At 68.1% G+C, this 57,671-nt stretch carries 46 protein-coding genes and 1 tRNA gene (1 of these 47 only partly in view); 27 read left to right on the forward strand and 20 right to left on the reverse strand.

Features of this window, described 5'->3' with window-relative positions; genetic code table 11:
- Positions 1-4 precede the first annotated feature (4 nt).
- Together ubiE and F464_RS0108160 are read right to left on the reverse strand one after the other, a co-directional pair.
- Entirely contained in the window at positions 5-742 is a 738-nt protein-coding gene (ubiE, locus tag F464_RS0108155; protein WP_018989303.1) for a bifunctional demethylmenaquinone methyltransferase/2-methoxy-6-polyprenyl-1,4-benzoquinol methylase UbiE, read from the reverse strand.
- Between the two features lie 2 nt (positions 743-744).
- A complete protein-coding gene (locus F464_RS0108160; RefSeq protein WP_018989304.1) occupies positions 745-1,167 on the reverse strand; it encodes a gamma-butyrobetaine hydroxylase-like domain-containing protein in 423 nt (140 codons plus the stop codon).
- 159 nt (positions 1,168-1,326) lie between these two features.
- Between F464_RS0108160 and phoB the strand changes: the two genes are divergently transcribed.
- Both phoB and phoR read left to right on the forward strand, forming a co-directional pair.
- On the forward strand, positions 1,327-2,031 hold the full coding sequence (gene phoB / locus F464_RS0108165; protein WP_020614787.1) for a phosphate regulon transcriptional regulator PhoB: 705 nt from the start codon (positions 1,327-1,329) through the stop codon (positions 2,029-2,031).
- A gap of 56 nt (positions 2,032-2,087) precedes the next feature.
- Positions 2,088-3,407, forward strand: coding sequence for a phosphate regulon sensor histidine kinase PhoR (gene phoR / locus F464_RS0108170; protein WP_018989305.1), 1,320 nt, complete (start codon positions 2,088-2,090; stop codon positions 3,405-3,407).
- Here phoR and F464_RS0108175 read toward each other — a convergent pair.
- The 7 genes from F464_RS0108175 to gatC form a co-directional block, all read right to left on the reverse strand.
- On the reverse strand, positions 3,349-4,989 hold the full coding sequence (locus F464_RS0108175) for a hypothetical protein (RefSeq protein ID WP_018989306.1): 1,641 nt from the start codon (positions 4,987-4,989) through the stop codon (positions 3,349-3,351). The two genes, phoR and F464_RS0108175, sit on opposite strands and share 59 nt — an antisense overlap.
- Before the next feature lie 47 nt (positions 4,990-5,036).
- Positions 5,037-5,459, reverse strand: a complete 423-nt coding sequence (locus F464_RS0108180; RefSeq protein WP_018989307.1) for an HIT family protein — start codon at positions 5,457-5,459, stop codon at positions 5,037-5,039.
- Positions 5,460-5,528: 69 nt separating this feature from the next.
- Complete coding sequence (locus F464_RS0108185) at positions 5,529-6,350, reverse strand: class II glutamine amidotransferase (RefSeq protein WP_018989308.1); 822 nt, start codon at positions 6,348-6,350, stop codon at positions 5,529-5,531.
- Positions 6,351-6,388: 38 nt separating this feature from the next.
- Entirely contained in the window at positions 6,389-7,858 is a 1,470-nt protein-coding gene (gene gatB, locus F464_RS0108190; RefSeq protein ID WP_018989309.1) for an Asp-tRNA(Asn)/Glu-tRNA(Gln) amidotransferase subunit GatB, read from the reverse strand.
- A gap of 27 nt (positions 7,859-7,885) precedes the next feature.
- The gene (locus F464_RS0108195) at positions 7,886-8,422 is read right to left on the reverse strand and encodes a hypothetical protein (RefSeq protein ID WP_018989310.1); all 537 of its coding nucleotides are present in this window, start codon (positions 8,420-8,422) and stop codon (positions 7,886-7,888) included.
- A 7-nt stretch (positions 8,423-8,429) separates the two neighbouring features.
- On the reverse strand, positions 8,430-9,893 hold the full coding sequence (gatA, locus tag F464_RS0108200) for an Asp-tRNA(Asn)/Glu-tRNA(Gln) amidotransferase subunit GatA (protein ID WP_018989311.1): 1,464 nt from the start codon (positions 9,891-9,893) through the stop codon (positions 8,430-8,432).
- Between the two features lie 3 nt (positions 9,894-9,896).
- Complete coding sequence (gene gatC, locus F464_RS0108205) at positions 9,897-10,184, reverse strand: Asp-tRNA(Asn)/Glu-tRNA(Gln) amidotransferase subunit GatC (protein ID WP_018989312.1); 288 nt, start codon at positions 10,182-10,184, stop codon at positions 9,897-9,899.
- Positions 10,185-10,303: 119 nt separating this feature from the next.
- Between gatC and F464_RS0108210 the strand changes: the two genes are divergently transcribed.
- The 11 genes from F464_RS0108210 to lipA all read left to right on the forward strand — a co-directional run bounded on the left by F464_RS0108210 (position 10,304) and on the right by lipA (position 21,027).
- Entirely contained in the window at positions 10,304-11,347 is a 1,044-nt protein-coding gene (locus tag F464_RS0108210; protein WP_018989313.1) for a rod shape-determining protein, read from the forward strand.
- 57 nt (positions 11,348-11,404) lie between these two features.
- Complete coding sequence (gene mreC / locus F464_RS0108215; RefSeq protein WP_026295845.1) at positions 11,405-12,301, forward strand: rod shape-determining protein MreC; 897 nt, start codon at positions 11,405-11,407, stop codon at positions 12,299-12,301.
- Positions 12,302-12,312: 11 nt separating this feature from the next.
- Positions 12,313-12,834, forward strand: a complete 522-nt coding sequence (gene mreD, locus F464_RS0108220; RefSeq protein ID WP_018989315.1) for a rod shape-determining protein MreD — start codon at positions 12,313-12,315, stop codon at positions 12,832-12,834.
- Between the two features lie 4 nt (positions 12,835-12,838).
- The gene (mrdA, locus tag F464_RS0108225; protein WP_026295846.1) at positions 12,839-14,827 is read left to right on the forward strand and encodes a penicillin-binding protein 2; all 1,989 of its coding nucleotides are present in this window, start codon (positions 12,839-12,841) and stop codon (positions 14,825-14,827) included.
- Positions 14,824-15,966: a rod shape-determining protein RodA gene (gene rodA / locus F464_RS0108230; RefSeq protein WP_018989317.1), complete on the forward strand. Its 1,143-nt coding sequence runs from the start codon at positions 14,824-14,826 to the stop codon at positions 15,964-15,966. The genes mrdA and rodA overlap by 4 nt, the downstream gene beginning before the upstream one ends.
- 16 nt (positions 15,967-15,982) lie before the next feature.
- A complete protein-coding gene (locus F464_RS0108235; RefSeq protein ID WP_018989318.1) occupies positions 15,983-16,981 on the forward strand; it encodes a septal ring lytic transglycosylase RlpA family protein in 999 nt (332 codons plus the stop codon).
- Positions 16,982-17,115: 134 nt separating this feature from the next.
- Positions 17,116-18,243 (forward strand): D-alanyl-D-alanine carboxypeptidase family protein, encoded by a 1,128-nt coding sequence (locus F464_RS0108240; RefSeq protein WP_018989319.1) that lies wholly within the window; start codon positions 17,116-17,118, stop codon positions 18,241-18,243.
- Between the two features lie 16 nt (positions 18,244-18,259).
- A complete protein-coding gene (locus F464_RS0108245; protein ID WP_018989320.1) occupies positions 18,260-19,117 on the forward strand; it encodes an aminotransferase class IV in 858 nt (285 codons plus the stop codon).
- 52 nt (positions 19,118-19,169) lie between these two features.
- The gene (locus tag F464_RS0108250) at positions 19,170-19,382 is read left to right on the forward strand and encodes a YbeD family protein (RefSeq protein ID WP_408605228.1); all 213 of its coding nucleotides are present in this window, start codon (positions 19,170-19,172) and stop codon (positions 19,380-19,382) included.
- A complete protein-coding gene (gene lipB / locus F464_RS0108255) occupies positions 19,382-20,029 on the forward strand; it encodes a lipoyl(octanoyl) transferase LipB (RefSeq protein WP_018989322.1) in 648 nt (215 codons plus the stop codon). Before F464_RS0108250 ends, lipB begins: the two co-directional genes overlap by 1 nt.
- 50 nt (positions 20,030-20,079) lie before the next feature.
- Entirely contained in the window at positions 20,080-21,027 is a 948-nt protein-coding gene (lipA, locus tag F464_RS0108260) for a lipoyl synthase (RefSeq protein WP_018989323.1), read from the forward strand.
- Positions 21,028-21,197: 170 nt separating this feature from the next.
- On the opposite strand, the gene dksA is transcribed toward lipA, so the two are convergent.
- The gene (dksA, locus tag F464_RS0108265; RefSeq protein WP_018989324.1) at positions 21,198-21,629 is read right to left on the reverse strand and encodes an RNA polymerase-binding protein DksA; all 432 of its coding nucleotides are present in this window, start codon (positions 21,627-21,629) and stop codon (positions 21,198-21,200) included.
- Between the two features lie 147 nt (positions 21,630-21,776).
- Here dksA and F464_RS0108270 point away from each other — a divergent pair, with 147 nt between their 5' ends.
- From F464_RS0108270 to F464_RS0108290, 5 genes are all read left to right on the forward strand, one after another.
- A complete protein-coding gene (locus F464_RS0108270; RefSeq protein WP_018989325.1) occupies positions 21,777-22,460 on the forward strand; it encodes a DUF4197 domain-containing protein in 684 nt (227 codons plus the stop codon).
- Between the two features lie 219 nt (positions 22,461-22,679).
- Positions 22,680-24,662 carry a UvrD-helicase domain-containing protein gene (locus F464_RS0108275; protein WP_018989326.1) on the forward strand — a complete coding sequence of 661 codons (1,983 nt, stop codon included), beginning with the start codon at positions 22,680-22,682 and terminating at the stop codon, positions 24,660-24,662.
- A 271-nt stretch (positions 24,663-24,933) separates the two neighbouring features.
- Positions 24,934-25,674: a sulfate reduction electron transfer complex DsrMKJOP subunit DsrO gene (gene dsrO / locus F464_RS0108280; RefSeq protein WP_018989327.1), complete on the forward strand. Its 741-nt coding sequence runs from the start codon at positions 24,934-24,936 to the stop codon at positions 25,672-25,674.
- A 19-nt stretch (positions 25,675-25,693) separates the two neighbouring features.
- Positions 25,694-26,791 (forward strand): NrfD/PsrC family molybdoenzyme membrane anchor subunit, encoded by a 1,098-nt coding sequence (gene nrfD, locus F464_RS0108285; RefSeq protein ID WP_018989328.1) that lies wholly within the window; start codon positions 25,694-25,696, stop codon positions 26,789-26,791.
- A 22-nt stretch (positions 26,792-26,813) separates the two neighbouring features.
- Positions 26,814-29,897: a molybdopterin dinucleotide binding domain-containing protein gene (locus tag F464_RS0108290; RefSeq protein ID WP_018989329.1), complete on the forward strand. Its 3,084-nt coding sequence runs from the start codon at positions 26,814-26,816 to the stop codon at positions 29,895-29,897.
- Between the two features lie 14 nt (positions 29,898-29,911).
- Here F464_RS0108290 and F464_RS0108295 read toward each other — a convergent pair whose 3' ends face one another.
- Both F464_RS0108295 and F464_RS0108300 read right to left on the reverse strand, forming a co-directional pair.
- Positions 29,912-30,544, reverse strand: coding sequence for a response regulator transcription factor (locus F464_RS0108295; RefSeq protein WP_018989330.1), 633 nt, complete (start codon positions 30,542-30,544; stop codon positions 29,912-29,914).
- On the reverse strand, positions 30,528-32,381 hold the full coding sequence (locus F464_RS0108300) for a sensor histidine kinase (protein ID WP_018989331.1): 1,854 nt from the start codon (positions 32,379-32,381) through the stop codon (positions 30,528-30,530). The genes F464_RS0108295 and F464_RS0108300 overlap by 17 nt, the downstream gene beginning before the upstream one ends.
- Before the next feature lie 277 nt (positions 32,382-32,658).
- Between F464_RS0108300 and F464_RS0108310 the strand changes: the two genes are divergently transcribed.
- Complete coding sequence (locus F464_RS0108310; protein WP_232428850.1) at positions 32,659-33,192, forward strand: hypothetical protein; 534 nt, start codon at positions 32,659-32,661, stop codon at positions 33,190-33,192.
- A gap of 57 nt (positions 33,193-33,249) precedes the next feature.
- Here F464_RS0108310 and F464_RS0108315 read toward each other — a convergent pair whose 3' ends face one another.
- The gene (locus F464_RS0108315; RefSeq protein WP_018989334.1) at positions 33,250-33,717 is read right to left on the reverse strand and encodes a c-type cytochrome; all 468 of its coding nucleotides are present in this window, start codon (positions 33,715-33,717) and stop codon (positions 33,250-33,252) included.
- A gap of 136 nt (positions 33,718-33,853) precedes the next feature.
- Positions 33,854-34,345: an OmpA family protein gene (locus tag F464_RS0108320; RefSeq protein ID WP_018989335.1), complete on the reverse strand. Its 492-nt coding sequence runs from the start codon at positions 34,343-34,345 to the stop codon at positions 33,854-33,856.
- A gap of 260 nt (positions 34,346-34,605) precedes the next feature.
- Here F464_RS0108320 and F464_RS0108325 point away from each other — a divergent pair, with 260 nt between their 5' ends.
- The 3 genes from F464_RS0108325 (at position 34,606) to F464_RS0108335 (ending at position 40,374) form a co-directional block, all read left to right on the forward strand.
- The gene (locus F464_RS0108325; protein ID WP_018989336.1) at positions 34,606-35,703 is read left to right on the forward strand and encodes a response regulator; all 1,098 of its coding nucleotides are present in this window, start codon (positions 34,606-34,608) and stop codon (positions 35,701-35,703) included.
- Positions 35,704-35,737: 34 nt separating this feature from the next.
- On the forward strand, positions 35,738-40,183 hold the full coding sequence (locus F464_RS0108330) for a response regulator (RefSeq protein WP_018989337.1): 4,446 nt from the start codon (positions 35,738-35,740) through the stop codon (positions 40,181-40,183).
- A 114-nt stretch (positions 40,184-40,297) separates the two neighbouring features.
- Positions 40,298-40,374, forward strand: a tRNA-Arg gene (locus tag F464_RS0108335).
- A 449-nt stretch (positions 40,375-40,823) separates the two neighbouring features.
- Here F464_RS0108335 and F464_RS0108350 read toward each other — a convergent pair.
- From F464_RS0108350 to F464_RS0108360, 3 genes are read right to left on the reverse strand one after another with little or no spacing between them, the layout of a single operon-like run.
- Complete coding sequence (locus tag F464_RS0108350) at positions 40,824-41,159, reverse strand: type II toxin-antitoxin system HicB family antitoxin (RefSeq protein WP_018989340.1); 336 nt, start codon at positions 41,157-41,159, stop codon at positions 40,824-40,826.
- Complete coding sequence (locus tag F464_RS0108355; RefSeq protein ID WP_018989341.1) at positions 41,156-41,410, reverse strand: type II toxin-antitoxin system HicA family toxin; 255 nt, start codon at positions 41,408-41,410, stop codon at positions 41,156-41,158. Before F464_RS0108355 ends, F464_RS0108350 begins: the two co-directional genes overlap by 4 nt.
- Before the next feature lie 46 nt (positions 41,411-41,456).
- Complete coding sequence (locus F464_RS0108360) at positions 41,457-44,612, reverse strand: DUF3427 domain-containing protein (RefSeq protein WP_018989342.1); 3,156 nt, start codon at positions 44,610-44,612, stop codon at positions 41,457-41,459.
- Between the two features lie 261 nt (positions 44,613-44,873).
- Here F464_RS0108360 and F464_RS0108365 point away from each other — a divergent pair, with 261 nt between their 5' ends.
- Both F464_RS0108365 and F464_RS0108370 read left to right on the forward strand, forming a co-directional pair.
- Entirely contained in the window at positions 44,874-45,833 is a 960-nt protein-coding gene (locus F464_RS0108365; protein ID WP_018989343.1) for an endonuclease/exonuclease/phosphatase family protein, read from the forward strand.
- Between the two features lie 232 nt (positions 45,834-46,065).
- Complete coding sequence (locus F464_RS0108370; protein WP_018989344.1) at positions 46,066-51,222, forward strand: RecQ family ATP-dependent DNA helicase; 5,157 nt, start codon at positions 46,066-46,068, stop codon at positions 51,220-51,222.
- Between the two features lie 367 nt (positions 51,223-51,589).
- Here F464_RS0108370 and F464_RS0108380 read toward each other — a convergent pair whose 3' ends face one another.
- The 3 genes from F464_RS0108380 to F464_RS0108390 all read right to left on the reverse strand — a co-directional run bounded on the left by F464_RS0108380 (position 51,590) and on the right by F464_RS0108390 (position 54,491).
- Entirely contained in the window at positions 51,590-52,492 is a 903-nt protein-coding gene (locus F464_RS0108380; protein ID WP_018989346.1) for a fructosamine kinase family protein, read from the reverse strand.
- Between the two features lie 31 nt (positions 52,493-52,523).
- Positions 52,524-52,937 carry a bacteriohemerythrin gene (locus tag F464_RS0108385; RefSeq protein WP_018989347.1) on the reverse strand — a complete coding sequence of 138 codons (414 nt, stop codon included), beginning with the start codon at positions 52,935-52,937 and terminating at the stop codon, positions 52,524-52,526.
- A gap of 135 nt (positions 52,938-53,072) precedes the next feature.
- Positions 53,073-54,491 (reverse strand): MFS transporter, encoded by a 1,419-nt coding sequence (locus F464_RS0108390; protein WP_018989348.1) that lies wholly within the window; start codon positions 54,489-54,491, stop codon positions 53,073-53,075.
- 271 nt (positions 54,492-54,762) lie between these two features.
- Here F464_RS0108390 and F464_RS0108395 point away from each other — a divergent pair, with 271 nt between their 5' ends.
- The 3 genes from F464_RS0108395 to F464_RS0108405 form a co-directional block, all read left to right on the forward strand.
- On the forward strand, positions 54,763-55,176 hold the full coding sequence (locus F464_RS0108395; RefSeq protein ID WP_018989349.1) for a hypothetical protein: 414 nt from the start codon (positions 54,763-54,765) through the stop codon (positions 55,174-55,176).
- A gap of 12 nt (positions 55,177-55,188) precedes the next feature.
- Entirely contained in the window at positions 55,189-55,707 is a 519-nt protein-coding gene (locus F464_RS0108400) for a glycine zipper family protein (protein WP_018989350.1), read from the forward strand.
- 280 nt (positions 55,708-55,987) lie between these two features.
- Positions 55,988-57,671, forward strand: partial view of an AAA family ATPase gene (locus tag F464_RS0108405; RefSeq protein ID WP_018989351.1) — the 5' portion only. Its footprint extends 440 nt past the window's final position; only the first 1,684 of its 2,124 coding nucleotides appear in the window; it begins with the start codon at positions 55,988-55,990; its stop codon lies beyond the right edge, outside the window.

The following is a 57,671-nucleotide window of genomic DNA, read 5'->3' on the forward strand; positions in this document are numbered from 1 at the left end:
GGGTTCAGACCTTGTAGCCGCGGTGCAGCGCGACGATGCCGGCGCTGAGGTTGAAGTAGTCGACCCGCTTGAAACCGACTTGTTCCATCAACGCCTTGAGTTCTTCCTGGGGCGGATGCATGCGGATCGACTCGGCGAGATAGCGGTAGCTGTCGGCGTCGCCGGCGACCTTCTGGCCCATCCACGGCAGGATCTTGAAGGAGTAGAGGTCGTAGGCGGGGGAAAGCGGTCCCCATACCTTCGAGAATTCGAGCACCAGCAGGCGGCCGCCCGGGCGCAGCACGCGGCGCATCTCGGCCAGCGCGGCGTCCTTGTGCGTCATGTTGCGCAGGCCGAAGGCGACGGTCACGCAGTCGAACCAGTTGTCGGGGAAGGGCAGCTTTTCCGCATTGCACTGCGCGACCGGCAGAGCGTAGCCGCGGTCGAGCACGCGGTCGCGGCCGACCGAGAGCATGGCGTGGTTGATGTCGGTGAGCCAGACTTGGCCCTCGCGTCCGACGCGTTTGGCGAAGGCGAGCGAGAGGTCGGCGGTGCCGCCGGCGACATCGAGCACGCGGTCGCCGCGGCCCACGCCGGAAATCTGGATCGTGAACGCCTTCCACAGCCGGTGCAGGCCGAAAGACATCAGGTCGTTCATGATGTCGTACTTGGTGGCGACCGAGGAGAAGACCTCGGCGACGCGGTGCTGCTTCTCGCCTTCGGCGACGGTCTGGAAGCCGAAGTGGGTGGTCTTGTCGTTCATGTTCAGTGCTTGTGGCCGCAGCCGTGCTTGGGCGCGGGCGGTGGGTTGTCGGCGGGGTCGCGGCTTGCCCCGGCCGCGGCAAGGCGGTCGAGGTACTCTTGCCACAGCGAGTCGTGCTGCGTGGCGAGCATGTGGAGGTAGTCCCAGGAATACAGGCCGCTGTCGTGGCCGTCGGAGAACACCAGCTTCACGGCGTAGTGGCCGACCGGCTCGACGTCGAGGAGTTCGACGTCGCGCTTGCCGACCTGCAGGGTTTCCTGCCCGGCGCCGTGGCCGCGGACTTCGGCGGACGGCGAATACACGCGCAGGTATTCGAAGGGCAGCGAGTACTGCTGCTCGTCGCCGAAGGCGATTTCAAGCACGCGCGACTTGCGGTGCAGCGTGAGTGCGGTGGGGATGGGGGTGTCGTCGTCGAGGCCGGCCATGCTTGCCCCTGCTTGCGGATGGAGGGGGTGTCAATCATACCCGAATCGGCGTCGCCCGTGCCCTGCGGTGCCGGGAAGGCGCTTGTTGCGGGATCGTGACCTGTCACAAAATCGTCAATTTCCTGCAATACACTGCGTGCCATGACATGGAGTGTGCATATGGCCGCGAACATCCTGCTTGTGGAAGACGAACCGGCGATCCAGGAACTGATTGCCGCCAACCTCGGACGTGCCGGGCATCATGTGGTGCGCGCCGGCGACGCGGAGACGGCGCAGCGCATCGTGCGCGACGCACTGCCGGACCTGGTGCTGCTCGACTGGATGCTGCCGGGGATGTCGGGCATCGAGCTGGCGCGCCGCTTGCGGGCGGACGAGCGCACGCGCGCGATCCCTATCATCATGCTGACGGCGCGCGGCGAGGAGCAGGACAAGGTCGCGGGCCTGGAGATGGGCGCGGACGATTACATCACCAAGCCCTTCAGCCCGCGCGAACTGGTCGCGCGCATCAAGGCGGTGCTCCGGCGGCGCGCACCGCAGGCGACGGAAGATGCCGTGGAGCTGGGCGGGTTGAGCCTCGATCCGGCGACGCACCGGGTCTTCGCCGGGGAGCAGCCGGTGACGCTGGGGCCGACGGAGTTCCGCCTGCTGCATTTTCTGATGACCCATCCCGAGCGCGTGCATTCGCGCGCGCAGCTGCTCGACCAGGTGTGGGGTGACCATGTCTTCGTCGAGGAGCGGACGGTGGATGTGCATGTGCGGCGCCTGCGCGCCGCGCTGGAGCCGGTCGGTCATGACGGGCTGATCCAGACCGTGCGCGGCAGCGGTTATCGGCTGTCCGCGCAGCCGGCCGTGGCCGGCGTGTAAGATTCCGGCCTGGCAGCCTCGAGCGGGAGTTCCTCATCAGACGGGAAGCACGATACGTGTGGGTGCAGGCCTTGCGCATGCTGGGCCTGGTGGCGCTGCTGGCGCTGATCGTAGGCGCGATCGGCGGCATGGTCGCGGCGTGGGCGATGGTGTTCGCGGGCCTGCTGGCGATGCTCGCCTGGCAGCTGCTGAACTTGCAGCGCCTGGTGGAATGGACGCATGCGCCGGTCGGGGCCCCGCTTCCACCCGGCGTCGGTATCTGGGCGCACATCTTCTACGACCTGGACCGGCGTTCGCGCGCATCGCTCGATCTGCGCGAGCGCCTGACGGACGCGCTGGACCGCTTCCACGAGGCGAGCCAGGCGATGCCCGACGGGGTGTTGTACCTGTCGGCGAACGGCCGCATCGAGTGGCTGAACCGCAAGTCGGAGCAGCACTTCGGCATCGACGGGCGGCGCGACCACGGGGTGCTCGTGACGACGCTGGTGCGCGAGCCGGAGTTCGTGCGTTTCCTGCAGGCGGGCGACTACGCCGAACCGCTGGTGCTGCATTCGACGCGCCGGGCCGGTCTCACGCTGCTGCTGCAGGTGGTGCCCTTCGGCGACGAGCAGAAGATGGTCGTGTCGCGTGACGTCAGCCAACTGGAGAAGTTGGAGACGATGCGGCGCGACTTCATCGCCAACGTGTCGCACGAGTTGCGCACGCCGCTGACGGTCGTGACGGGCTTCCTCGAGACGCTGATCGACGGTCGCGACGATTTCGCGCCCGAGGACGTGACGAACTTCCTGCAGCTCGCGCTGGACCAGTCGCTGCGCATGCAGACGCTGATCGAGGATCTGCTGACCCTTTCGGCGCTGGAGACGGGCGCGCCGGCGGCGGTCGAGCAGCGCGTGGATGTCGCCGCGCTGGTGCATAGCATCGCCGAGGACACGCGCCTGCTGTCCAACGGCCGGCACGAGATCGAGGCCGACATCGATGCGCGTGCGGGCTGTGCGACGCTGCTGGGCAGCGAGAAGGAGCTGCGCTCGGCGTTCGCGAACCTCGCCAGCAACGCGGTGCGCTACACGCCGTCCGGCGGGCGCATCCGCTTGAGCTGGACCTGCAGCGATGGCCGCGGGGAGTTCGCGGTCGAGGACAACGGTATCGGCATCGCCGCCGAGGACATCCCGCGCCTGACCGAGCGCTTCTATCGCGTCGACCGCGGACGCTCGCGCGAGACGGGCGGCACCGGCCTGGGGCTGGCGATCGTCAAGCACATCCTGTCGCGCCATCAGGCCGAGCTGCGCATCGTCAGCGAGCCCGGCGCGGGGAGCCGCTTCAGCGCGCGGTTCCCGGCTTCGCGCCTGAAGCCTGCGATTCCAGCGTCTCGTAGCTGACCTGCACGAAATCGGGGCCGCGCAGGATCGGTTTCGTGAGCCGCAGCTGGTAGCGCTCGGCGCCGTCGGCGACCTCGATGACCCGCTGCGGCTGGAACCATTTCGCGGGCAGGACAATCGACGCTCCCGCTTTCAGCGCCGGCGTGGGGGGCAGCAGGAAGGCTTCGAGGAAGGCTTCGTGCAGATTGCTCGAGAGGCCGAACGGGCGCACGGCGACGACCCGCGGCAGGCCGGAGAGTACCTGCACGCCCGCTTCCATGACGCCGTCGGCGCGATACATCAGCCAGCTGAGCTGAGCCAGCAGGAAGTGCTCGCCGTCGGGCGGGCGGATGCCGACGAGCTGATGGTGTTCGAGGCGATGCGTGTGGGGATCCTGGTACAGGCGGAAGCCGCTGACCGAATGATCCGCGACCTGCCAGTGTTCACAGCGGAAGCCGAGCCGTGTTGCCGCACGCAGACGCTCGTTCTCGTTCCAGCGCGGGTTGTGGGCGCGGGTGACGCGTTCGCCGAAGGTGAGCAGCGAGATGTCGCTGCGCAGGCTGCGCTGCGTCGCGTAGATCGGGGGCTGTTCGAAAGGCTTGCCGCTGACGTGGAAGGCGATCGACGGCCAGCCGACCGTGAGTTCGGCGCGCCCCTGCGTGCCGCGCCGTGGGAAACGTCGTCCCGCGGAAGCGAGACCCCAGGGGCGGTACAGCGACAGCAGCAGCCGTGCGCAGGCGTCGACGGGGCAATCGGCACCGAGCCCGAGTGAGGAGGGGGTGACGCCCTGCTTGAACTGCTTGAGTACGGCCTTGATCTGGCCAGCGAGCTTGCTGCCGTCGAAGCGGCGCAGCGCAGCGGATGGCCTGAGCACGCCGAGCGGGCGAAGGCCGTGGTCGGCGCCGAGGTCGAGTCCGTAGGCGGCCGGTTGCGGGCTTTCGCCGTCGGGCGCGCCGAGCAGCTCGCAGTAGGGGGCGAAGCGCTGTGCCCAGCGGCACACCCAGCCGAGGTCGCGCTCGCTGCGGCCGTAGGGGTTGGCGAGGTCGACGAGCAGCACGGCGACAAAGGCCTCGGCCGCACTTTGCGCCTTCCAGATGTCGTTGAGTGCGTCCGGGACGCGGCTGGTGGCGACGCCGAGCGCCTCGGCCGCGCAGAAGCTGTCATGCAGCGCGGTCCAGGTGCCGCGGGGGATCGAGCGGTGGGCCCGGAAGTATTCGAGCGGGACCATGCCCGCGTAGTGGATGCGCCGTTGCGCCAGCAGCGCGCCCTGGTCGGCGGGCAGGATCTCGGCACCGCTCGCGCGTGCGACGTGCTCGTAGGACCGGGCCATGGCCTGCCACAGCGCGACGACGCTGCGTAGCGTCTCGTTCTCGACGCTGTCGGGCGGCAGCGGATGGGCGGCGTAGCGGCTGGCCATCGCCGACTGGGCGAGAGCGATGTGCGGACGCGCCGCCTCGAGGATCGCGAGGTGCTGCTCGGGCGCCGGCGGCTTGCGCAGCAGCGCCGGCACCATCTCCGACAGGAGTCGGTGGGTCTCGTCGATGTTCAGCGGATGCAGCCTGTTCAGCAGCTCCAGGCACTCGACGGGATCGTGATAACCCATGGGTTCTCCGTTGTGCGTTCGGTCCGTGCGTGGCGGGCACGCAGGATTCATCCGGCGGTCTGTTCGGTGAGCATCGCGATCAGCGTCGCGGCGAGAGTTTCCACCGGCGGGGCCGCGCGCTGCGCGCCGGTGCGCTGCGGCGCGCTCCACACCGACTGCGGGAAATGGGCATCGTCGGCGAAGCGCGGGATCACGTGCCAATGGACGTGCGGGACCATGTTGCCGAGGCTCGCGAGGTTGATCTTGTCCGGGCGCATCAGCTGGCGCAGCGCGGCCTCGGTCGCAAGCACGACGTTGAGGAGGTGGCGCTGTTCGCCGGCGTTGAGGTCGGTCATTTCGGCGACGTGGTGGTTCCACACGACGCGGCAGAAGCCGGGATAGCCGGGTTCATCGACGAGGATGACGCGGCAGCTGCCGTCGCGCCAGACCAGGGTTTCGTTGGCAGCCTGACACAGCGGGCAATCGGTCACGGGTTTCCCCTTCGGAGCTATGGTGAAAATCGGACTTTAGCCTTTCGGCATGAAGCTGCGAAGTGAAATCTACACGCTGCCTGCGCCGGCGGCGGGATTGCCGGCGATGGTCGTCGCTTCGCCCAGCGATTCGATCGCGCCGTGGCGGAACGCGAGCAGGGTGCCGGGCGGGATCGGGTGCCACACCTCGTTGTCGGTCAGCGGCGCGGTCGCGATCACCGCGACGCGGTCGGCCGGGGTCGTGAGCCGGCTGAAGTCGACGCTGAGGTCCTGATCCGAGAGGTGCGCGGTCGCGAACGGTGCCTGGCGGACAATGTAGGTGAGCCGCGTCGAGCAATGGGCGAAGAGGTATTCGCCGTTCGACAGCAGGAAGTTGAACGGGCCGTGTGCGCCGATGCGGATCGCGAGGCGGCGCAGGGCCGCATGCAGCGCTTCGGGCGGGGGCGGGCCGTCGGGGAATTCGGCGGCGAGGTGCTGCAGGATGTCGCAGAACGCGGTTTCGGAGTCCGTGCTGCCGACCGGCAGGAAGCGGCCGTCGAAGTGCGGTGCGTAGTCGAGCAGGTTGCCGTTGTGCGCGAAGATCCAGTAGCTCCCCCACAGCTCGCGCTGGAAGGGGTGGGTGTTGTCGAGCGTGACGTGACCCTGCGTGGCCTTGCGGATGTGCGCGATGACGTTGAGCGAGCGGATCGGGTAGCTGCGCACCAGCTCCGCGACCGGCGACGAGGCGCTGGGCTGCGGGTCGAGGAAGACGCGCACGCCGCGTCCCTCGAAGAAGGCGATGCCCCAGCCGTCGGCGTGCACGTCGGTGGCGCCACCGCGCGCCTGGAAGCCGGCGAACGAGAAGCAGATGTCCGTCGGCACGTTGCAGTTCATTCCGAGGAGCTGGCACATCGCGCGTCCCCCGAGCGTGTTGCGGTGAATGGGTGGTTTCAGCCTTCCAGCTTGCGCTTCAGCAGTTCGTTCACCTGCGCCGGGTTGGCCTTGCCCTTGCTCGCCTTCATGACCTGGCCGACGAGCGCGTTGAAGGCCTTTTCCTTGCCGGCACGGAATTCCTCGACCGACTTCTGGTTTGCCGCGAGCACCTCGTCGATGATCGCCTCGATCGCGCCGGCGTCGTTGGTCTGGCGCAGGCCCTGGGCCTCGATGATGGCGTCCGCCGCATTGGCGCTCCCTCCGCCCTCGCCGTTCCACAGGGCTTCGAACACCTTCTTGCCGATGTTGTTGGAGATCGTGCCGTCGCCGATGCGGGCGATGAGGCCGGCGAGTTGCGCGGGCGAGACCGGGGAGGCGGAAGCGTCGAGTTCGGCCTTGTTCAGGCGCGCCGCGAGATCCCCCATGACCCAGTTCGCGCAGGGCTTGGCCAGCGCGACGCCGGCGGCGTCGACGGTGGCCTGGTAGAAGGCGGCGACTTCCTTCGACGCCGTGAGCGTCGTCGCGTCGTAGGCGGACAGACCCAGTTCGTCGATGAAACGCGCCTTCATCGCGTCCGGCAGTTCGGGCATCTCCGAAGCGACGCGGGCCTTCCACTCGGGCGAGATCACCAGCGGCAGGAGGTCCGGATCGGGGAAGTAGCGGTAGTCGTGGGCGTCTTCCTTCGAGCGCATCATGCGCGTCTCGCCGCTGTCGGGGTCGAACAGCACCGTCGCCTGCTGGATCTTGCCGCCGTCCTCGATGGTGTCGATCTGCCACTGCACCTCAAAGTCGATCGCCTGCTGCAGGAAGCGGAAGGAGTTCAGGTTCTTGATCTCGCGGCGCGTGCCGAGCGGCCCGCCCGGGCGGCGCACGGAAACGTTGGCGTCGCAGCGGAAGGAGCCTTCCTGCATGTTGCCGTCGCAGATGTCGATCCAGCGCACCAGCGCGTGCAGCGCGCGCGCGTAGGCGACGGCCTCGGCGGACGAGCGCATGTCGGGTTCGGAGACGATCTCGAGCAGCGGCGTGCCGGCGCGGTTGAGGTCTATGCCGCTCATGCCGTGGAAGTCCTCGTGCAGGCTCTTGCCGGCGTCTTCCTCGAGGTGGGCGCGGGTGAGCTGCACGGTCTTCTCGTACGCTTTGTCGCCCTCGCCGACGCGGATCGTGATTTCGCCGCCCTGCACCACCGGCAGCTCGAACTGGCTGATCTGGTAGCCCTTGGGGAGGTCGGGGTAGAAGTAGTTCTTGCGCGCGAACACGCTCTTCGGCGCGACGTTCGCGCCGATCGCCAGGCCGAAGCGGATTGCGCGCTCGACCGCGCCGCGGTTGAGCACCGGCAGTACGCCGGGCAGCGCGATGTCGACGGCGCAGGCCTGCACGTTGGGCGCGGCGCCGAAGGCGGTGCTGGCGCCGGAAAAGATCTTCGACGCGGTGTTGAGCTGGGCATGCACTTCCAGCCCGATGACGACTTCCCAATCCGATCTGCTCATATTCGTATCTCTGGTTTTCTCACGCGGTCAGGTGCACTGGCCGCTGGTCCGGTCCACGAGGATCGGCCATACGTATTCGAACGTGCCGCGGGTGCAGCGTTTCGCGCATTCGGAGAATGCCACGGTGACCTGTTCGCCCTGTTCCCACATGCGCACCGTGCAGCCGTCGCGGGCCTGCAGTTCGACGTGCGGCTCCTTGAGCACCTGCTTGAAGTCGGCGAGGTCGAACTGGCAGCTGCCGCGCTTGGGCACTTCGACCTTCGCGGCGAAGGCGCGCACTTCGGAGTAGCTGACGTCGAGCACGGCGCTGCCGCCGTAGCCGACTTCGTCCTTGAAGCGGCAGTCGGTCTTGATCGAGAGCGGACGCACCGGCATCGGTTTGAGCCGGCCGCGCTGCAGGGCGCGCGTGGGGGCGGCTTCGGCTGCGGCCTGCGCGGCGGATTGCGTCGATGAGGGCGCGGTCGCGGCGGGTTCGGCCTTGCGCTCGGGCGGCGTCGCGCAGGCGCCGAGCAGCAGGGCGGCGGCGAGCGCGGCGGCGCGGAGGGCGGGATGAAGGCGGCGCATGGGACGCTCAGGCCGGGCGGCGCAGGTGCCAGTCGGTCGCCTGCTGGTACTGGTGCGTGGTGGCGAGCAGGCGTGCTTCGCCGAAGTAGTCGCCGATGAGCTGCAGGCCGACCGGGAGATTCCCGGCGCCGAAGCCGCAGGGATGCGACAGGCCCGGCAGGCCGGCGAGATTCACGGCGATGGTGTAGATGTCCGACAGGTACATCTGCACCGGATCGTCGGTCTTCTCGCCGATCGCCCACGCGGTGGTCGGGCTGGTCGGGCCGGCGATCACGTCGCACTGCTGGAAGGCGGCCTGGAAGTCCTGCGCGATCAGGCGGCGCAGCTTCTGCGCCTGCAGGTAGTAGGCGTCGTAGTAGCCGTGCGACAGCACGTAGGTGCCGACCAGGATGCGGCGCTTCACTTCGGCGCCGAAGCCTTCGGCGCGGCTCTTCGCGTACATCTCGGCGAGGTCGCGGTACTCGGCGGCGCGGTGGCCGTAGCGCACGCCGTCGAAGCGCGACAGGTTGCTCGAGGCTTCGGCCGGGGCGATCACGTAGTAGGCGGGGATCGCGAGCTTCGCGTTCGGCAGGCTCACCTCGACGGTGCTCGCGCCGAGCCTGCGGTACTGCTCGAGCGCGGTCTCGACCGCGGCGCGCACGTCCCCGGCCATGCCTTCGGCGAAGAATTCGCGCGGCAGGCCGATGCGCAGGCCCGCGAGGGGCTTGTCGGAGGCGGGAGCGGCGATCTCGCGCGCGTAGTCCTCGGCGGGGCGCTCGAGGCTCGTGGAGTCGCGCTCGTCGAAGCCCGCCATCGCGGTGAGGAGCGCTGCGCAGTCGGCCGCGGACGCGCCGAAGGCGCCGCCCTGGTCGAGCGAGCTGGCGTAGGCGATCATGCCGTAGCGGCTGACGACGCCGTAGGTCGGTTTGATGCCGGTGATGCCGGTGTGGCCGGCGGGCTGGCGCACCGAGCCGCCGGTGTCGGTGCCGGTGGCGATGGGCGCGAGGCGCGCGGCGACCGCGGCAGCCGAGCCGCCCGAGGAGCCGCCCGGGATGCGGGTGGTGTCCCAGGGATTCTTCACCGGGCCGAAGTGCGAGTTCTCGTTCGACGAGCCCATCGCGAACTCGTCCATGTTGGTCTTGCCCAGGTTCACCGCGCCGGCGGCCTTGAGCAGCGAGACGACGTGGGCGTCATAGGGGCTGACGAAGGTCGACAGCATCTTCGAGCCGCAGGTCGTGAGCAGGCCTTCGGTGCAGAAGACGTCCTTGTGCGCGAGCGGGATGCCGGTGAGCGGGCCGGCGTTGCCGGCGGCGATGCGCGCGTCGGCGGCACGGGCGGCCTCGATCGCGCCGTCGCGGTCGACGGTGATGAAGGCGTTGAGCGTCGGGTTGTGCGCGGCGACGCGGTCGAGGAAGAGCGTCGCGAGCTCGACGCTGGAGATCCGCTTCGCATCGAGCGCGGTGCGCAGTTCGGTGAGGCTGGCGTTGATCATGGCTTACTCGATGACCTTCGGGACGAGGTAGAGGCCCGCTTCGGTCTGCGGGGCGACGCGCTGGAAGGCCTCGCGGCGGTCCGCTTCGGTCGCGACATCGGTACGCAGGCGCTGTGCGAGGTCCTGCGGATGGCTCATCGGTTCGACGCCGCGGGTATCGACCGCCTGCATCTGTTCGATCAGGCCGAAGATTCCGTTCAGTTTGGCGCGCGTGGCCTCGACGTCGCCGTCGGCGAGTTCGATGCGCGCGAGTCCGGCGATGCGCAGGACCTGTTCAGTGGTAAGCGACATGAGGAAACAAAACCCGCTTAAATCACAAAGATTTGTAGGTTATCATACTCGTTTGCCGCCAGTCCGGCCGGGCATCAGCCCCACCGCCCACCCTCCTCACCGGTTTCGGAATTTTCCGCATGTTTGGTTTCCTGCGTTCATATTTCTCCAACGATCTGGCCATTGACCTGGGTACCGCGAACACGCTGATCTACGTGCGCGGCAAGGGCATCGTGCTCGACGAGCCGTCCGTCGTCGCGATCCGTACCGAGGGCGGGCCCAACGCCAAGCGCACGATCCAGGCGGTCGGCCATGCGGCGAAGCAGATGCTGGGCAAGACGCCGGGCAACATCACGGCGATCCGCCCGATGAAGGACGGCGTGATCGCCGACTTCGTCGTGACCGAGCAGATGATCAAGCAGTTCATCAAGAAGGTGCACGACTCGCGCATGTTCTCGCCGAGCCCGCGCATCATCATCTGCGTGCCCTGCGGCTCGACCCAGGTCGAGCGCCGTGCGATCCGCGACGCGGCCCTCGCCGCGGGCGCGTCGCAGGTGTACCTGATCGAGGAGCCGATGGCGGCGGCGATCGGCGCCGGGCTGCCGGTGTCGGATGCGACCGGCTCGATGGTCGTGGATATCGGCGGCGGCACCACCGAGGTCGGCGTGATCTCGCTCGGCGGCATGGTGTATGCGGGTTCCGTGCGCGTGGGCGGCGACAAGTTCGACGACTCGATCGTCAACTACATCCGCCGCAACTACGGCATGCTGATCGGCGACACGACGGCCGAGAACATCAAGAAGCAGATCGGTTCGGCCTTCCCGGGTTCGGAGGTGCGTGAAATGGAAGTGAAGGGGCGCAACCTCGCCGAAGGTATCCCGCGCAGCTTCACGATCTCGTCGAACGAGATCCTCGAGGCGCTGACCGAGCCGCTGAACCAGATCGTTTCGGCGGTGAAGATCGCCCTCGAACAGACCCCGCCCGAACTGGGTGCCGACATCGCCGACCGCGGCATGGTGCTGACCGGCGGCGGCGCGCTGCTGCGCGACCTCGATCGCCTGTTGATGGAAGAGACCGGCCTGCCGGTGATCGTCGCGGAGGAGCCGCTGACCTGCGTCGCGCGCGGCTGCGGCATGGCGCTGGAGAAGATGGACAAGCTCGGGTCCATCTTCGCGTCCGAGTAAGTCGCGTTGCTGCGGTCGGCTTCCGGGCCTGCCGCGCTCCGCCGCACACGGCTCACGATGTCCCTCGCCGGCCATCCGTCTCCACCCATCTTCAGGCAGGGACCCACGCCGCTCGTGCGGCTGCTGGTGCTCGTGTCGGTGTGCCTGGCGATGCTGGTCGCCGACCTGAAATTCCGCTACCTGGAAGTGGTGCGCCAGGCGCTGTCGGTGGCGACCTGGCCGCTGCAGATGGCGGCTGCGGCGCCGGCGGATCTGGTGCGCAATGCGGCGGTGTATTTCGGCACCCTCGTCGAGGTGCAGAAGGACAACTCGGCGCTGCGCGGCCGCGAACTGGAAGCGGCGCAGCGTCTGCTGCGCTTCGACCAGCTCGAGGAGGAGAACCGCAGACTGCGCGGGCTTCTCGGCATGGGGGCGTCGGTCGCGGCCAGGAGCGTCGCCGCGGAAATCCTTTACGACGCGCCGGACCCGTTCGACCGCAAGGTGATTCTCAACCGCGGCAGCCAGCAGGGCGTCGAGGCCGGCATGGCGGTCGTCAATGAGCAGGGCATGATCGGCCAGGTCACGCGCGTGTATCCGGTGCAGGCTGAGGTCACGCTGCTCACCGACAAGGATCAGGCCGTTCCGGTGCAGGTCGCGCGCAACGGGCTGCGCGGCGTGCTCGCCGGTGCGGGTCAGGGCCGGCTGGAACTGCGCTTCACGCTGTCGGGCGCCGACGTGCGCGTGGGGGACCGGCTCGTGACCTCGGGTCTCGACGGCCTGTTTCTCGCCGGGCTGCCGGTGGCCGACGTCGTCAGCGTCGACCGCGACGCGCAGACGTTCGCCGTGATCGTGTGCGAGCCGGTCGCGGGCGTCGAGCGCACGACCCAGGTGCTGTTGCTCGGACGCGCCGAACCGCCGCCCCCGCGTCCGGCTCCGGTGCCCGAACCGGAGCCGCGCAAGGGCCGCAAGGGTTAAGGAAACCATTCATGCAGCCGACCCACCGCTCGAGTCGCATCCTGCTACCGGCCAAAACCTGGTTCGCCTACCTGAGCCTGCTGGTTGCGCTCGCGCTGAGCTACATCCCGACCGGGCTGACGCCCGGCGTGCCGGACTGGGTCGCGCTGGTGTTGGCCTTCTGGTCGATCCGCGAGCCGCTGCGCGTCGGCATGGGCGCGGGCTTCCTGTTCGGTGTGCTGGTCGACATCGGCCACGGCGCCGCAATGGGGCAGTATGCCCTCGCCTACGTCGTGCTGTGCTACCTGGCGTCGGCGGTGTCGCGGCGCGTGCTGTGGTTCGGGCCGATGCAGCAGGCGCTGCAGATGTTCCCGCTGCTGCTGCTGACACAAGTGATCATGGTCATCGTGCGCGTCCTGGCAGGGGCCGAGTTCCCCGGGTGGTGGTACTTCCTGTCCAGCCTCACGAGCGCGGCGCTGTGGGTGCCGCTCAACTATCTGTTGCTGCTGCCGCAGTACCAGCCGGTGGACCGGGACGATAACCGGCCGATCTGAACCCATGATGGAATTCCGTACCCCCGACGAGGAACTGGGGCGCTTTCGCCGCCGCGTCCTGATCGCGGGCATCTTCATCGCCGTGTGCTTCGGCCTGCTGGTCGCGCGCTTCTGGTTCCTGCAGGTCGTGCGCTACGACTACTACCACACTCGTGCCGAGGACAACCGCATCGCGCTGCTGCCCATCGTGCCGGGGCGCGGTTCGATCACGGACCGCAACGGCGTGCCGCTCGCGCGCAACTACGCGGCCTACACGCTGGAGATTACGCCCTCGCGCGCGCGCGATCTCGAGGCGACGATAGACGGGCTGGCGGAGATCATCGAGATCGATGCGCGCGACCGCCGCCGCTTCAAGAAGCTGCTCGACGAGAGCAAGAACTTCGAGAGCGTGCCGATCCGCACGCGCCTGACCGAGGAGGAGGTGGCGCGGGTGATCGCGCGACGCTACCAGTTCCCCGGGGTCGAGGTGCAGGCGCGCCTGTTCCGCGACTACCCGCAGGGCGAGCTCGCATCGCACGTGGTCGGCTACATCGGCCGCATCAACCAGCGCGACCGCGAACGCATCGAGGAGTCGGGCGACGACGCGAACTACCGTGGTTCCGAATACATAGGCAAGAGCGGCCTGGAGTTGAGCTACGAGGCGGCGCTGCACGGCATCACCGGTGCCGAGCAGGTCGAGGTGAATGCGGGCGGCCGTGCGGTGCGTCAGCTCGCGCGTACGCCCGGCCTCGCCGGCAACGACCTGGAGCTTACGCTGGACATCGAGATGCAGAAGGTCGCCGAGGCCGCCTTCGGCAAGCGACGCGGCGCGCTCGTCGCGATCGAGCCGGCCACCGGTGGCGTGCTGGCGCTGGTATCCAAGCCCGGGTATGACCCCAACCTCTTCGTCGACGGTATCTCGACCGAGGACTGGAAGTCGCTCAACGAATCGCCCGACCACCCGCTCGTGAACCGTGCGATCTTCAGTGCCTACCCGCCCGGCTCGACCTTCAAGCCCTTCATGGCGATGGCGGGCCTGTCGGCGGGCAAGCGCACGATCACGCAGACGATCGCCGATCCGGGCTACTTCATGTTCGGTGGCCACCGTTTCATGGACGACAAACCCGGCGGCCACGGCATGGTCGACCTGCCGAAATCCATCGTCGTGTCGTGCAACACCTACTATTACCAGCTCGCCAACGATCTCGGCATCGACGGCATCGCGAACTTCATGCGCCCCTTCGGCTTCGGGTCGCGCTCCGGCATCGACGTGCCCGGCGAGGCCGAAGGCGTGCTGCCGACGCCGGAATGGAAGAAGAAGCGCTTCCGCAACAAGGAGCACCAGAAGTGGTTCGGCGGCGAGACGATCTCGGTCGGTATCGGCCAGGGCTACAACGCCTACACGCCGCTGCAGATGGCCAATGCGGTCGCCGCGCTGGTCAATGACGGCAAGGTGTTCCGGCCGCACGTCGTGCGCAACGTGGTGAATCCGGTGAGCGGCGAGCGCCGCGCCGTCGAGCCCGAACCGATCCGCACCATCCCGTTCAAGCCCGAGCACGCTGCCGCGGTGCGTCAGGCGATGGTGGACGTGATCCGGGCCGGCACGGGCGCGCGCGCCTTCGCGGGCGCGCCCTACCTGGCCGGCGGCAAGACCGGTACGGCGCAGGTGTTCTCGCTGCGCGGCCAGCGCTACGTCGAGGGGCGCGTGAGCGAGCGCCTGCGCGACCATTCGTGGTTCATCGCGTACGCACCGGCCGACAAGCCGACGATCGCACTGGCGGTGCTGGTCGAGAACGGCGGTTTCGGCGCGCAGTCGGCGGCGCCGATTGCACGCCAGGTGATCGACTTCCACCTGCTCGGCAAGCGCCGTGACCAGCCGGCCGGCGAGGATGTCGATGCCGGCGACGAGGGCGACGAGCATGCGGGCCACCCGCATGCGGGCGCGAATGCAGCGGCTGCGCAACCCGCACTGCCCGATGCGGGTGGACACGACGGCGAGGCTCGTTCCGAATGACCGACACGCGATTCCACCCACGCGAACTGCTGCGCGGCTTCCTGCGCCCGATCGACCCGCCGTTGCTGCTGCTGCTCGGCCTGCTCCTCGCCTACGCCTTCGTCGTGATGATGAGCGCGTCGCCCGAGCGCGTCGCATCCTTGCAGGTGAATACTGCCGTCGCGCTCGCGGCGATGTGGGCGACGGCGCGCCTGCCCGCCCAGCGCCTGCTGAGCCTTGCGCTGCCGCTGTACGCCGTCGGCGTGCTGCTTCTGGTCGCGGTGGATCTCTTCGGCGAGACTTCGAAAGGGGCGACGCGCTGGCTCAACATCGGCGTGACGCGCATCCAGCCGTCGGAAATCATGAAGATCGCGATGCCGCTGATGCTCGCGTGGTACTTCCAGCAGCGCGAGGGCCAGATCGGCCTGCGCGAGTTCATCGTCGCGGGCCTGCTGCTAGTGATCCCGGTCGGCCTGATCATGGCGCAGCCCGATCTCGGTACGGCGGTGCTGGTGACCGCCGCGGGCGTCTACATAATCTATTTCGCCGGGCTGTCGTGGAAGCTGATCGTGCCGGTCGTCGCCGTCGGCGCGATCGGCATCGTCGCGATCGTCGGCTTCGGCGACCACATCTGCCAGCCGGGCGTCGAATGGCCGGGTCTGCGCGAATACCAGAAGCACCGCGTATGCACGCTGCTCGACCCGACGCAGGATCCCCTCGGCAAGGGCTTCCACATCATCCAGTCGACGATCGCGATCGGCTCGGGCGGGGTGCTCGGCAAGGGCTGGATGGGCGGCACGCAGACCCACCTCGCCTTCCTGCCCGAGCGCCACACCGATTTCATCTTCTCGGTGCTCTCCGAGGAGTTCGGGCTGACAGGCATCGTCGTGCTGCTGACGATCTACGTGCTGCTGCTGCTGCGCGGCTTCTACATCGCGGCGATGGCGCCGACGCTTGCGACGCGCCTGCTCGGCGGAGCCATCACGATGATTTTCTTCACCTATGCTTTCGTTAATATGGGCATGGTCAGCGGTATCCTGCCGGTGGTGGGGGTGCCGCTGCCCTTCATCAGCTATGGCGGAACCGCGCTCGTCACGCTGTGTCTCGGGATCGGGATACTGATGAGCATCCAGCGCAGCCGCGTGCTCGCGCAGGCGTGATTACGGAGACTGACCGATGCCGACGCATACCCTGCAAGCCGGCCCGTCCGGGTACAAACTGCTGTTCGCGGGACTGATCGCGGCCGCGCTGGCACTGGCCGGCTGCAGCACGACGCCGCCGGTGGCGGGTACAGCCGCGACCCAGGCCCAGCCGGTGCCGGGCAAGAGTGCGGTCGTGCAGAAGCGTGGTGGTGCCTACTACAAGGACGACGGCCCGGGCGACAACCCGCCTGCGAACCTCGACGACATCCCCGACGCGCAGCCGCGCGCGGAGCCGCTGCACCGTTTTGCCAACCGCCCCTACAACGTGTTCGGCGCGGACTACGTGCCGGCGACGGCCGTGATGCCCTTCCGCCAGCTCGGCCGCGCGAGCTGGTACGGCAAGCGCTTCCACGGCCAGCCGACCTCCAGCGGTGAGCCCTACGACATGTACGCGATGACCGGTGCCCACCCGACGCTGCCGATCCCGAGCTACGCACGCGTCACGCACCGCGCGAGCGGACGCTCGGTGGTCGTGCGCATCAACGACCGCGGGCCCTTCCACAAGGGCCGTATCATGGACCTCTCGTATGCCGCCGCGCATCGCCTGGGCTACGCGAACGTCGGCAGCGCCGAGGTCGAGGTCGAGGCCATCATCCCCGACGGCGTCGAGCTGATCGCGACCGAGAAGCCGATCCCGCCGCTGCCCGGGCGCAAGCCCGCTGCGCTCGTGCCGCCGTCCTCGCCCGTCGAGCCGCCCGTGCAGCTCGCGATGGCCGAGCCCACTACGCTCACGGACGCAACGCGCGGCATCTTCCTGCAGCTCGGCGCGTTTTCCTCCGCCGCGAGCGCGGAAGGTTTTCGCGGCATGGTGCGCGACGCCTTCGCGGAGCATGCCGACCGCCTTGAAGTCCTCGCCGATGGCAAGCGCTATCGCCTGCATCTCGGGCCTTTCGCGTCGGTGACGGAAGCGAAGGGCGAGGCCGAACGCATCGCGCGCGAACTGAAATTCCGCCCCTTCGTCGTTACGCGCTGATGCAATCTGAACCAATTGCGGCATGCGCCGGTCTCCTGTCGGGGACCGGGCAAGGCTCTATAATCAACTCTTTTGCCCCGGCCCCGAGGCTCACCCGCCTCTGACTGCCCACCGTTACCCGCCAGCCGACCCTCATGCGCTTCCTCGTTGCCCTGCTGTTTGCCGTCATTTCCTTCGCAGTTTCCGCCCAGAACATCCCGCCCCCCACGCTCGCCGCCCGTAGCTGGCTGTTGATGGATCAGGCCTCCGGTCAGGTGCTCGCCTCGCGCGAGCCCGACACGCGCATCGAGCCCGCGTCGCTGACCAAGCTGATGACGGCCTACCTGACCTTCGCGGCGCTGAAGAGCGGCAGCATCAAGCTCGAACAGACCGTGCCGGTGTCGGAGAAGGCCTGGCGCATGGAAGGCTCGCGCATGTTCATCCAGCCCGACAAGCCGGTCACGGTCGGTGAGCTCGTTCAGGGCATGATCATCCAGTCGGGCAACGACGCCTGCGTCGCGCTTTCCGAGCTGATCGCCGGCAGCGAGGAATCCTTCGCGCACCTGATGAACCGCGAGGCGCAGCGCCTGGGCATGAAGAACACCAGTTTCATGAATTCGTCCGGCCTGCCCGACCCCAACCACTACACCACCGCGCGCGACCTGTCGCTGCTCGCGTCGGCGATTTCGCGCGACTTTCCCGAGTACTACCACTACTACTCGCAGAAGGAGTACACCTACAACAAGATCACCCAGCCGAACCGCAACCGTCTGCTGTGGCTCGATCCGACCGTCGACGGCCTGAAGACCGGCCACACGGCGAACGCCGGCTACTGCCTGATTGCGTCGGCCCTGCGCGGCCCGCGCCGCCTCGTGTCCGTCGTGCTGGGCACCGACTCGGACACCATCCGTGCGCAGGAATCGCTCAAGCTGCTGAACTACGGCTTCCAGTTCTTCGACACCGCCAAGCTGTATTCGGCGAACCAGGAACTGTCGCGTTTCCGCGTGTGGAAGGGCGAGAAGAACGATCTGCCGGTCGGTTTCCTCAACGATTTCGTGATCTCCCTGCCCAAGGGCCAGGCGGAGAAGGTCCAGAGCCAGCTCACCAGCCAGCAGCCGGTCGTCGCGCCGCTGCAGAAGGGCCAGCAGGTCGGCACGCTGCACCTCACGCTCGACGGCCAGCCGATCGGCGAATACCCGGTCGTCGCGCTGCAGGACGTTCCCGTCGCCGGCTTCTTCGGCCGCCTGTGGGATACCATCGTGATGTGGATCAAGAGCCTGTAAGACTTCCGAGGCGCTCATGAGTATCTGTTATCTCGACGGCAGCTATCAGCCGCTGACCGATGCGCGCATCTCGCCGATGGACCGCGGCTTCCTCTTCGGCGATGGCGCCTACGAGGTGATTCCGGTGTATTCGCGCCGCCCCTTCCGCATCGCCGAACACATCGCGCGCCTCGGGCACACGCTGGATGCGGTGCGCATCCCGAATCCGCATACCGCCGCGGAATGGGACGCGATCGTGCGCGAGCTCGTCGCACGCAACGCCTGGGTGGACCAGTCGATCTACCTGCACGTGTCGCGCGGTCCGGACGAGCGGCGCAACCACGCCTTCCCGGCCGTGATGCGCCCGACGGTGTTCCTGATGAGCGAGGCCCTCGTGACGCCCTCGGCGGAAGTGCTGGCGGGCGGCGTCGCAGCCGTGAGCGCGGCCGATTTCCGCTGGGCGCGCTGCGACCTCAAGACGACCGCGCTGCTGGCGAACTGCCTGCTGCGCCAGGTCGCGGTCGACAAGGGCTGCGCCGAGACGGTGCTGTTCCGCGACGGCTTCCTCACCGAAGGCGCGGCCTCCAACATCTTCATCGTGCGCGACGGCGTGATGCTCGCGCCGCCCAAGAGCCACCTGATGCTGCCCGGCATCACCTACGACGTGGTGCTGGAACTGGCGGCCACGCACGGCCTCGAACATGGGGTGCGCGAGATCCTCGAGGACGAGGTGCGCACGGCCGACGAAGTGTGGCTCACCTCGTCCACGAAGGAAGTGCTCGCGATCACCAGCCTGGACGGACGTCCCGTCGGCGACGGCAGGCCCGGCCCGGTGGGGCGCGAGATGTATGCCTGGTACCAGGAATTCAAGAACACGGTGATGCGCGTTGGCTGACCAGAACCCGGAAACCCTCCTCGAATTTCCCTGCGATTTCCCGATCAAGATCATGGGCGCGCGCGTGGATGAGTTCGCGCAGGTCGTCGTGGACGTCGTGCGCAGGCACGCGCCGGAGTTCGACCCCGCGACGGTGCAGATGCGCCCGTCGAGCAAGGGCAACTACATTTCCCTGACCTGCACCGTCCGCGCCGCGTCGAAGGCGCAGCTCGATGCGCTGTACCGCGAGCTGTCGGCCCATCCGCTGGTGAAGGTGGTCCTGTAGTGCAGGCGGTCGGGAGCCTGCCGCTGGTCGTGCGCCGGCTCGGCTTCGTCGAGTACGAGCCGGCCTGGGCGGCGATGCGGGCGTTTACCGACGCGCGCACCCCCGAGACGCCCGACGAGCTGTGGCTGCTGGAGCACCCGCCGGTGTTCACGCTCGGTCAGGCCGGCAAGCCCGAGCACCTGCTGCGCGAGACCGGCATCCCGCTCGTGAAGATCGACCGCGGCGGGCAGATCACCTACCACGGCCCCGGCCAGATCGTCGTGTACCTGATGATCGACCTGCACCGCCGCCATCTCAAGGTGCGCGAGATGGTCACGCTGATGGAGCAGGCGCTGATCGACTGCCTCGCCGACTACGGGCTCGCGGCCGAGCGCAAGGACGGCGCGCCGGGCGTGTACATCGCCGGCGAGAAGATCGCGGCGCTGGGCCTGCGCGTCAGGAACGGCTGCAGCTACCACGGCCTCGCGCTCAACGTCGATGCCGACCTCGCGCCGTTCTCGGCGATCAACCCCTGCGGCTACGAGGGGCTGAAGACGATCAGGATGAAGGATTTCGGCGTGACCGACGGCGTCGCGGAAGTGGGGGAGCGTCTGCTTGCCCACCTCGGGCGCCTGCTCGCACACCGCCCGGCCGCCGACAGGCCATAATGCAGCGGGCGCCACAAGCGCCCGTGACCCCGAAGAGACGAGAGAATCGAATGAATACCGAGAACCGCAAGCAGCGTGGCGCCGACAAGACCGCGCGCATCCCGATCAAGATCGTGCCCGCCGAGCGCTTGAAGAAGCCCGAGTGGATCCGCATCAAGCTGGGCGCCGGCCAGGAAGCCGAGCGCTTCAACGAGATCAAGGCGACGCTGCGCGACCACAAGCTGCACACGGTGTGCGAGGAAGCCTCCTGTCCGAACATCCACGAATGCTTCGGCAAGGGCACGGCGACCTTCATGATCATGGGCGACATCTGCACGCGCCGCTGCCCGTTCTGCGACGTCGGCCACGGTCGTCCCGAGCCGCTCAACGGCGACGAGCCGAAGGATCTCGCAGCGACGATCGCCGCGATGCGCCTCAACTACGTCGTGATCACCAGCGTCGACCGCGACGACCTGCGCGACGGCGGCGCCCAGCACTTCGTCGAATGCATCCGCGAGACGCGCGCCGCGTCGCCGAAGACCGCGATCGAGGTGCTGGTGCCGGACTTCCGCGGCCGCATGGAGATCGCGCTGGAGATCTTCGACCAGGCGCCGCCCGACGTGCTGAACCACAACCTCGAGACCGTGCCGCGCCTGTACAAGCAGGCCCGTCCGGGCGCGGATTACGCGTATTCGCTGAAGCTGCTGAAGGAGTTCAAGGCGCGCCACCCGGAGGTGCCGACGAAGTCCGGCCTGATGGTGGGCCTGGGCGAGACCGACGAGGAGATCCTCGAGGTGATGCGCGACCTGCGCGCGCACGACGTCGAGATGCTGACGATCGGGCAGTACCTGCAGCCCTCGACCGGCCACCTGCCGGTGCTGCGCTACGTGCACCCGGACACCTTCAAGATGTTCGAGACCGAAGCGCTGAAGATGGGCTTCAAGAACGCCGCCTGCGGCCCGATGGTGCGTTCGAGCTACTGGGCGGACCAGCAGGCCCACGGCGCGGGCGTCGTCTGAGCCCGGAACGCCGCCGGAACACAGGACATAGGGCGGGATGAAATCCCGCCGTCACGGTTGAGGACGGTGCCGATGCGGCGGGATTTCATCCCGCCCTGCGCGGCTTTATTGCCGGCTGTCGGTGCGACGGGGCGCGAGCGGGAGGAAGGCCGCCAGCCACGCCCTTCCCTTCAGCGGAAGAGGCGCTCCTCGCGCTCGTGGCGCTCCTGCTCCTCGATGCTCAGCGTCGCGGTCGGGCGCGCGAGCAGGCGGCCGACGCCGATCGGTTCGCCGCTGACCTCGCAGTAGCCGTAGCTGCCGTCCTCGACGCGGCGCAACGCGGCCTCCACCTTGTGCAGCAGCTTCAGTTCGCGGTCGCGGATGCGCTGTTCCAGCACCTGTTCCTCTTCCTGCGTCGCGCGGTCGGCCTCGTCCGGGGTGGCCACGGTCTCGCGCAGGTGCGAGCGGGTTTCCTCGCTGTTTTCGCGCAGCTCGGCCTGCAGGTGGAGCAGGCGCTGGCGGAAGAATTCGAGCTGCGCGGCGTTCATGTAGTCGTCCGCCGGCATAGCCAGCAGTTCGGCTTCCGAGAGTGTGCCGTTGCGTGTGGCAGTCGCCGTCATCATGAGTTCTCCGTGTTGCCACCCCTTGCACCACAGTGCCTCGGGGTCATGTCCATTAATGAAAAAAGGGTAACTCCGGCACGCGCACGATACCCGTCGCGGGGGTATGCTCACGGGCGCCTCGAGTGAAACCCGTCCCTGGAGACCATCATGCGTTGCATTCTGCGAGCTTTCGCCCTGCTTGTCATCTGTGTGCCGGCTTGGGCGGCCGGACTGGGGAACATCACCGACTCCGAGGCCTCAGGCGGCCTGCGCGAGGCGCTGACGCAGGGTGCCGGGCGCGCGGTGGAGATGCTGGGCCGCAAGGACGGCTTCCTCGCCAACAAGAAGGTGAAGATCCCGCTGCCCGACGGGCTCGCGCAGGTCGAGCCGGTGATGCGCATGGCCGGGCGCGGCAAGGACTTCGACAAGCTCGTGACGACGATGAACCGCGCGGCCGAGGCGGCGGTCCCCGAGGCGAAGACGCTGCTGGTCGACGCGGTCAAGCAGATGTCGGTCGAGGATGCACGCGGAATCCTGACCGGTGGCGATGACTCGGCAACGCGCTATTTCAAGTCGAAGACGCAGTCGCGCCTCGCGGAGAAGTTCCTGCCCATCGTCAAGGAGAGCACCGACCGCCTCGCGCTGGCCGGGCAGTACAACAAGCTCGCGGGCCAGGCGGCGGGCTTCGGCCTGGTGAAGAACGAGGACGCGCAGATCGAGAACTACGTGACGCGCAAGGCGCTCGACGGGCTGTACCTGATGATCGCCGAGGAGGAGAAGGCGATCCGCAGGAACCCGGTGCAGGCGGCGGGTTCGCTGGCGCAGAAGGTGTTCGGGCTGCTGGGGCAGTAGGGAGACCCTTGGTGGGAGCGGCTTCAGCCGCGAATCGGCGCATGAGCAGCCCTGCGGGCTGATTCGCGGCTGAAGCCGCTCCCACAAGAGCCCCCTTGCGACCGGGGCGGCGTGTTGTAACCGGGCCGAAGCTCGGGAAGCCTTGCGGTAAAATCCGGGTTCGCGCCGCCTGCGGGCGGCGCTGCCATTTCCGTTCCGCCCGTTTCTCCGGCAAGGCCCATGTCCGCTCTCCTCAACGCCCCGCAACGCGAAGCGATCCGCTATCTCGACGGTCCCAGCCTGGTGCTGGCGGGCGCGGGCAGCGGCAAGACGCGGGTGATCACGCACAAGATCGCGCACCTGATCAACGAGTGCGGGCTAAACCCGGCCAACATCGCCGCGATCACCTTCACGAACAAGGCGGCGAAGGAGATGCAGGAGCGCGTCGCGGGCCTGATGGGCGGGCGCGTGCCGGGCGGGCTCACGGTGTGCACCTTCCACGCGCTGGGGGTCAGGATGATCCGCCAGGAGGCGGTGCACTGCGGGCTGAAGCCGCAGTTCTCGATCCTCGATGCGTCCGACACGGTGCAGATCGTGTCGGACATCTCGCGCGACTCGGACAAGGCGCGCTCCAAGGCGATGCAGTGGCAGCTCTCGGGCTGGAAGAACGCGATGATCACGCCCGAGCAGGCGGCGCAGCTCGCCGACGACGAGATCTCGTCGGCCGCGGCGATGCTGTACGCGGAGTACGAGCGCACGCTACGCGCCTATCAGGCGGTGGATTTCGACGACCTGATCTCGCTGCCGGTGCGGCTCCTCGAAGAGAATCCGGACGTGCGCGAGCGCTGGCAGAACAAGCTGCGCTACCTGCTCGTCGATGAGTACCAGGACACGAACAAGGCGCAGTACCGCCTGCTGCGCCAGCTCTCGGGCGTGCGCGGGGCCTTTACCGCGGTGGGCGACGACGATCAGGCGATCTACGCGTGGCGTGGCGCGGACGTCGAGAACCTGAAGCTCTTGCAACAGGATTACCCGAAGCTGAAGGTCATCAAGCTGGAGCAGAATTACCGCTCGTCGCGGCGCATCCTCACCGCGGCGAACACGGTGATCGCGAACAACGAGAAGCTCTTCGAGAAGCAGCTGTGGTCCGAACACGGCGACGGCGAGCAGGTCGCGGTGACGGCCTGCCGCGATGCGGACCACGAGGCGGAATGGGTCGCGTCGAAGATCAGCGCGCACAAGTTCGAGCACCGCACGAAGTTCTCGGACTACGCGGTGCTGTACCGCGGCAACCATCAGGCGCGCGTGATCGAGCAGCAGCTGCGCAACCAGAAGATCCCCTACGTGATGTCGGGCGGGCAGTCCTTCTTCGACAAGGCGGAGATCCGCGACCTTATTTCGTGGCTGCGCCTGCTGATGAACGAGGACGACGATCTCGCCTTCATCCGCGCGATCACGACGCCGCGGCGCGGCGTGGGTGCGGCGACGATAGAGGCGCTGGGCCAGTATGCGGGGCGGCGCCACGTGAGCTTCTTTGCCGCGGTGTTCGAGGAGGGCGCGGCGCATGCGCTGAATGCGCGCCAGATGGAGCAGCTGCAGGAGTTCGGCAACTTCATCAACCGCATGCAGTACCGCGCCCACCGCGAGCCGGCGGCGCGCGTGCTGGAAGACCTGCTCGGGGCGATCCGCTACGAGGCCTGGCTGTTCGAGCACCTCGACACGCGCGAGGCGGAGTCGAAGTGGAGCAACGTGCGCGATTTCGTGAACTGGCTGAGCCGCAAGGGCGAGGCGGACGGCAAGAACCTGATCGAGCTGACGCAGACGATCGCGCTGATCTCGATGCTGGACAAGGACGACGCCGAGTTCGACGGCGTGCAGCTCGCGACGCTGCACGCGTCGAAAGGTCTGGAGTTCAAGCACGTGTTCCTCGTCGGCGTCGAGGAAGGCCTGCTGCCGCACCAGTCCTCGATCGACGAGGACAAGGTGGAGGAGGAGCGGCGCCTGATGTACGTCGGCATCACGCGCGCGCAGCGCACGCTCAACATCACGTGGTGCGAGCGGCGCAAGGCGGGCAAGGAGACGCGCACCTGCGAGCCGTCGCGCTTCATCGCCGAGATGGGCGGCGACATCAGGATGAGCGACCGCAAGACCAACGCGCCGGTGTCGAAGGAAGAGGGGCGCGCGCGCATCGCGAACCTGATGGCGATGCTGGAAGGGCGCTGAGGGCTGGTCTGCGCCCCGTCGAGTGAGGTGCTGCGATGTCGGCTCGGGCATCGCATTCCTCCCCCTTGAAGGGGAGCGAGCTGCCGCATGGTACCCAAGCGGGCATCAGGTAATCGTCTGCCGCGTTGATTGCCCTTGCGGGTTACGGGCCGGGGAATTTACCTCAACGCAATAGGTAAAAGCGTCTAGCGCACTTCTTCATCCCTCCAATTTCGGCCCCTGGCGCGCGCGCCTAAAGTGACAGCGACTCCCCAAACCATGGAGCGTTGTCATGAAAGACGAAGAACCGCGTGAAGTGTCGGCCTCACGCCGCGCCTTCCTGCGCGGCATCCCGGTGCTCACCGCTGCCGCGGCGGCATTGCCTGCACCGGCGCTGGCGGCGGACAGCAAGCACCACTGGGCGATGCTCGTCGATGTCAGGAAGTGCATCGGCTGCCAGGCCTGCACGGTCGCGTGCATCCAGGAAAACGCAGTGCCGGAAGGCAGCTTCCGCACCATCGTGTCGACCTACAGCGTGAAGCTTGCCGACGCCGAGCAACCTGCCGGCACCTACATGTTGCCGCGCCTGTGCAACCACTGCGAGGCGCCGCCGTGCATCCCGGTGTGCCCGGTCGGTGCGACCTTCAAGCGCGACGACGGCATCGTCGTCGTCGATGGCGATCGCTGCGTCGGCTGTGCGTACTGCGTGCAGGCCTGCCCCTACGACGCGCGCTTCATCAACCACGCGACCAACAAGGCCGACAAATGCACCTTCTGCGCGCATCGCGTGGATGCGGGCCTGCTGCCGGCCTGCGTCGAGACCTGCGTGGGCGGGGCGCGCATCTTCGGCGACCTGAACGACCCGCAGGGCGAACTGCGCCGCCGCCTCGATGCCGCCAAGGCCGAGGTGAAGGTGCTCAAGCCCGAACAGGGCACCGAGCCGCGCGTGTTCTACATCGGCCTCGACGAGCGCTTCCAGGGCAAGGTCGAAGGCCAGGGCACGCTGTGGCAACCGCGCAAGGCGCACGGCTGACGCGAACAGGAGATCGATCATGACCCCGGATATCGTCGAAACCGTCAATGTCGCGCGCGAAATCGCGTGGCTGCCGTGGGCGGTGCAGTACTTCTTCCTCATCGGCCTGTCGTATGGCGCGTGGCTCGTGTCGCTGCCGGGACTGGTGTTCCGCCGCCGCGGCTGGGAAGGCATTTCGCGCCTGGCGCTGCTCGCGGCGCTGGTGTGCGGGCTGACCGCGCCGGTCGCGCTGCTCGCCGACCTGCATCAGCCGGGACGCTTCTGGCACTTCTACGCCTACTTCACACCGACATCGTGGATGTCGTGGGGGGCGTTCTTCATTCCGGTGTACCTGACCGGGCTGATCCTCTACGCATGGCTCGCCTTCCGTCCCGCGCTGGCGCGCCACGCTGAAGAGGGCGGCAAGCTCGCCGGCCTCGCGCGGGCGCTCGCCTACGGCGGGCACGAGAGCCGCAAGGCGCTGATTGCCGCGGCGCTGCTCACCTTCGTCGGCGCGGCGCTGGTCGCGCTGTACACCGGCGTCGAAGTGATGCTGGTGCGTGCCCGCCCGCTGTGGCACACACCGCTGCTGCCGGTGCAGTTCTTCGTCACTGCGCTGGCGGGCGGGCTGGGCCTCGCGCTGGTGTTCAACCGCGCGCTGCCCGGCGGCGGCGACCCGGCGGCGACGCGGCGCATGGCGGTCGCGCTGGCGCTTACGCAGCTGGTGGCGCTGCTCGTCGGGGCGGTGTGGCTCGTGCTCGGCCTGAGCGGGATGTCGCCGGTGCACGCGCAGGCGCTGGCCGAAGTCGCGCCGTCGGCGAACTGGAAAGTGAGCGCGGTGTGGGCCGTGGTCGCGACGGTCGTGACGCTCGCGCTGGCGGTGCGGCGCCCCGGCTCCGGCCTGCTGATCGGGCTCCTGGCGCTGCACTCCGCGTGGATGATGCGCTGGACGATCTTCATCGGCGGGCAGGAGGTGCCCAAGACCGGCGCGGGCTACTACAGCTACCAGCTGCCGCTCGGTCCCGAGGGCCTGATGGGCATCGTCGGCACCGCCGGGCTGTGGATCTTCCTCTTCGTCGTGCTGACGACGCTGCTGCCGCTGGACCGCATCGGCCAAGCCGAACGTGTCGGCGCGTGAATCGAATCAAGGGAAACCGATCATGAAAATCGAACGTCGCGAACTGATCGCCGCCGGGGGCCTCGCCGCCTTCGCTGCGGGCTTCTCCCAGACCCTGGGCCGCATGGTGTCGGGCCTCGTCGGGGACGAACCGAAGGGGCACAACATCCACGGCCGCTCGGCCGAGCCGGAATTCAGCGTGGATCCCGCGACCGGCGAGCCGCGCATCAACCCGAACCAGCAGGTGAGCTATACCGCCTGTCTCGGGTGCACGACGCAGTGCGGTGTGCGCGTGCGGGTGGACAAGGCGAGCGGCAATGTCCTGCGTGTCGCGGGCAACCCGTACAGCCCGCTGTCGACGGAGCCGCATCTGCCGATGAAGGCCTCGGTGAAGGAGAGCTTCGTCGCGCTGTCGCGCTTCCAGGACAAGGGGCTGGCGGGGCGCTCGACGGCCTGCGGGCGGGGCAACGCGGCGATGGACCAGATGAACTCGCCCTTCCGCGTGTTGACGCCGCTGAAGCGGGTCGGTCCGCGCAACGGCGGCGAGTGGCAGCCGATCTCGTTCGAGCAGCTGGTGAAGGAGCTGGTCGAGGGCGGCAACCTGTTCGGCGAAGGGCACATCGATGGCTTCGCGGCGCTGCGTGATCTCGCGACGCCGATCGACCGGGCCGCGCCCGAGCTGGGGCCGAAGGTGAATCAGGTCGCGCTGATCTCCAGTGTCAATGACGGACGCGAGCCCTTTGCGCGGCGCTTCTGGAACCAGGCCTACGGCACGCTGAACTTCGTCGGCCACGGCTCCTACTGCGGCGGCGCCTACCGCTCCGGTTCGGGCGCGCTGTTCGGCGACATGAAGAAGATGCCGCATGCGAAGCCCGATCTGGCGAACGCCGAGTTCGTGATCTTCATCGGTACCGCGCCGGGCAACGCCGGCAACCCCTTCAAGCGCACCGGCACGCTGCTCGCCAAGGGGCGCAGCGAAGGGCGGCTGGAGTACGTCGTCGTCGATCCGGTGCTGACCAACGCCGACAACCGCGCCGCGGGCGAGCGCGGGCGCTGGGTGCCGATCCGCCCCGCCACCGACGGCGCGCTGGTGATGGGCATGATGCGCTGGATGTTCGACAACGGGCGCGTGAATACCGCCTATCTCGCGTATCCGAACCTCGCGGCGGCGGAGGCCGCGGGCGAGCCGTCCTTCACCAACGCGAGCTGGCTCGTGGTTGCCGAGAAAGGCCATCCGCGCGAAGGACGCTTCCTGCGCGGCTCCGACATCGGCATGACGGTGGCCGAGGAGGAGAAGTACAAGGAGGCCGACCCCTATCTCGTGCTCGGCGCGGACGGCAAGCCGATGCCGGCGGGGCTCGCGACGGGCCCTGCGCCGTTGGAGGCTGCGGGTACCGTGACGGTCGGGGATAAGGCGCTCGCCGTGAAGACCTCGTACGAACTGCTGCGCGAATCGGCGCTGAAGCTGAGCGTCGCCGAATGCGCGGCGATCTGCGGCGTGCCGGAAGCCGTCATCACCGGGCTGGCGGACGAGTTCAGCCGCCACGGCCGCAAGGCCTGCGCGATCGCGCACGGCGGCATGATGGCGGGCAACGGTTTCTACAACGCCTATTCGGTCGTGACGCTTAATGCGCTCATCGGCAACCTCAACTGGAAGGGCGGCTTCGTCGTGAACGGCGGCGGCTTCAAGGACGCCGGCGCCGGGCCGCGCTACGACCTGGAGACCTTCCCCGGGATGGTGAAGCCCAAGGGCACGCCGCTCGGGCGCAACGTGCCGTACGAGAAGTCCGCCGAGTTCGCGCGCCGCAAGGCCGAAGGCAAGCCCTATCCGGCTCGCGACGCATGGTTCCCGAACGCGCCGGGGTTGGTCACGGAGTGGTTCCCGGCGATGCTGCGCGGCTATCCCTACGGCCTCAAGGCGCTGGTGCTGTGGAGCTCGAACCCGGTGTACGGCCTGCCCGGGGTGCGTCCGCTGATCGAGAAGGAGCTCGCGGATCCGAAGAAGATTCCGTTGATCGTGTCGGTCGACCCGCTGATCAACGAGAGCAACGCCTACGCCGACTACATCGTCCCGGATTCGCTGATGTACGAAAGCTGGGGCTGGACGGCGCCGTGGAACGGCGTGCCGACGAAGGCGACGACGGCACGCTGGCCGGTGGTCGAGCCCAAGGCCGCCAAGACCCCCGATGGCCAGGCGATCGGCATGGAGACCTTCTTCATGGCGTTGGCGAAGGCGATGAACCTGCCCGGCTTCGGCCCGGAAGGGCTCGCCGACATGGAGGGCAGGCGGCTGCCGCTGGAACGGCCCGAGCACTGGTACCTGCGCGGCGGCGCGAACGTCGCCTTCCTCGGCAAGGCGCCGGTGGGGGATGCGAGTGACGAGGATCTCGCGCTGTCGGGCGTCGCGCGCCTGCGCCCGCAGCTCGAAGCGTCGCTGAAGGAGGACGAGTGGCGCAAGGTCGCCTTCCTGTACACGCGCGGCGGCCGTTACCAGCCGCCGAAGGAGGCGCAGGACGAAGCGAACCCCGAGTGGCAGACCAACCGCTTCAGGAACGCGCTGTGGCTGTGGAACGACAACGTCGGCGGGGCGAAGAACAGCCTCACCGGCAAGCGCTTCGCCGGCTGCGCGACGTGGCAGCCGCCCGCCTTCGCCGACGGCACGCCGATGCGCGAGCTGCACAAGGAGGCCGACTGGCCGCTGCTCGCGGTGAGTTACAAGTCGGCGCTGCAGAACTCCTACAGCATCGCCACGCGTATCACTTCGCTGCATCCGGACAACCCGGTGATCGTGCATCCGGAGGACGCCGCGCGGCTCGGCCTCGCCACCGGTGATATCGCCCGCATGCAGACGCCCGGTGGCCAAGCGACCTGTCGCGTGATCGTGCATGAGGGCGTGATGCGCGGGGTGCTGGCGGTCGAGCACGGTTACGGTCACCGCGAACTGGGGGCGCGCGCCCATCGGCTCGGCGAGGCGCGTCAGCCGCAGCGCAAGGATCTCGCGGCGGGGGTCTGTCTCAACGATCTGGGACTGGTCGATCCGACCCGCGGCGGAGAGGCGCTCTGGGTCGATGGGGTGTCCGGCACAGCGGTGCGCAATGGCTTGCCGGCGCGGCTGGTGAAGCTGTGAGCTTCAGATAGGCGTCAGTCCAGCGCCGCGGGGTCCGCGCGCAGCATCAGGCGCGCCAGTTCCGCGGCGCTGCCGGTGTCTGTCTTTTCCATCACGTGCTGGCGGTGCACATGCACCGTCTTTTCGCTGATGTCGAGCTCGCGCGCGACGAGCTTGTTGGGCAGCCCCTGTGCGACCAGACGGGCGACTTCCAGTTCGCGCGGCGACAGGCGGGCAAGCCGAGTCTTCGCCTCGTCGCGCTGTGCGTACTGCGAGCGGTCCTCGGCGCCGCGCCGCACGGCGGCCGCGACCGCGTCGAGCAGCGCCTGATCCTTGAACGGTTTCTGCAGGAAGTCGCAGGCGCCGTGCTTCATCGCCTGCACCGCGAGTTCGACGTCGCCGTGGCCGGTGATGAAGACGATGGGCGGCAGGGCCCCACCGGCGCGCAGGCGCTCCTGCAGCTCCAGTCCGCTCATCGTCGGCATGCGGATGTCGAGCACGAGGCAGGCGGGCGCGTCGGGCGAGCTGCCCCGTGTCGCGAGGAAGTCCTCGGCCGAGGCGTGGCTCGCGACGCGCCAGCCGACCGATTCGAGCAGGAAGACGAGCGAACGGCGGAAGGCCGCGTCGTCGTCCACGACATGGATTACGGCGTCATCGGTCGGCAGCATGGTCGGTTCGGTGCTCCGGTGGTTCGCTGGTGGACGGCCCCAGCGGCAGGCTCAGGATGAATTCGCAGCCCGGTCCGCCGCCCGCATCGTCGACGGTCAGGCGACCGCGGTGGGCTTCGGCGATCGTGCGGCAGATCGACAGGCCCAGGCCGAGGCCGTCCGACTTGGTCGTGAAGAAGGGCTCGAACAGGCGCTCGCGCGCGGCGGCGTCGAGGCCGCTGCCGTGGTCGCGCACGGCGATGCGGGCGTGGCCGGCGCTTTCGCCCGTGCCCTCGTCGATGCGCACGGCCAGGCGCTGGCGTCCGGGAGGCAGGCCGCGCGCCGCATCGTACCCGTTCTTGAGCAGGTTCAGCAGCACCTGCTGGATCTGCAGCGGATCGACCTCGACGAAGGCGCTGGCGGGCAGCGCGTCCTCGATGGACACTTCCGGCGCATGCGCCAGCATGCCGCGGAACAAGGCGACCGCTTCGGTGGCGAGCGCCCCGGGGGCGACGCGTTCGCGCACCGCCGCGCGCTTCTTCGCGAAGCCGCGGATGCGCCCGAGGATGCCGGCGGCGCGTTCGGCCTGGCCGGCGATTTCGCCCGAAGCCTCGCGCACCGCGTCGTCGGTGAGGCGGCCGTTGTCGCTGCGGCGGATGAGGCTGTGCGCGTAGTTCGCGATCGTCGCGAGCGGCTGGTTGAGTTCGTGCGCGAGTGTGCCCGACAGTTCGCCCAGCACCGACAGGCGGGCGAGATGGTCGGCCTGTTCCTGGTTGGCGCGGATGCGGGCCTCGAGGGCCTCGCGCGCCGCGAGCGCCGCGCGCAGCTCCGCGGTGCGCACGTGCACGAGGTGTTCGACGCGCACCGTGTACAGGATCCACGCGGCCAGCAGCAGCGCGAAGGCTGCGATCCAGGGCCAGTAGCGCTCGGCCAGCACCATCAGCGTCGGTTCGCGCAGGTAGGCGTAGGGGCCGATCTGCAGTTCGCGGAACATCTCATGCACGGCCTGGTAGTCGGCCGGCACCGCCCATTCCATGCCGTCGCGCGCGGCCGACATCGCCAGCAGCGCGAGCGTCACCTCCTTCGCCAGTGCGGGCGGGGTCTGGCGCAGGGTCGCGAGCGGCCAGTCGGGGTACAGCCGCGTCGAGGTCGCGCAGGGGAAGTCCGGCTCGCTGCGCGCGTCCAGTACGGTGAAGTTGTTGCGCCATTCCGCCCGGCTTTCGAGCAGGCAGCTGCGCACGATGCCGGCGTCGGCGTCGCCGCGCGCGACCGCTTCGAAGACGCCCGTCATCGGCAGGCCGACGACCTTCAGTTCGGCGAAGTCGCGCTGCGGGTCGATGCCCTGTCGGGCAAGTTCGCGCCAGGCGGTCTGGAAACCGCCGAAGACTTCGGGCGAGACGACCGCGACGCGCCGCCCGCGCAGGTCGGCGAGGGTGCGCAGTCCGCTGCCAGCCTTGACGATCACCGCGGAGCCGATCGAGCGCTCGGGCGCGCGCGGCGGGCCGGGGTCGAGCGTGAGGATGCGGCTCGCGCCGAGTTCTGCTTCGAGTTCGACGTAATGGCCGGGGTTGGTGATGAGGAAGTCGATCTCGCCCGCGGCGGCGGCGTCGTGCAGGCCGTGGTGGTCGAGTTGCACCAGGCTGACGGTGCGTCCGGGCAGCGCGGCCTGCAGGCGGCGCTGCACCGGCGACCACTCCCCGATGGCGGCGTCGGCGCCGAGGAAGGCGAGCACACCGATGCGCACCGTTTCGGCAGTGTCGGCCGGGGCTGCGCGGGCAGGTGCGGAGGCCGGTGCGAGGGCGGCGAGAAGGAACAGCACGGCGCCGAGCAGGCGCCGCACGCCGGTGTATGCAGGCATCGGGCAAGCATCCCGCGTTCGCTGCGGCCGGTCAAGCGGTCGTCATGCAGGCCGGCCTCTGCGGGCTGCCGTGCAGGGGCTGCAGCGGGCGCAGCGTGACGGTTTGCGCGGGGCGGCGGCGCATGGTCTGCGCATTTTCACCCACCCGCGACGCATCTCCGTACAATCCTTCGCGGGATTTTTCCTGCCCGGCTGCCATCGTCCGGACGACCGCTGCGGGCCTTCAAAACAATATTCCGGTGGAGCAGAACTGATGAACAAAGAGAATCCAGCTGTGATGAATTCCCTGGTTCGGGGTGCGGCGGCGGTCGCCGTTGCCGCGCTGGCCCTGGTGTCGGGCGCTGCAAGCGCCGATGTGCGTGTCTGCGAGGGCCGGCTCGCCCCGATCAGCGGGAAGATCACGACGAACGCCATCGGGCCCGGTGAGACGCTCGGCGTCCTGGCCGGCACGGTCGATGAGCAGCTCAAGCTCAAGTGCGGCATCCAGGGCAAGGCCTTCTTCAACCCGGACGGTACTTTCGGCGGCTTCACGCACACGCTGGTGTGCGGCGACGCGATCTCGGTGTTCGGCCAGACCGTGCATTCCCAGGTCGTCGCGATCAGCCGCTACGACGGCATGCCGGACTTCACCAGCTGCGGCATTCCGGGCATGGACCTGCAGTACGGCAGCTTCCGCGAGATCACCGAGCCGCAAAGCGGACGCGGCATCTTCTCGCCGACCGGCGGGGGGCGCCTCGAGGTCGAGGGCACGGTCAATTGCGTCGGTGCCGTCGACATGAAGATCTCCGGTCAGGTCTGCCTCGCCTACTGAGGCAGCGGAGAGGGCGCGGGGAACCGGCAAGCGCCGTTCCCCGCTGTGCTCGCCGTCTTACTTCGCGACCGGCGGCTCGGTGAACTTCGCGCCGCCGGAATTGGCCAGGTAGGCGACGGCACGCTGTACCTCGGTATCGGTGAGGTCGGCGGCGCCGCCGCGCGGCGGCATCTGGCGGATGCCTTCGGTCGCGTGTTTCGTCAACGTGTCGAAGCCCTGCGCGATGCGCGGCGCCCACGCTGCGGCGTCGCCCGTCTTCGGCGCGTTGAGCGCGCCTGCGGCGTGGCAGCCGGCGCAGGTGCCCTGGTAGATCTGTTCGCCGGTGCGGCTGCCCGGCGCGACCTTCTGCACTTTCAGCGAGATTTTCGCGACCGGTTCGATGCGGCTGGCGCGGGCTTCCGGGTCGCCCTGCTGTGGTTGGCTGCAGGCGCCCAGCAGGGCGGCGATCAGCGCGAGGGCGGGTAGCGCGGCGCGGCGCGGGAGGCTGTCGGGGGAAGCAGTGGGCCGGTTGCGCAGGGCGGACATGCGGGCTCCTTGTCTGTTTTGTTCGTGGAAGCCGGAAGTATAGCCGCCACGCGGGCTGCGGGCCGGGTGCCGGATGCGCAAACAAAAAAGCCGGGGCGTCCCCGGCTGATTCGTGTGCTGCGGAGAACGTGCGCCCTTACTGCACGCGCACCTCGACGCGACGCGCTTCGGCCGCATCGCCACCCCCCAGCGTCACCGCCGGACGGCGCAGCAGCACACGTTCGGCCGGCACGCCGGCCTCGACCAGCGCCTCGCGCACGGCCAGCGCGCGGTTCTTCGACACCTCGGCATTCACCGCGGCGCCGCCGGTCTCGTCGTGGAAGCCCGACAGCAGCACCTGCTTCTCCGGCGCGCCTTCCAGCGCGACGACGATCGTCGCGATGTCGGGGGACGCATCCGGCGGCAGCGTCGCCTCGCCGACTGCGAAATAGAACTTCACCAGCGCTTCGCCCACCTCCGCCACGTCGGCGAACTCGCCCGCGGCAGCGGCAGCGGCAGCCGGCGCCGGCACGTCGGCCGCACGCAGCTTCCAGGTCCCGAGGCCGACCACCAGCGCGATCACCAGCGCGATGACACCGAAGAGCACACCGATGACGACGTTGAGTTCTCCGTCTTCCTGATCGAACATGTTCTACGCTCCAAACACAGGGTTATCCCGCCTACGCAGGGTCGCCGGGCAGTTTAGCCCAAACGTTGCGAAATCGTATCGAATCATTTCACGGACGATCGCTGCCACGCCGCGGAATTCGCCACACGGAGCGATAATCGAGGCGGCGAGCCGGTTGCCTCGGATGCGCCGTGGCGTTTGAATATGCAAAGTTCAAATGGCTGCGCCGGGACGGGAGCGGAGTGGGCGCCCCCGGCCCGGGTGCAGCGGCAAGGAGAGAAATGGACGTACCGACACTCATCGAGAAGCCCACGATCCTGGTGGTCGACGACACCCCGGACAACCTGGCGCTCATGTCCGGCCTGCTCAGGGACCGCTACAAGGTCAAGGTTGCCAACAACGGCGACAAGGCGCTGCGCATCGCCCGCGCCGAGCCCGCGCCCGACCTGATCCTGCTCGACATCATGATGCCCGGCCTCTCCGGCTACGACGTGTGCGAGGCGCTCAAGGGCGATGCCGCCACGCGCGACATCCCCATCATCTTCCTCACCGCGATGACCGCGACCGAGGACGAGACGAAGGGGCTCGCGATGGGCGCGGCCGACTTCATCACCAAGCCGGTCAATCCGCCGGTGGTGCTGGCGCGCGTCGCCACCCACCTGCAGATCAAGGCCGCCGCGGACTTCCTGCGCGACAAGAACGCCTACCTCGAAGCCGAGGTCGCGCGGCGCACGCGCGAGCTCGCCGCGATCCAGGACGTCGCGATACTCGCCATGGCCTCGCTCGCGGAAACGCGCGACAACGACACCGGCAACCACATCCGCCGCACCCAGTTCTACGTCAAGGCGCTGGCGATTCACCTGCAGCCGCACCCGCGCTTCCGCGATTTCCTCGACGACAACACGATAGATTTGCTGTTCAAGTCGGCCCCGCTGCACGACATCGGCAAGGTCGGCATCCCCGACCGCATCCTGCTCAAGCCCGGGCGTTTCGACGCCGCCGAGTTCGAGACGATGAAGGCGCACACGACGCTCGGCCGCGACGCGATCATCCACGCCGAGCGGAAACTCGGCATGGACGTCGACTTCCTGCGCCTCGCCAAGGAGATCGCCTACTATCACCAGGAGAAGTGGGACGGTTCGGGCTACCCGGAAGGCATCGCCGGCGACGCGATCCCGATCTCCGCGCGGCTGATGGCGCTGGCCGACGTCTATGACGCGCTGATCAGCCGGCGCGTCTATAAGGAGGGCATGTCGCACGAGGAGGCGGCGAAGATCATCCGCGAGGGCCGCGGCTCGCACTTCGACCCCGACATCGTCGATGCCTTCATCGAACTGCAGGACGAATTCCGCGTCATCGCCGCACGCTTTTCCGACTAGCCGGGCATCGCCGCGTCCTACTGGAGCCGCAAGGATGAACCTCTCGATCACCGCACTGGAGCGTCGCTCGCTCGCGGCGAAACTGATGCTGGGCTTCGCCGGCGTGCTGCTGGTCGTCGGCGGCATCAGCCTGCATTCGCTGTACAACCAGAACCAGCTGAACGACGAACTGCAGGCCTTGTACGAAAAGGAGCTGATGGGCGTCTCGCACGTCAAGGAGGCGCGCATCCAGTTCGCGCAGATGGGCCACGCGCTGCGCCAGGCCATCCTGCCGCAGACGCCGGGCGAGCGCGACCAGGCCATCCGCCAGATCGCCGAGTCCGAGAGCCGCCTGCGCAGCGAGCTCGACGCCGCCGCCAAGCTCTTCCACCGCGAGGACAACCGCGAGCGCCTCACGCGCTTCGACGAGCGCTTCGCGCAGTACAAGGCCGGCGTCGCCCGTATCGTGGACCTGCAGAAGAAGGGCGATCTCATGGACGCACTCGCTGCGGTCGCCTCGCCCGAATTCCAGCTCACCGGCCAGGCCGCCGGCGACACCCTGGTGGACATCGCGCGGATCATGGAGGAGGAAGCCTACGGCGCCGCGCGGCGCGCCGATCGGCGCATGATCGAGATCAAGCGCACCACCTACGCCCTGATCGTCGGCGGCGGCGTGCTCGCGCTGCTGCTGGGCGCCCTCGTCGCGCTATCCATCCGCCGGCCGACCGAGCGGCTGCGCTCCGTCGTCGAGCAGATCGCCGCCGGCCATTTCGATCAGCCGGTCCCGCACACCGAATACCCCAACGAGGTCGGCGATCTAGCGCGTGCGATCGAAGTGCTGCGCGTCGAAGCGCGCAAGGTGGAGACGCAGCGCTGGCTCAAGACCCATCTCGCGGCGATCTCGGGCGACCTGCAGACCGCCGCCAGCGCGGCCGAACTCGCGCAGAAGTTCCTCTCCAACCTCGCGCCGGTCCTCAAGCTCGGCCATGCCGCCTTCTACCGTCACGACGAAACCGCGCAGCGGCTCGTCCTGCTGGCGGGCTACGCCCTGCACGGGCCGACCCGGCCCGTCCCCCAGTTCGCGCCCGGCGAAGGCCTGGTCGGGCAATGTGCGCTGGAGCGCGCGCCGATCATCTTCACCAACCCCCCCACGGACTACATCCACATCGGCTCCGGGCTGGGCGAGGCCGCGCCGCGCGCGATCGGGGTATTCCCGGTGCTGCGCACCGAACGCCTGCTGGCGGTGGTCGAGCTCGCCACCTTCGACGCTTTTGGCGCCCCCCAGCAGGCCCTGCTAGACGGCGTGATGCCCATCCTCGCGCTGAGCCTCGAAATCCTCGAACGCAACGCGCGCACGCAGACGCTGCTCGAGGAAACGCAGCGTCAGGCCGAGAACATGGAACAACAGGCGCGCCTGCTCGAGGAGCAGACCGTCGAACTCGAAGCCCAGCAAGGCTCGCTGCGTGAAACCTCCGCTAACCTCGCGATCCTCGAAGAGCGCAGCCGCCTGATCCTCGGCTCGGTCAAGGACGGCATCATCGGCCTCGATCAGGACGGCGTGATCACCTTCGCCAATCCCGCCGCGCCCGCCCTGCTCGGGTACGCGGAGGCGGAACTGGTCGGCCGGCACGCGCATGCCCTGATCCACCACAGCTACCCGGACGGGCGCGAATTCCCGCGTGACGAATGCCCGATGTACCAGACAGGCCGGGACGGCCACGCGCGCGTGATCGACAGCGAAGTCCTGTGGTGCAAGGACGGCACGCCGCTCCCGGTCGAATACTCGACCACCCCCATCCACAAGGACGGCGCCATCGTCGGCAGCGTCGTCGTGTTCCGCGACATCACCGAGCGCAAGGCGACCGAAAAGGCCCTCGCCGACCAGCGCGCCTCGCTGCAGTACATCCTCGACCACAGCCCGGTCGGCACCGCCTTCACCACGGATGGCGTGTTCCGCTACACCAACCCCGAATTCACGCGCATGTTCGACAGCCGCCCGGGCGACCCCGCGCTGCACATCTATGCATCACCCGAAGACCGCCTGCGCATGATCGAGGACCTGCGCCGCGACGGCTACATCCGCGACCGCGAAATGCGCCTGGTGGCCACCGGCGGCGAGCTGCGCGACTTCCTCGTCACCTTCATGCCCTTCGCCCACGAGGGCGAGAAGGGCGTCATGGGCTGGCTGCTCGACATCACCGACCGCAAGCGCGCCGAGGCCGAGATCCTGCGCGCCAAGGAAATCGCCGAAGAGGCCACGCGCGCCAAGAGCGACTTCCTCGCCAACATGAGCCACGAGATCCGCACGCCGATGAACGCCATCATCGGCATGTCGCACCTCGCCCTGCAGGGCACGCTCGACCGCAAGCAGCGCAACTACATCGAGAAGGTGCACCGCGCCGGCGAAAACCTGCTCGGCATCATCAACGACATCCTCGACTTCTCGAAGATCGAAGCCGGCAAGATGTCGATGGAAAAGGTCGAATTCCGGCTCGAAGACGTCATGGACCACCTCGCCAACCTGGTCGGCCTCAAGACCGAGGACAAGAGCCTGGAACTGCTGTTCAACGCCGCCCCGGACCTCCCCACCGCCCTCGTCGGCGACCCCCTGCGCCTCGGCCAGGTCCTGGTCAACCTCGGCAATAATGCAGTCAAGTTCACCGAAACCGGCGAGATCGTCGTCGGCATCGAAAACGTCTCGCAGACCGCCGACGAGGTCGAACTGCACTTCTGGGTGCGCGACACCGGCATCGGCATGAGCGCCGAACAGTGCGAATCGCTGTTCCGCAGCTTCAGCCAGGCCGACGCCTCCACCACGCGCAAATACGGCGGCACCGGGCTCGGCCTCGCGATCTCGAAAAATCTCGTCGAAATGATGAAGGGCCGCATCTGGGTCGAAAGCGCCGTCGGCCGCGGCTCCACCTTCCACTTCACCGCCCGTTTCGGCCTGCAGGCCGAACCCATGGCGCGGCGCATGTTCCGCGCCGACGAACTGCAGGGCGTGCGCGTCCTCGTCGTCGACGACAACGCCTCCGCACGCGAGATCCTCTCCGCGATGGTGCGGCACTTCGGCCTCGCGGTCGATGTCGCTTGGGACGGCAGCCAGGCGCTCGACATGATCGCTGCCGCCGACGCCCGCCACACCCCCTACGACCTCGTGCTGATGGACTGGAAGATGCCCGTCATCGACGGCGTCGAGGCCGTGCGCCGCCTGCAGGCCGGCCACCCGACGCGGCTGCCCGCCGTCATCATGATCACCGCTTACGGCCGCGAAGAGGCGCTCGGCTCGGCCGAACTGCGCGGCGTCACCGTCAAGTCCGCCCTCACCAAGCCGGTCACCGCATCGCGCCTGCTCGAAGCCATCGGCGAGGCCCTCGACAAGCGCGGCCTCGTCGATACCCGCGCGCACGAGAGCATCGACGGCTCCAGCGCCGCCATGGCAACCCTCGCCGGCGCCCGCGTGCTCCTCGTCGAAGACAACGAAATGAACCAGGAACTCGCCACCGACCTGTTGCGCCAGGCCGGCATCGACGTCGTCGTCGCCGCCAACGGCCGGGAAGCGCTCGACATCCTCGCCCGCGACGCCCGCTTCGACGGCATCCTCATGGACTGCCAGATGCCCGTCATGGACGGCTACACCGCCACGCGCGAAATCCGCAGCAACCCCGCGTGGGCCAAGCTCCCCGTGCTCGCGATGACCGCCAACACCATGGCCGGCGACCGCGACAAGGCCATCGCCGCCGGCATGGACGACCACATCGCCAAACCGCTCGACGTCGTCGGCATGTTCGTCACCCTCGCGAAATGGATCCGCCCTGCAGCGGCCGCCTCCGCTACCGCCGCAGCCCTTCCTGCCGTGCTTGCGGCGCCGGCGACGTCGGAGAAGGGCGCTCCCGCCCTGCCTCCGCTGCCCGGCATCGACGTCGGCGCCGGCCTTGCCACGACGATGGACAACCACAAGCTCTACCTGCGCATGCTGATGCGCTTCCGCGACACCCAGAGCCGCTTCGCCGAACAGTTCGCCGCCGCGCAGGCCGACCCCGACCCGGCCGCAGCCGTGCGCGCCGCCCACACCCTCAAGGGCAACGCCGGCAACATTGGCGCGCGTGACGTCCAGACCGCGGCGGAAGCCCTCGAGCACGCCTGCCGCGACAAGCTGCCGACTGCCCAGCTCACCCCGCTGCTCGACTGGACGCTCGCCGAACTTGCCCCCGTCATCGACGGTCTGCAGCAGCTCGGGCCGACCGAACCGGCGCCGCTTCCCGCAGGGCAGATCGCGACGACCATCGACGCCGTGAGCCTGCAACAAGACATCGAGCGACTCCGCTCCCTGCTCGAAGACAACGACCCCGACGCCGCCGACGCCGCCACCACCCTGACCGAACGCACCGCCGGCACCCCGCTCGCGCCCGCCCTCAAACAGGTCGCAACCAGCGTCGCCGCCTACGACTTCGACAAGGCGCTGGAGAGCCTCGCGGTCGTGAGCCCGAAGGTCTCGTGACGTGGCCTCCGGCGGCTACGGCTGCAGGGAATCCTGCCCTCAGAAGGCAGGGGTCGTCATGCGTCGTTGTTCAGGTATAATGCCGCGTTCCGTTGCCACGCAAAGTGGCACAAGGCGCCCGTAGCTCAGCTGGATAGAGTACTGCCCTCCGAAGGCAGGGGTCGGACGTTCGAATCGTCTCGGGCGCGCCAGATACCAAAAAGCCCTGATTTCATTATGAAATCGGGGCTTTTTTGATATCGCCGGGCCGGACGAATCTGGGCACTTGCCGTTTCGTCCCGGTCTTATCCTTCAAGGGCGCTCAGCACTGCCGGGTGGTGTTCGCCTCTTGCGTGGGCGATAGCTTCGGACAGCCCCTGCTTGATGCTATCGAAAGCCTTGCTCATCGATTTACTCCTTCCGCCTGGTCGACATCAGCAGGTCGACAAGTTCAGTCAGCATGTTTCTCTCGGCCTTGTTGAGATTCGCACGCTCGTTCTGGGTGATCAGGGTCAGCTGACAGAGTGGCATGGTCTCCTCGTGGGAAGAACATCACCGCCTGAGGATGTCGATTGGTCAGGGCCGGCCGGGTGATCCCGTACCCGACTGGCCCGCTTCCCAGTGTTTGTCTGCTCCGCGCGGTCTGCATTACCCGAAACCGTCACGCGGCGGCAATACTCCTTTCAATTGCATCAGTAACCCAAGCGTTCAGGCTCTTGCCTTTCGTCTCCGCCACCATCGCGGCGCGGGCGTGCAACTCCGGCGACAGCCGCAAGCGAAACTGCCCGGAATACGGATGGTTCGGTTCCTGGTTCAGCTTTTTGCAGGTTTCGAGGTAGTCATCGACGGCTTCCTCGAACGCGGCCCGTAGCTCTGCAACGCTTTCGCCGTGAAAGCCGATCACGTCCCGGATGCCGGCGATGTGTCCGACGAAGCAGCCGTCTTCCTCGCTGTATTCCACGCGGGCCGCATAACCCTTATGCGTCATCGTGTTCATGGTTTCACCCCAAGATTCTCCAGAAATTGGCGCGCATCGCGCACCTGATAGGGCTTCGCCTCCTTCACCGGGTGGGGGCGGTGGAAGGTTCCGATGATGCCGTCCTTCTCGAACCGTACCCGCGAGCCGTTACCCTCGATTACCTGACAGCCAATCGCCACCAGCAACGCCTCAATGCGCCGCCACTCCAGCGACTTGGAAACCGGGTCCATGAAGATCGCGATCAGGGTTCTGCGATGCGTGGTGTTCATGGATTTATGGTATCAAAAAATGGAACCATGACAAGCCGGAGCCGGCTTAAGTCCGCAACACGCTATATCGCCTGAACAAGGCGATCGGCAAGGCCCGCTGCAATCGCCACGTGATCGACAAAGGCCGATCTCCCTCCCAGCGCTCCAATTCCACTGGTCCCAAGGCACGGTACGCCTGCCCTCGCGCTTCCCGTACGAAAAGCTGGAACCGCCAGCCATTGTCCGGTGATTCGCAGTAGCGGCGCCCGGCCGTGGTGTCCGGGCCGGCGGCGTTTTGCGATTGCCAGTGGAAGAGCTCGGGGCTGATCGCGTAGTCGTGGTAAGCGATGCGTTCGTTAAAACCGTCGCGCTTGTCCAGGGTAACGAAGAGGAGTTCCGTCTTGTGTTGGGGGAGTGCGAGGACGCCCGCCTGGAACGGGGCGCGGCGTTCCGGCGTGAGCCAGCCGACGGCGGTGAGGATTTCGCGGATCTGGTAGGCGGCATGCAGGGTCAGCGGCCAGGCCGCAAGGGCGCCGGGGAGAGGCTCCGGGTCGAGCTCGGCGCGCTCGTCCAGGCAGGTGGCGAGCTCACCCAGTTCGCCGGACATGGTGGGGTTGGCCACCATGCGGGCGAGAAAACTGCGGCCGTCCATCAGCGCGCTGCGATCGCTGAAGAGTTGGTAGGTGAGCATTTGCACGCGGCGCTGCTCGGCGGGTGTGAAGTGCGCGAGTCGGTCGCTCAGGGATGCGGGGTCTTCGGCGACGAGGCGCAGGATTCTCAGATGCTCGGGGTCGTCGACGTGCAGGAGCGCCCCGAGGTGTTTGCCGAGGTAAGTCTCGTCGGGATCGGACGGGGACTGTTCGAGGCCGGCGGCGCGGCGTAGTGCGGTCCAGCCCGGCTTGCCGTCGTAGAGGTCTTCGAGGTCCAGGCACTGGTCGCGCACGAAATCGGCGAGCGTCAGCGGCTGGTCGCGACGGGTGGTGGCGTAGTAGCGCAGTTCGGCGGTGAGGCGGCGCCAGGTCTGCTTGCTGATCTGGCGCAGGCCGCGGAGCACCTGATCGCGCGCGACGCGGTCGAACTGGATGTGGCAGCCGGGCGGCAGCGTCGTGAAACCCTGTTCGACGGCCTCGATGAGCTGCTGGCGGTTGAGGCCGGTGATCGATCGGTAAAGGATATCGAAGCGAAAGTCGTCCTGCAGCCGCCCGACGAAGTCCAGCACGAGGCAGCTTTCCTTGCCGTCAGCCAGCCGCAGGCCACGGCCGAGCTGCTGCTGGAAGACGACCGGGCTCTGGGTGGGGCGCAGCAGCAGCAGGGTGTTGGCTTCCGGGATGTCGACGCCTTCGTTGTAGAGGTCGACAGTACACAACACCTTCAGCGTGCCGGCCGCGAGGTCGCGCGGGGCGCGCTCGCGTACGTCGCGCGGCGTTGTGCTGGTGATGGCGAGCGCGGGAAGGCCGGCTCGGGTGAGCCGTTCGGCGGTGAAATTCGCGTGGGCGATATCGACGCAGAATGCGATCGCGCGCATGGCCACGATGTCGGCGACGTATTGCTCGATGGCGTGGATCACCAGCCGGGCCCGCGCGTCGTTGCCGCTGATGACGTTGGCGAGCTGCGCGAGTTCGCCGGGCAGGTTCCAGCGGACGCCGGTGAGATCGGTGCTGTCCGTGGTGGCGTAGTACTCGAAAGGGGCGAGCAGTTGCTGGTCCAGCGCGTCCCACAGGCGTAGTTCCACCGCCGGACTCCCGTCGGGGCGCGCGTCGAAGTACTGCAGCACGGAGCGTCCGTCGGCGCGCTCGGGTGTGGCGGTGAGGCCGAGCAGGAAGCGCGGGCGGATCCGGCTCGCGAAAGCGTCGAACTGGCTCGCCGGCAGATGGTGGCACTCGTCGATGACAACGGTGTTCCAGTAGTCGGCGCCGTGGCTCGCAAGCAGGTCGCGAGCGGTGACCGACATGATGGTCGCGAAGAGGTGCTCGCTGCTGTCGGGCCGGCGGCCGTCGGCAAGGAGCTCGCCGAAGGCCGGCGCGCGCAGCACCTGCCGATAGGTCTCTACGGCCTGCCGCAGCAGCTCGACGCGATGCGCGACGAACAGCAGACGCGGCTTTCCGCCCTGCTGCTCGCACAAGCGCTTGTAATCGAACGCGGCAACGACGGTCTTGCCGGTGCCGGTGGCGGCGACGACGAGGTTGCGGGTGCGGCCGTGGCGCCGTTCGGCTGCGAGGCGGTCGAGCATCGCCTGCTGGTAGGTCTTGGGCTGCAGGTCGAACCAGGTGGGTGTGGCGATCTGTTCGGTGCTCGTGCCTTTGGCCTGCTGCAACGCCCGGCGCAGTTCCCCGCGATGCAGGTCGTCTTGCGGATCGAAGCGTTGGAATTCGGGATCGTTCCACAGCGTTTCGAAATGCGCCTCGGCCGTGGCGAATAGGTTTGCCTGCCCGGCCTGGGTGAATTTGACGGTCCATTCGACGCCGCCCAGCAGCGCCGCAGCGGAGAGATTGGCGCTGCCGACGAAAGCGGTGCCGAAGCCGGTCGCGCGGTGAAACAGCCAGGCCTTCGCATGCAGGCGGCTGCGTCGTCCGTCGAGCGAGATGCGTAATTCCACGCCCGGCAGGGCCGCCAGCGTCTCGACTGCACGGGCCTCGGTCGCGCCGGTATAGGTGGTCGTGATGACGCGCAGCCGGGTGCGGGGCTCGCCATCGGCGCCGATGGCGGTGACCGATTCGAGTACGTCCAGGAGTTTTCTGAGCCCGCTCCAGGTGATGAAGCTGATGACGATGTCGACGCGGTCGGCCGACCCGAGCTCGGCGCGCAGTTCAGCGAAAAGGGACGGGTCGGCGCGGCCGGCGGTGAAGAGCCACGGCGCGAGCACGCCGGTGGGCGGTTGCGTCGGGCGGGGATTACCGCGGTAGATCGAGCGCAGGGCCAACACCGGGGCGGTCCAGGGCTCGGTCGGTGCATCGCTGCGTCGCCGGTAAGCGCGCAGGTGAGTCATCAGGCCGTTGATAAGGGCGAGTTCGCGCTCTTCGCGTGTCGCGTCGTCCTCGGCGTCAGCCGCCTCTTCGAGCAGTTCGGGGAGCAGCCGTGCGAGCACGTCGGTGAGCCGTCGGCGGCGTGCGGCGCCGGTGAGGTGCTCGACATCGGCCTGACCGGCCTCACTCAGCTGCTGCGCGAGCTCACGGATGCGCTCGTCGACGAGCAGGTCGTAGAGGCCATCGGGAAGGGGGGTCATGGGCGCGGGGTTTCTTCAGTAGAACCGATGCATCAGGGTACCTTTAAAGCATACCCACGAGGTGGTGATGCGACCGTGGTTCCCGCCAACGATTCAACGAGCGCCCCGCCGTCACTGGATCGAAATCACCACGATCCAGTGCTCTGAAGCATCCTCCCGACCGCGCCATCTTTTCAGCCCGTGTAGCCTATCCTTGGCGGCCTCGCGGCTCCTCCGCGGCGACAGCAGGAACTCGATTCACCTTTCCGACCTGAGCGGCACATGCACGCCAACTTTTCACTCCTTCGTCACCCGGGGCTGCAACGTCGCGCGAAAGCGATTGCGGTGCTGTGCTCTGGTGGCCTGCTTCTTCCGCTCGTCTCCCCCTTCGAGGCCTCGTTGCCCGACTCGATGGCCTGGGGGCTGGATCTGGCCGTGCACTGGCAGTGGTTCTTCCTTGCCGGGCTGGCTTTGGCCTTGCCGGTTCTGGTCTGCGCCCGGCGGCGATGGTTCATGCTGGCAGCCCTGCTGCCGCTGCCCTGGTTTACCGCGATGCCGGACGCCGTGCGCGGCGCCGATGGGGGTGACGCGCTGGTGGTTGCCGCCGCCAACGTGCATGTCGATAACGAGGCCCCCGATCGGCTGGTGCAGTGGGTCGGGGCGACGAAACCCGACGTGCTCGCGATCCTCGAAATCTCGGACACGTTCGCGCAGCGCCTGGGGCTCGATGACATCTATCCGTATCGCGTGGTCCGCCCGCGCGGGGATCCCTTCGGCGTCGCGCTGCTGTCGCGTCATCCCGTTCTGCGCCATGTGGTGGTGGAAGAGGACGGCGCCACGCCCCGGATCGAAGCCGTGCTCGACTGGCACGGCACCGAGGTCACCGTCGTCGCCTTTCATCCGATGCCGCCGATCAGTGCGGCCGACCATGGGCAGCGCAACCGGGTGCTGGCGGACATCGCCGCGCGCTATGCAGACCGGCCGACGATCGTCGCAGGCGACTTCAACGCAACGCCCTGGTCGTCGGCGTTTCGGGCGCCCCGACGCAAGGGCTTTACGGTTGCCAGCGGATTGCAGGCGACGTGGCCGGCGCCGTTACGCGGACTGATCGGCCTTCCGATCGACCACGTGATGCTCTCGCGCCACTGGTCCGTCATCGATCGCGCCGTCGGCCCCGATCTCGGTTCGGATCACCTGCCGATCCAGGCCTCCGTTGCGACATCACGGAATGTTGGCCGGTGATGTTGCTTACGGTGCGGTTTCGCAGTGCGCTCCGCGCGACGCCCTCGATCGATTGCCGATTGTCTTCGGGCATGGGAGAAGGTCTGCCGGGCCGGTGAAGGCACCGGTGGAACGGCGCTCGGCAATCCATCAGGCGAGCCGATCCCGTGCCGCATGCATGTCATATGCGGACGTCGACGTGCTTGCATCCGGATAGAATTGTTCGAATCTATTTCCGCCAAACCATTTGCTCATGGCCGCTCCGCCCGCCGCGCCCCGCGCGCGGTGCCTGTGTCTCGACATCGAAACCGCTCGCCAGGACCGCATGGCCCTGCGCGAGCTGGGCGTGTTCCGGCCCGATCTGGATGCGCGGCTGAAGATTTCCGGCAAGGATCCAGAACTCGTTCCCCGGCTCGATGCGCTCACCGCAGGCGCCGCCTTCGTGCTCGGTCACAACGTCGTCGCCTTCGACCAGCCCGCGCTCGCGGCGCTGCATCCGCAACTCGCGCTGCACCGCCTGCCGCTCATCGACACGCTTGAGCTGTCGCCCGTCGCCTTCCCGCAGAATCCGTATCACCGGCTGGTGAAGGACTACAAGCTGTGCACGACGACGCGCAACGACCCGGTGCGGGATGCGGAGCTCGCGTACGAACTCTTCGTCGACCAGAGCGAGGCGCTGCAGCGGCGTGTCGCCGAGAATCCGGACGAGGCGCTGTGCCTGCATTTCCTGCTCGCACCGGAGAACGGCAAGGGGGTGGCGAACTTCTTCGCGACGCTGCGCCGGGCGCTCAAGCCCTCGCTCGCCGAGGCCGCCGTCGCATGGCAGCAGGCGACTGCCGGCAAGGTGTGCATCACCGGGGAGCGCTGGATCGTCGAGCACTGCCTGCCCGATCCGGACTGGCACAAGCCGCTGGCGTACGCGCTGGCGTGGCTGCGCGTCGCGGGCGGCAACTCGGTGTTGCCGCCCTGGGTGAGCCTGAGCTTCCCCAGGGCGCGCGAGGCGATAGCGATGCTGCGCGATGTTCCCTGCCCGGATCCGGCCTGCGCATGGTGTCGCGAGCAGCACGACATCGAAGCCCTGCTGCCGCGCTACTTCCCCGGCATCACGCGCTTTCGCAGCACGCCGACGACCGATGACGGGCGCTCGCTGCAGCAGGCGATCGTCGAGAATGGCTTCGCGGGGCGGCCGACGCTCGCGATCCTGCCCACCGGCGGCGGCAAGTCGCTGTGCTTCCAGTTGCCGGCGCTCGCGCGCTACTACCGCAACGGCAGCCTGACGGTGGTGATCTCGCCGCTGCAGTCGTTGATGAAGGACCAGGTCGACAACCTGGAGGCGCGCGGCATCACCTGCGCGGGCTACCTCAACAGCCTGCTCAACCCGATGGAACGGCGCGTGATGCTCGACAAGCTGCGCCTGGGCGACCTCGGGCTGATCTTCGTCGCGCCCGAGCAGTTCCGCAGCGTCGCCTTCGCCAACGCGCTGATGCATCGCGAGATCGGCGCCTGGGTGTTCGACGAGGCGCATTGCCTGTCGAAATGGGGGCACGACTTCCGCCCCGACTATTTGTACGTGTCGCGTTTCATCAAGTCGCGCCAGAAGGACAAACCCTCGCCAGTGTTCGGCTTCACCGCGACGGCGAAACCGGATGTCGTGGACGACATCTGCCAGCATTTCGAGAAACGCCTCGGCGTCACTCTCGATCGCCTCGAAGGCGGCGTGAGCCGCGACAACCTCGCCTACGAGGTGCGCGCGGTGCCGGCCGCGACGAAATACGCCGAGACCCTGCACCTGCTGCAGGACGCGCTGCGCGAGGAAGGCGGCGCGATCGTGTTCTGCGCGCGGCAGAAGACGGTCGAGGAAGTCGCGGATTTCCTCAGGAGCGCCGGCCTCGATTGCGGCTTCTTCCACGGCGGCATGCTGCCCGCGAGCAAGCGCGACGTGCAGGAAGCCTTCCTCGCCGGCACGCTGCGCGTGATCGCCGCGACCAACGCCTTCGGCATGGGCGTGGACAAGCCCGACGTGCGCCTCGTGATCCACCTCGACACGCCCGGCTCGCTGGAGAACTACCTGCAGGAAGCGGGCCGCGCCGGGCGCGACCAGTCGCCGGCGCGCTGCGTCCTGCTCTACGACGACGCCGACCTCGACGTGCAGTTCCGTCTGCTGCGCAACTCGCGCCTCACGCAGCACGACATCGGCGCGATCCTGAAGGCGCTGCGCGCGATCGAGCGCCGTGACCGCAGCGAAGGCGAGGTGGTCGTCACGAGCGGCGAGATCCTGCTCGAGATCCCTGACGCGCACCGCATCGACCCGGACGCGAGCGACGCCGACACCAAGGTGCGCATCGCCGTCGCGTGGCTGGAGGAGGCGCGCCTGCTCGAACGCCACGAGAACCACACGCGCGTCTTCCCCGGCAGCCTGCTCGTCGCGACCGAGGACGAGGCGCGCGCGATGCTGCGCAACAAGCTCGGGGCGGACGCCGACATCGAGCCCTACGTGCGCATCCTCGGCATCCTGATCCGCGCCGCCGACGACGAGGGGCTCTCCACCGACGAGCTGATGCTCGCGACCGGCAAGGACTCGCGCACGCTGCAGCACATGCTGCGCGAGCTCGACCGCTGGAAGCTGCTGTCGAACGACACCGAGATCGGCGTGACCTTCTACCGCGATCCGGACACCGCGCAGCGCCTCGTCGAGCTCGCGCGTATCGAGGACGCGCTGCTGAAAAACCTGCGCGAGGCCGCTCCCGACGCGGATGACGAGAGCTGGCAGATCCTCGACGTGCGCCGCCTGTGCGACACGCTGCGGCGCGACGCCGAGGTCGATTTCGGCCCCGACAGGCTCACGCGCCTGCTGAAATCCTTCGCCGAACCCTTCGGCGAGGGGGCGACGCACCGCGGCTTCTTCGCGTTGCGCCCGCTCGCCGCGGACCGGCGCTACCTCAGGCTGCTGCGCCCGTGGCAGGACATCGAGACGATCCGCGAACGGCGCATGCGCGTCGCCCGCGCGCTGGTGCAGGAATTCCAGCGCCGTCGCCAGGGCAACACGCTGCTCGTCACGGCCAAGCAGGGCGAGCTCGAAGCCGCGCTGCAGGCCGACACCACGCTCGCCGACATCGGCAGCGAAAAATGGGATACCGCCTTGTCCGCGGCGCTGCTCTACCTCGACGCCAACGAGGTGCTGCATCTGGCGCGCGGCAAGGCCGTGTTCCGCTCCGCGATGAGCATAGAACTCAACGCCGAGGCGCGCCGCCGCCAGTTCAAGAAGTCCGACTACGCCGAGCTCGCGCTGCACTACAAGGACAAGATCGTCCAGGTGCACGTGATGGCCGAGTACGCCAAGCTCTCCCTCCGCAAGATCCAGGCGGCGATGGCCTTCATCGTCGACTACTTCAGCCTCGACCGCGCCGAGTTCGTGCGCCGCTACTTCGCCGGGCGCAAGGACGTGCTGGAGATGGCGACCACCGAGGCCGCGCACCGCCGCATCCTCACTGACCTCGCCGACCCCGTTCAGCAGTCCATCGTCGCTACCTCCCTGGAAGGCAACCACCTCGTGCTCGCCGGCCCCGGCGCGGGCAAGACCAGGGTCATCGTGCATCGCGTCGCGTGGCTGCTGCGCGAATGCATGGTGCTGCCCGAGGCGATCATGGTGCTCGCCTACAACCGCTCCGCCGCCAACGAGATCCGCCGCCGCCTGTGGGCGCTGGTCGGCGCGGACGCCGCCGGTGTCGCGGTGCAGACGCTGCACGGGCTCGCGATGCGCATCACCGGCACCAGCTACGCCGTCGCCATCGAGCGCGGCGAGGCGGTCGATTTCGGCGAAGTCATCCGCGAGGCGACCCGCTGCCTGCGCGCCGCCGAGCAGGACCAGAATGTCGGCGACGGCGTCGGCCCCTCCATCGTCCGCGACCGCCTGCTCGCCGGCCTGCGCTTCCTTCTCGTCGACGAATACCAGGACATCAACGGCGACCATTACGAACTCGTCAGCGCCGTCGCCGGCCGCACGCTGCAGACCGAGGAAGACCGCGTCTCGCTGATGGTGGTCGGCGACGACGACCAGAACATCTACGCCTTCGACGGCGCCAGCGTGCGCTACATCCGCCAGTTCGAAACCGACTACGCCGCGCGCCGCTACGCGCTGGTCGAGAACTACCGCTCGACGAAACACATCATCCACGCCGCTAACCGCGTGATCGAACGCGCCCGCGAGCGCATGAAGGCCGGACAGGCGATCCGCGTGAACCACGCGCGGCGCGATCAACCGGATGGCGGCGAGCAGGCGGCGCTCGATCCCCTCGCCGAAGGCCGCGTGCACGTGCTCGAAGTGCCGCGCAACCCGCATCAGGAAGTGCAGGTCGCGCTCGACGAACTGCAGCGCCTGCACGCCCTGATCGCGCAGGACGGCGACGCGGGGCAATGGGGCCACTTCGCCGTCATCGCCCGCCGCTGGGAAGACCTCGAACCGATGGCCGCGCTATGCCGCCTGCGCGGCATCCCCGTGCGCCTGCTGCGCGACGGCGCCAGCGTCGGCCTGCACCAGACGCGCGAAGGCGACGCCCTTGCGACCCTGCTGCGTGGCCTGCGACGCAGCGCCCGGCGCCGCCGCGTGCTGCTCCGCTCGGGCGTCCTGTCGCGCTGGTTCCGCCGCCGCTTCCACGCCTCGCCCGACGGCCTCATCGCCCACCCCCAGCGCGCCGCGCTCGCGCAGTTCATCGCCGATGCCGAATCCGCTGCGCCGGGCCGCCAGCTAGTCATCGACGACCTCCTCGAAGCCCTCTACGACTTCGGCGCCATCGGCAAGCCCGCCGCCGACGCCCGCCCCAATGCCCCGTTGGTGCTGATGACCGCCCACCGCGCCAAGGGCCAGGAATTCGACCACGTGCTGGTCCTAGATGGCGGCGGCTGGCAGGGACGCGGCGACGACGAGCGGCGGCTCTTCTACGTCGCGATGACGCGGGCGCGCAAGTCCCTGACGTTGTGCGAGGCGGTGGGCGGGACGCAGCCCTTCGTGCGCGATCTCGACGGGCTGGCGTTGCGTTCGCGGCCGGATGCGCTGCCGTCCGAGCCGGGTGTTGCCCATCGGATCTGGTGCGCGGACCTGGAGAAGATCGTGCTGTCGTGGCCGGGGCATTTCGCGCCCTCGGCGCCGATTCACCGCGCGCTGACGGCGCTCGACGTCGGCGATCCGCTGGTGCTGCGGCCGCGCAGTGATGATGGCGCAAAGTGGGAGATCGTCGATGCCTCGGGCGTGACAGTGGGCCGGATGTCGTCGAAATTTCACCCGTCACCGGGCGCGACCGTTGCCGTACGAGTCGCGGCGGTGCTGGTGCGTCATGCCAGGGACGACGAACAGGGCGTGCGCTGTCGAGCATGGGAACTGGTGCTGCCGGAAATCGAGTACGCGCCGGCATAGCTGCTCCGCCCGGACTGCTTCATGCGGGGCGGGGGGACACACTCGGGCCCGCCTTACGCGAGCTGAACGATCTGGTTCAGCACCGCGCACGCCTCACGGAACAGCTCGTCGGGCAGTCGCTTCATAGGATGCGCGGCGGCCTCGCGCCAGGGCATGACAAGGCGGGCTGCGACGTCGAGTCGCGGCCAGTTGGCGGATGCCGTCTTTCAGCGCTTCATCGAGCTTGACGGAGCTTGACGGAGCTTGCCGTTGCCATCGCGGAGTCGGAGTGAAAGGTAAGACCTGTTAACACAATCGACCGGGCGAGGCAGGGTATCGATCGGCAAGGCCGTCCGGGCGAGCGCAGGCAGACCGGCTGCCGCTCCGCTCAGCGGTTCAGCTCCACCGCCAGCGTCCGCACCATCCGCTCCGCCTGCCCCAGGTAGCCGCGGCCGAAGAGATTGAGGTGGTTGAGGATGTGGTACAGGTTGTACAGCGTCTTGCGCAGCTCGTAGCCTTCGGCGGGCGGCCAGGTGCTGCGGTAGGTGGCGTAGAAGGACGCGGGGAGGCCGCCGAAGAGTTCGCTCATCGCGAGATCCGCGTCGCGGTCGCCGCGGTAGACGGCGGGGTCGAAGAGGACGGGTGTCCCGTCCGCGGCGATGGCGGCATTGCCGTTCCACAGGTCGCCGTGCAGCAGGCTCGCACGGGGGCGGTAGTCGAGGAACAGGGCGGGGATGCGTTCGAGGAGCTTGTCGGCGTCGCGGCCGAGGGCACCGGCGTAACCCTTCGCGCGCGCCATCTGCAGTTGCGGCACGAGGCGGCATTCGACGAGGAAGCGGGCCCAGCCGTCGTGCGGCGCGTTGTGCTGCGGTGTGGCGCCGATGTAGTTGTTGCGCGTCCAGCCGAAGTGCTCGCCGGTGTCGCGGTGCAATTCGACGAGCGCCGCGGCGAAGCGCCGGCCGTCTTCGGCGCTCGCGAGCGGGCGCAGTTGCAGGTGCTCGAGCAGCAGGAAGGCCTCGTCGTCGGTCGCGCCGCAGGCGAGCGGGCGCGGCACGCGGAAGGCGTCGCAGGCGGCGAGCGCGGTGAGGCCGTCGACTTCGGCCTCGAACATCGGCAGCGCGGCGGCGTCGTTGAGCTTGAGGAAGTAGGTCCGGCCGCCCGCGGCCACTTCGAGCGTGCGATTGATGCAGCCGCCGCCGACCGGGTTCAGCCGTGCGCCGGCGAAAGCGATGCCGCTGGCGGCCTCGAGGGCGCGGGCCAGTCGCTCGCCCGGAGTGTGCGGATGCGTCATCTGCGGAGGCTCCGATCGAGGCCGGCGCGCGTCAGGGCGTGGGGGTGGCGTTGTGTGCGGCGATGCTGTCGACGAGCTTCTTGTCGGCCACGGTCGTGTGCATCGCGAACCAGTCGAACATGAAGTGCGCGAGTTCGGCGAGGGGGGCGCTGTCGGTGTAGTAGAGGTTGGTCTCGTGCTCCAGCCGGCGCAGCAGCCACGCGTGTTCATCGCGGTGCTCCTCGTAGCCCGCGTAGCCGACGTCGAGCATGATGTTCTCTTCGCTGACGAAGTGGAATTCCGCGTACTTGCGCACCTCGAGCAGCAGGCGCATGGCCTTTTCCTTCGGGCAGTTGCGGTCTGCTTCCACGGATACCGCGCGGATCAGGTCGATGAAGGCGCGGTGTTCGGCGTCGATGCGCGGATGCCCAACCTCGAATTTGCTGTCCCACTTGATGTCGATCACGTCCGTCTCCGTCTGGCGAGTCGGAGTGCTGCTTCGCGCTGCGGCGGGATCCGCGCGCGGGGAGCACCCTACCCATATTTTCATATCCTAATCGAATATGGGCGCGGGCGCAGCCGGGCGCGTCGCGAAGGGGCTTCAGGCTCCCGTGCGCGGAGCGCTCACCGCGAGGGCCGGCGTGGGTGCGACCGGTTCGTGCCCGGACTGGGCGCGGACTTGCGTGGGCAGCCCCGGGATGTGGCGCTTGACGACGGCGAGCGCGAGGAAGGTGAGCACCATGGCGCTGCCGAGCAGCGACAGGTAGCTGTCCGCCCCACCGGACGTGATGACGGCGGCGCCGGCGAAGGAACTCAGGATCGCGCCGAGGCGGCCGAAGGACAGGGCCGAGGCGGTGCCGGTGGCGCGCATCATGGTCGGGTAGGCATAGGCGCACAGCGCGTACATGGTCGCCTGGACGGCGATCACGAACATGCCGTGCAGGCCGAGTCCGAGCATCAGCCAGGTGGTGTTCGCCGCGAAGTCGATGCCTTGCAGCACGAAGGCGCTGGCCGCGGCGCCGATGCTGCACAGGATCAGCGGCCAGCGCGAGCCGTAGCGCGTGATGGCCACTGCGCAGCCGAGCGAGCCGATCACGCCGCCGAGGTTGTAGGCGGTGAGGCCGGAGCCGGCGAGGGCGGCGGGCAGGCCTTCCGCGGCGAGCATCGTCGGCAGCCAGCTGAAGGCGGTGTAGGTGGCGAGCATGACGAGGAAGAAGCCGACCCAGATCGCCAGGGTGTCGCGCGCGCGGCCGCTCTGGAACAGGGCGGCGAAGCCGGCGCGCTGCTCGGTGCCGGTTTCCGCGACGTCGACGAAGGCCGTGCCGGGGTCGGTGGGGCGGTCCATGCGCGCGAGCAGGCGGCGCAGTTCGGGCCAGCGGGCGGTCTTGCGCGCGAGGTAGCGTGCGGATTCGGGCAGCAGTGCGAGCAGCACGAGGCTGTAGACGACGGGCAGCGCACCGCCGATCCAGAACAGGCCGCGCCAGCCGAGCACGGGCAGGATGGTGCCGGCGAAGAGGCCCGCGAGCATGCCGCCGAGCGGGTAGCACACGATGGTCGCGGTGACCGCGAGGGTGCGGCGGCGGGCCGGCGTGAATTCGGCGGTCATCGTCGAGGCGCTCGGCAGCGCGCCGCCGATGCCCAGGCCGGCGAGGAAACGCAGCGCGGCGATGGCCGTGACGCCGGGGGCGAAACCGATCGCGATCGTCGCGGCACCGAACAGGAACACGCTGGCGACCAGCACCAGCCGCCGGCCGATGCGGTCCGCGACGATGCCGGCACAGGCGCTGCCGACGGCCATGCCGACCAGGCCCGCGGCGACCGCGGGCGCGAAGGCGGCCTTGGTGATGCCCCATTCCTTGATCAGCGCCGGGATCGCGAAGCCGATGAGCTGTCCGTCGAAGCCGTCCATGACGATTGCGAGGGCGGCGAGCATCACGACGAGCCGTTGCATCGACGTGAACGGGCCGTAATCGAGTATCCCGCCGATATCGACGGGGGCGGACGAGGACTTCTGCTGCATCGGTGTGTCTCCGGTGAAAGGCGGGTTCGCTCCGGGGGCGGGCGATCCTCTTGGGCAAAACGATACTATTTAGAATGGTGGACGGCAAGCAATTTGTATCACATCAGTAACGCGAGTTTCGGTGGGGCGTGAAATCCGTGGGGCACGCACGAATTGCAGGCGAATGAAAAAATACGTCACACACGGACGGGAATTCCTCGCCTCGGATGTGGTCTTTCTGGTGACTTCGTGCGTTATATAAACGTGTAATCCTCTTGACAGGGAGGCCACCATGAAATGGCTGAGACTTGCATTCGCAGCAGTCCTGGTCTTGGGCGCCGCGTTGCCGGATGTCGCGTCTGCCGATCGCGGACGGATCAGTCGGCACAGCCACTCGAGTGTGGGCGTCCACATCGGGATCCCGCTGTTCTGGGGCTGGCCGGGCCCGTATTACGGCTATTCGCCCTACCGTTATTACGAGCCCTACCCCTACTATGCCTACCCGCCGTATTACGCCTATCCGCCGGCCGTCGCCGTGCCGTCGTCGCCGCCCACCTATATTGAACGTGACGATGACGACGCGAACAGGGACAGGAAATCGGGCGGCAACTATTGGTACTACTGCCACCGCCCCGAGGGCTATTACCCCTACGTCAAGGAATGCCCCGGAGGGTGGGAACGCGTCGCGCCGCGGCCGTCGCGCTGAGGGAGGATCAACATGAACATCCGTTTTCGCTTTGTTCCGCTCGCGGCGGCCGTCGTGACTGCGGGCTGCGTATCGATGCCGTCCGGGCCGAACGTGCTCGTGCTGCCCGGCACCGGTGCGAGCTTCAATGAGTTCCGCGCCGACGACTCGAGCTGCCGCCAATACGCGTACGAGTACATCGGCGGCCGCTCGGCCGGGCAGGCTGCGGCCGACGCCGGCGTACGCAGCGCGGTGGTCGGCACGGCGATCGGTGCGGCAGTCGGTGCCGCGGTCGATGGCGGGCGTGGCGCGGGCGTGGGTGCCGGCACCGGCCTGTTGATCGGCAGCGCCGCCGGCAGCGGTGCCGCCGAGGTGTCCGGCTACGATGCGCAGCGCCGCTACGATCACGCGTACGTGCAGTGCATGTACGCGAACGGCCACCGCGTGCCGGTGTCGGGCCGTTATTCCCCTGACCGCTCCGATCGCTACCGCAGCACTCCGCCGCCCCCGCCCGCCGGCATGCCCCCTCCGCCGCCGCCCGGCGCACGCTGAGCAGCCGTCTTCTGCGGGCAGGTCCCGACCCCATCAACCGTCGCAGGCGTCCTGCATGGACGTCGCGACGGTGATCGTCTCGCCTGCGTTCAATACTTCACGCTAGTACGGTACGGTGGCTCGCTATGCTGGAGTCTCCCGACGCCGCTCCGTGCGTCGCCGGGGCGAGCATCGCTGTTCGGGCGGCCACCCCGGGCGCCGCCGCGCCGATGGGACGCGGGCCAGCCGATCGGTGATTCCGTCCCGGAACCCTGCGGCGCGACCGTAGCGGAGGACCGCCATGTCAGAAGAGTCGATTTCCCGCACCGTCGAGCCGGCCAGCCCTTGGCTGAAGCTGAGGAAGTCCGCCAGCCGGCTCCAGGACTGGTTCGTGATCCAGAGCTCGCTGGTGAAATTCCTGATCGTGGCGACCGTCGTGCTGATCCCGCTGATGGGCATCCATTCGATGATGCTGTCCCAGAAGCGCGCCGCGCTGGCCGAGGAGGTGAAGGCGATGGCGGTCGCCGGCGGGCCGGGGGCGGGCGTGTGGACCTTCGACGAGAGCGTGCCGGTGGTGCTGGGCAGCGGCTCGGTGCTGGGCTTCCTCGACGCGAACCCCGTCGATCGTGTCACGGTGATCTACGAGCCGCTGATGTGGAATCTTTCGGAACGCATCATCCTCGTGCAGTCGCACGGGCAGCAGCACGCCTATTACCCGAGCGACCTGGAAACCAAGATCTTTGCCGACAAGGCCGTCTCCGCACCATGGTCCGGCCGGCTCGCCTTCATTCCCCGCGCCGAACTTGGCGAGGACGCGCTCAAGGTGTTCGAGCGCCTCGACCAGCGCTTCGCGAACGGGCGTCCGCGTTCGGCCGACGACGGCTGGCGCGCCGCGCTCAGCGGCGTGTTGTCGACGGCGCTGATGCTGGGCCTGCTGAGCTTTTTCTTCATGCAGTTGCGCGGGCAGTTCAAGTCGCTGAAGTTCATCGAGCCCGGGCAGGTGCGCGGCTCCATCGACGAGCTCGTCGGCATGGACGACATCAAGGCCGAGGTGTCGCAGATCAAGGACCAGTACGAGCGGCGCGCCCTGTACGCCGAATACGGCATCCGCAAGCCGTTCAACGTGATGTTCAGCGGCCCGGCCGGCACCGGCAAGACCAAGCTCGCGAGCTATCTCGCCAAGGAGCTGAACCTGCCCATCCTGTTCCACTCCGCCGCCAACCTGGAAACGGGCTACGTCGCCGGCGGTGCGAACACGCTCAACCGCATCGTATCGATGGCGAAGCGGCGCAAACGCTGCATCGTGTTCCTCGACGAGGCGCAGGATCTCTTCATGAAGCGCGGCGGACGGCGCAAGTTCGACGACGATACCGCCAACACCCTGCTCGCCGTGCTCGACGGCGTGCGCAGCAAGGACGAGGCCGAGATCATCTGGATCGTCGCGAGCAACTTCAACAGCCAGACGATGGAGATGGACGAGGCCATGTTGCGCCGCTTCCAGATGAAAGTGGATTTCCGCCTGCCCAACCGCGAGGAGCGGCTTGCGATCATCCGGTACTACCTCGCGCAGCGCGCCGACAAGGTGCTGCCCGGCCTCGACCTGAGCCACCTCGTCGGCGTCACCGAAGGGCGTAGCCCCGCCGACCTCGAGACCATCGTGAACCAGGCCGGCATCACCGCGGTGCAGGCGGGCGAGATGATAGGCGCCGACACCCTGATGCAGGCCGCCGAGCGGGTGCTGGTCGGCAACGTCAATTCCAGCACCACCGACGAACGCGAGCGCGACCGCCGCATCATCGCCGTGCACGAATGGGGCCACTTCCTCGTCGACCTGCAGCGCGAGCGCGAGCTCACCAACGACGACTGGGACCGCATCCTCGCCGACATGAAGACGATCAAGATCTCGCTCAAGGCCATCCCGCGCAGCAACGCGCTGGGCTTCGTCTTCCACAAGCAGGGCACCGACCTGCTCAAGACCAAGGGCG

It is taken from the genome of Aromatoleum toluclasticum ATCC 700605 (assembly GCF_000378245.1).
GTDB classification, from domain to species: domain Bacteria; phylum Pseudomonadota; class Gammaproteobacteria; order Burkholderiales; family Rhodocyclaceae; genus Aromatoleum; species Aromatoleum toluclasticum.

What these genes read in the sequence shown, in the direction of transcription:
- F464_RS0108350 (WP_018989340.1), bottom strand. Translation starts at nt 41,159, where the DNA reads ATGAACACGATGACGCATAAGGGTTATGCGGCCCGCGTGGAATACAGC.
- F464_RS0108250 (WP_408605228.1), top strand. Translation starts at nt 19,170, where the DNA reads ATGGGCGCGCGCGTGGATGAGTTCGCGCAGGTCGTCGTGGACGTCGTG.
- F464_RS0108310 (WP_232428850.1), top strand. Translation starts at nt 32,659, where the DNA reads ATGAATTCCCTGGTTCGGGGTGCGGCGGCGGTCGCCGTTGCCGCGCTG.
- F464_RS0108390 (WP_018989348.1), bottom strand. Translation starts at nt 54,491, where the DNA reads ATGCAGCAGAAGTCCTCGTCCGCCCCCGTCGATATCGGCGGGATACTC.
- nrfD (WP_018989328.1), top strand. Translation starts at nt 25,694, where the DNA reads ATGACCCCGGATATCGTCGAAACCGTCAATGTCGCGCGCGAAATCGCG.
- F464_RS0108275 (WP_018989326.1), top strand. Translation starts at nt 22,680, where the DNA reads ATGTCCGCTCTCCTCAACGCCCCGCAACGCGAAGCGATCCGCTATCTC.
- F464_RS0108360 (WP_018989342.1), bottom strand. Translation starts at nt 44,612, where the DNA reads ATGACCCCCCTTCCCGATGGCCTCTACGACCTGCTCGTCGACGAGCGC.
- ubiE (WP_018989303.1), bottom strand. Translation starts at nt 742, where the DNA reads ATGAACGACAAGACCACCCACTTCGGCTTCCAGACCGTCGCCGAAGGC.
- gatC (WP_018989312.1), bottom strand. Translation starts at nt 10,184, where the DNA reads ATGTCGCTTACCACTGAACAGGTCCTGCGCATCGCCGGACTCGCGCGC.
- F464_RS0108210 (WP_018989313.1), top strand. Translation starts at nt 10,304, where the DNA reads ATGTTTGGTTTCCTGCGTTCATATTTCTCCAACGATCTGGCCATTGAC.
- F464_RS0108160 (WP_018989304.1), bottom strand. Translation starts at nt 1,167, where the DNA reads ATGGCCGGCCTCGACGACGACACCCCCATCCCCACCGCACTCACGCTG.
- lipA (WP_018989323.1), top strand. Translation starts at nt 20,080, where the DNA reads ATGAATACCGAGAACCGCAAGCAGCGTGGCGCCGACAAGACCGCGCGC.
- F464_RS0108240 (WP_018989319.1), top strand. Translation starts at nt 17,116, where the DNA reads ATGCGCTTCCTCGTTGCCCTGCTGTTTGCCGTCATTTCCTTCGCAGTT.
- dksA (WP_018989324.1), bottom strand. Translation starts at nt 21,629, where the DNA reads ATGATGACGGCGACTGCCACACGCAACGGCACACTCTCGGAAGCCGAA.
- F464_RS0108235 (WP_018989318.1), top strand. Translation starts at nt 15,983, where the DNA reads ATGCCGACGCATACCCTGCAAGCCGGCCCGTCCGGGTACAAACTGCTG.
- gatA (WP_018989311.1), bottom strand. Translation starts at nt 9,893, where the DNA reads ATGATCAACGCCAGCCTCACCGAACTGCGCACCGCGCTCGATGCGAAG.
- F464_RS0108370 (WP_018989344.1), top strand. Translation starts at nt 46,066, where the DNA reads ATGGCCGCTCCGCCCGCCGCGCCCCGCGCGCGGTGCCTGTGTCTCGAC.
- mreC (WP_026295845.1), top strand. Translation starts at nt 11,405, where the DNA reads ATGTCCCTCGCCGGCCATCCGTCTCCACCCATCTTCAGGCAGGGACCC.
- F464_RS0108325 (WP_018989336.1), top strand. Translation starts at nt 34,606, where the DNA reads ATGGACGTACCGACACTCATCGAGAAGCCCACGATCCTGGTGGTCGAC.
- F464_RS0108185 (WP_018989308.1), bottom strand. Translation starts at nt 6,350, where the DNA reads ATGTGCCAGCTCCTCGGAATGAACTGCAACGTGCCGACGGACATCTGC.
- mreD (WP_018989315.1), top strand. Translation starts at nt 12,313, where the DNA reads ATGCAGCCGACCCACCGCTCGAGTCGCATCCTGCTACCGGCCAAAACC.
- mrdA (WP_026295846.1), top strand. Translation starts at nt 12,839, where the DNA reads ATGATGGAATTCCGTACCCCCGACGAGGAACTGGGGCGCTTTCGCCGC.
- F464_RS0108290 (WP_018989329.1), top strand. Translation starts at nt 26,814, where the DNA reads ATGAAAATCGAACGTCGCGAACTGATCGCCGCCGGGGGCCTCGCCGCC.
- F464_RS0108295 (WP_018989330.1), bottom strand. Translation starts at nt 30,544, where the DNA reads ATGCTGCCGACCGATGACGCCGTAATCCATGTCGTGGACGACGACGCG.
- F464_RS0108195 (WP_018989310.1), bottom strand. Translation starts at nt 8,422, where the DNA reads ATGCGCCGCCTTCATCCCGCCCTCCGCGCCGCCGCGCTCGCCGCCGCC.
- rodA (WP_018989317.1), top strand. Translation starts at nt 14,824, where the DNA reads ATGACCGACACGCGATTCCACCCACGCGAACTGCTGCGCGGCTTCCTG.
- F464_RS0108395 (WP_018989349.1), top strand. Translation starts at nt 54,763, where the DNA reads ATGAAATGGCTGAGACTTGCATTCGCAGCAGTCCTGGTCTTGGGCGCC.
- F464_RS0108315 (WP_018989334.1), bottom strand. Translation starts at nt 33,717, where the DNA reads ATGTCCGCCCTGCGCAACCGGCCCACTGCTTCCCCCGACAGCCTCCCG.
- F464_RS0108355 (WP_018989341.1), bottom strand. Translation starts at nt 41,410, where the DNA reads ATGAACACCACGCATCGCAGAACCCTGATCGCGATCTTCATGGACCCG.
- F464_RS0108320 (WP_018989335.1), bottom strand. Translation starts at nt 34,345, where the DNA reads ATGTTCGATCAGGAAGACGGAGAACTCAACGTCGTCATCGGTGTGCTC.
- F464_RS0108175 (WP_018989306.1), bottom strand. Translation starts at nt 4,989, where the DNA reads ATGGGTTATCACGATCCCGTCGAGTGCCTGGAGCTGCTGAACAGGCTG.
- F464_RS0108330 (WP_018989337.1), top strand. Translation starts at nt 35,738, where the DNA reads ATGAACCTCTCGATCACCGCACTGGAGCGTCGCTCGCTCGCGGCGAAA.
- F464_RS0108365 (WP_018989343.1), top strand. Translation starts at nt 44,874, where the DNA reads ATGCACGCCAACTTTTCACTCCTTCGTCACCCGGGGCTGCAACGTCGC.
- F464_RS0108380 (WP_018989346.1), bottom strand. Translation starts at nt 52,492, where the DNA reads ATGACGCATCCGCACACTCCGGGCGAGCGACTGGCCCGCGCCCTCGAG.
- phoB (WP_020614787.1), top strand. Translation starts at nt 1,327, where the DNA reads ATGGCCGCGAACATCCTGCTTGTGGAAGACGAACCGGCGATCCAGGAA.
- F464_RS0108400 (WP_018989350.1), top strand. Translation starts at nt 55,189, where the DNA reads ATGAACATCCGTTTTCGCTTTGTTCCGCTCGCGGCGGCCGTCGTGACT.
- F464_RS0108245 (WP_018989320.1), top strand. Translation starts at nt 18,260, where the DNA reads ATGAGTATCTGTTATCTCGACGGCAGCTATCAGCCGCTGACCGATGCG.
- dsrO (WP_018989327.1), top strand. Translation starts at nt 24,934, where the DNA reads ATGAAAGACGAAGAACCGCGTGAAGTGTCGGCCTCACGCCGCGCCTTC.
- F464_RS0108270 (WP_018989325.1), top strand. Translation starts at nt 21,777, where the DNA reads ATGCGTTGCATTCTGCGAGCTTTCGCCCTGCTTGTCATCTGTGTGCCG.
- gatB (WP_018989309.1), bottom strand. Translation starts at nt 7,858, where the DNA reads ATGAGCAGATCGGATTGGGAAGTCGTCATCGGGCTGGAAGTGCATGCC.
- F464_RS0108300 (WP_018989331.1), bottom strand. Translation starts at nt 32,381, where the DNA reads ATGCCTGCATACACCGGCGTGCGGCGCCTGCTCGGCGCCGTGCTGTTC.